Genomic DNA, 55,832 nt, shown 5'->3' on the forward strand with positions numbered 1-55,832 from the left:
CGCGCCTCGCGCGTCATTCCGGGGCGATGCGTAGCATCGAACCCGGAATCTCGAGCCGCATAACCTCTGGATTCCAGGTTCTCGCTTCGCGAGCCCCGGAATGACTGACAAACAAATTCCCTACCGCGGGATTTTCCCGCTTCGGCGCGACACGTCGCCTCGCGCGCACAGCCGTGCTACTGCTCCCTGACAACAACAAGACGTCAGGGAGCACGCCATGTCGACCCACGCACCGAAAGCCATCGATCCGTCCGCCTCGCTGCATGCGGAATCGCTCGGGCTTGCCAAGAACCACGGCCGCCTGGCCGGCCGGCGCATCATCGTGGTTGGTGCCGGACAGCGCACAACCGTTGACGAAGAGCCGCCGATCGGCAACGGCCGCGCGATGAGCGTGCTGTTCGCGCGCGAGGGCGCCTCGGTCGCGTGCCTCGACGTCAATCGGGAGGCGGCCGACAACACCGTCGCGCAGATCACAGGCGAAGGCGGCAAGGCCTTCACCGACGTGGTCGATGTCTCCGACGTCGCGGCGATCGCGCCTGCGGTCGAACGCTGCGCGCAAAAGCTCGGCGGGCTCGACGGGTTGGCGCTCAATGTCGGCATTTCCTCCGGCCTGTCGCTGCCCAAGATGACGGCGGAAGCCTGGGACCGCGACTACGCCGTCAATGTGCGCAGCCACATGCTGTTCGCGCAGAAGGCGCTCGAGGTGATGGCGCCGGGCGGCGCGATCATCTTGATCTCCTCGATGGCGAGCCAGCGCGCCGGCGGTCGCAACCCGGCTTATGAATCCTCCAAGGCGGCGCAGATCGCGCTGGGACGCGCGATCGCGCGGGCCGGCGAGGACAAGGGCATTCGTTGTAATGTGATCGCGCCGGGCTTCATGGACACGCCGATGGGCCGCGATGCCAGCCGTAGGCGATCGGACCGCGCCGTGACGGTACCTTTCGGCCGCCAGGGCACCGGCTGGGAGGTCGCCTATACTGCGCTGTTCCTGATTTCGAATGAATCCTCCTATGTGAACGCGCACACGCTGTTCCTCGATGCCGGCCACATGGGCGGAATTGTGCGCGGCTAGCCTGCAAACTGGGCATATCCCGGCCATTGCGCTCGTCGCGGCAATGCACAAATCTCTCCTCATCGATCATTGTCTGGAACCGTTTCACATGAGCCAACCGACCAAACTTCTCGAGCCCTACAAGCTTGGCCCGCTGACGCTGCCGAACCGCTTCGTGATGGCGCCGCTGACGCGCAACCGCGCGGTGCCGCCAGGCATGGTGCCAAGCCCGCTCGCGGTGGATTATTACGGCCAGCGCGCCTCCGGCGGCCTTCTGGTCACCGAAGCGAGCCAGGTCTCGCAGCAGGGCCAGGGCTATCAGGACACGCCCGGCATCTATTCGAAGGAGCAGGTCGCGGCCTGGCGCAAGGTCACCGATCGCGTGCATGAGCGCGGCGGCCACATCTTCATCCAGCTCTGGCATGTCGGCCGGATCTCGCATACCTCGTTGCAGCCGAATGGCGGCGCGCCGGTGGCGCCGAGCGCGATCCGCGCCAAGACCAAAACCTTCGTGAACGGCACCTTCGCCGACGTATCCGAGCCGCGCGCGCTCGAACTGTCGGAAATCCCCGGGATCATCGAGGACTTCAAGCGCGGCACGGCGAATGCGCTGGCGGCCGGTTTCGACGGCGTCGAGATCCATGGCGCCAACGGCTATCTGCTCGACCAGTTCGCCAGGGACAGCAGCAACAAGCGCACCGACGCCTATGGCGGCGGAATCGAGAATCGCGCCCAGCTGATGCTGGAAGTCTCGAAGGCGGTCGCCAAGGAGGCCGGCGCCGAGCGTACCGGCATCCGCATCTCGCCGGTGACGCCGGCCAACGATGTCTCCGACAGCAATCCGCAACCGCTGTTCGACTACATCGTCGACCAGCTCAATGCGCTGAAGCTGACCTATATCCACGTCATCGAGGGCGCGACTGGCGGCCCGCGCGACAACGCGCCGTTCGACTACGCCTCGCTGCGCAAGCGCTTCAAGCAGGCCTATGTCGCCAACAACGGCTACGACTTCGCGCTGGCGGAGAAGGTCCTGGAGGCCGGCGCTGCCGACCTGATCGCATTCGGCAAGCCGTTCATCTCGAACCCCGATCTGGTCGAGCGGCTGAAGGCCGGCGCCCCGCTCAACGACTGGGACAAGGCGACCTTCTACGGCGGTGGCGCCAAGGGCTACACCGACTATCCGACGCTGAAGGCGACCGAAGCGGCGGAGTAGCGCGGTCCGCTTTCTCAGCATCGTCATTGCGAGCGGAGCGAAGCAATCCATAGAACTGCATACGTAGAAGCATGGATTGCTTCGTCGCTATCGCTCCTCGCAATGACGGAATACAAGAAGGCCGGGATCGCTCCCGGCCTTTATTCGTCATGCCTCCGCGCTCTCGGGGATTCCTACGCCTCGGCAGCCTCACCGCTCTCAACCTCCTCCGCGACCATACGGTCGAGGTTTCGATTGAGCCGCCGCAGCAGGTCGAGCAGGGTTGCGGTTTCGGCTGCGGTAAAACCCGCGAGCGCCTGGTCCTGATTGCGATGCAACGCCTTGCGCGCGGCCGGCAGTTTCGCCTTGGCCGCCTTGGTCAGCGAGACCTGTTGGCTGCGACCGTCGCCCGGCATCGGCGTGCGCTGAATAAGACCGTCGCGCTCCATCCGCGCCAGGATCTGCGCCATCGACGGCTGCTCGACCTTGGCGGCCCGGGCGAGATCGCGCTGTGACATCGCCTTGCCGTCGCGCAGCAGATAGATCACCGGCAACTGCCCGATGCTGAAGCCGTGCGGCTTCACGCGCCGCTCGCCGAGCCTGAGAAAGCTGCGCGAGGCCATGTTGACCAGCGGCGCCGGACGATCGAACAGGTCCCAATCGGTCACGATCCCACCATTTACATAGGCCCCTATGTATACTAGATAGGTACCTATGTATCCTGTTGTGAGCGTGGTGTCCATGAGTTCAAATCCCATTCGCATTGCTATCGTCGGCGCCGGCCCCGGCGGCCTGACGCTCGCTCGCCTGCTGCATGTTGCCGGGATCAAGACCAGCCTGTTCGAACGCGAAAGCTCGGCAACCGAGCGGCCGCAGGGCGGAACGCTCGACCTGCACGCCGAGAGCGGCCAGCTCGCGCTGGCGCGCGCCGGGCTCACCGACGGCTTCCTGCGTATCGCACGTTACGAGGATCAGGGCAGCCGGCTCTACGCCAGCGACGGCCGGCTGCTGCTCGCGGACGACGACATGACCGGCGACCGTCCGGAGGTCGACCGCACGGCGCTGCGCGACCTGCTGCTGCAATCGCTGCCACCGGATGCCATAGCCTGGGGCAGCAGCCTGCGCGAGGTGGCTCCGCGCGAGGACGGCCGTTACGATCTCGTCTTCGACGATACGCGCGAAGGACCGTTCGATCTCGTGGTCGGCGCCGACGGCGCCTGGTCCCGGGTGCGGCCGCTGGTGTCGCGCTATCAGCCGCAATACAGCGGGCTGACCTTCATCGAGTTCGGCATCGACGATGTCGACACGCAGCACCCTGCTCTGTCGGAGCTGGTCGGCCGCGGCAAGATGGGCGCAGAGAGCATCGGCCGCAGCTTGATGGTCCTGCGCAACGGCAACGCCCATCTGCGCGGCTACGCAATCTTCCGCGTGCCCGTCGAATGGGCCGAGCGGCGGTTCGACGTCACCTCGCCATCCGCGATGCGTCACGCGCTGCTCGGCGAATTCGCCGGATGGGCGGATGCCCTGCTCGACCTGATCCGCGCCAGCAATGATCAGTTCGCGCTGCGGCCGATCCACGCGCTGCCCGTCGGGCATCATTGGACCAACCGCGCCGGCATCACCCTGCTCGGCGATGCCGCGCACCTGATGTCACCGTTCGGCGGCGAAGGCGTCAACGCCGCGATGCTGGATGCGGTGGAGCTGGCGGCGCATCTGGTGGGATCAAAGGATTGGCGCGAGGCCGTTCGCGCCTACGAGGCCGGGATGTTCGTGCGCGTCGCCCAGCCCGCCGGCGAGGCTGCCGAAGCCGCCGCAACCGAGCTGTCGCATATCAGCCAGGAACTGACGCTGGCGCACCACCAAGCGTACATGCAAATGCGCGCGGCAGCCAGCGACTCCGCGACGCGGTAAGCGCTGGTCATGATCTCCGGCGCCGCATAGCATGGACCGCATCGAGCAAGCCTGAACACGGTCGCATGCGGGAATGAGCAAGGACAACGCCGAGGATATCGTTCGACGCGCCACCACGGCCTTCAATGGCGGCCGGCATGGCGAGGCGATCGAGCTCTGCGAGCGCGGCCTTGCGCGCCAGCCGGGCGAGCCAATGCTGAGCCATCTGCTCGCCGCCGTGCTGTTCGCCAAAGGCGAGATCGCACCTGCCCGCGGGCATGTCGAGGCCAGCCTGGCGCGGCGTCCCGACAATGCGGCGGCGCGGTTGCTCGCGGCCCGCCTCGCGCGCAGCGGCGGCGAATTCGATGCGGCGTTGACGCATCTCGACCGCGCCATCGCGCTCAAGCCGCAGCGCGAGGCCTTCGTCGAGAAGGCACGCACGCTGGAGCTGGCCGGCCGCAAGGCGCCGGCCCGCGAGGCCTGGGAAGCGATCCACAAGGCTATCCCCGAGCATCAGGAAGCCAATGCAAGACTTGGCCGGCTGGCCTGGGAGGCTGGTGACCTCGCCGGTGCGGTGAGCCTGCTCGAGCGCGCCGTTGCGAGCGCAGCGCCGGCCTCGGTGTGGTTCGATCTCGGCGTCGCAAGGCAGGATCTGCGCGACCATGACGGCGCCGCACGCGCCTATCGCAAGGCGATCGAGATCAAGCCGGATTACGCCGAAGCAGCACTCAACCTGGGGATCACGCTGCAGGAGAGCGGCGAGCCCGATGCCGCGATGCAGGCTTTCGCGCGCGCCTATGCCTTGCGTCCGCAGCTGTTCGGATCGATCGCGATGGCGCTGACCTCGGCCCCGCACGGCCGGCTGTGGCTCGATGAGCGCGCGCTGCGCGCAGCGCTAGGTCACTAACCGGCCGCGCTTGGCACGGAAATGCTTGCGGTACACATTGGGCGCAGCCAACACCTCGCCGACGACCTTCGAATAGGCCTCCCGATGCGCATCGTCGAACGCCTCGAACACCAGTTCGGGGGCCGCGCGCGGCACGGCGAAGCACTGCACGACCGGCGTCCCCTTCGGCAGCACACCGGCAAAATCCGGCTGGGTCCAGATCGCCGGGAAATTGATGCCGCCGTCGTGAAACCGGTCGGCGTCAACCAGCCCCGAGATCACGCGGAACGGCAGGTCGTCGCGATTGACCGGATGCGTTGCGAACAGCGACCAGCCCGGTTCGAGCTCGATGGTCCAGAAGCTGTTGAATTTCAGCGCAGCCTGCCCGTTGGCGAACGGCGCGCCGGCGAATTGCGCGACGGGATGGAAGCTGAGCGGCGCGCGCGGATGGCCCTGCGTTGCGGGCTCCGGAATGTCCCAGTCCCATGCAAAGGCGCCGCGCTCGACCCTGACATCGCAGGGAAGCGGGATCATGACCCCGTGGGCCATCGCATCGACAAAGGGCGGGCATTGCTTGACCGTGCGGATCTCGCGGTCGTGGATGTCGGAGTGCGCCTTCGCCGGCATCTCGCGCAGCCAATCGGGCAACGCAGTGCGGGCCGGATATGGTCGCGGCAGATGATCGGCAAGCCGCGGATCGCAACGAAAAGTCATGCGCATGACGAAACTCCCCGATCATGATGCGATGACAACAAGGCGCATGATGACCTCATCGCGTCATTTGAGCACAATCCTGAACCGGTCTCCACAGCCACAGATCCAGCAAAAAAGGCCGGGATTGCTCCCGGCCTTTTGCAGTTTGCGGATGGCGTGGGCTGGTACGCCTTGCCGCCTTACTTAGCTTCGGCGCGCTTCGGCGGGCTCGCCGGCCACGACTTGATCAGCGTGTCGTAGTCGATCGTTTCGCCCTTCGGCTTCTCGTTCGCGAGCTTGCGCTGCGGAGCGATGGTGCCGTCCTTCTCGGCCTTCTTGTACCAGTACTCAGCGGTTTCCTTCTTGTTCAGCTTCGGTCCGCAGGCACCCTGCACACCGGACTTCTCAAGACGCTCCATCACCGAATCCTGGGCCGCGGCGAGCGCGTCCATCGCAGCTTGCGGCGTCTTCGCACCGGACGACGCATCGCCGATGTTCTGCCACCAGAGCTGAGCGAGCTTCGGATAGTCGGGCACGTTGTTGCCGGTCGGGGTCCACTGCACGCGCGCGGGCGAGCGGTAGAACTCGATCAGGCCGCCGAGCTTCGGCGCACGCTCGGTGAACGACTTGTCCCAGATGTCGGATTCACGGATGAAGGTGAGACCGACTTGGCTCTTCTTCAAGCTCGTCGTCTTGGAGACGATGAACTGCAGGTAGAGCCAGGCCGCCTTGCGGCGATCAACCGGGGTCGACTTCAGCAGCGTGGCCGAACCCACGTCCTGGTAGCCGAGCTTCATGCCGTCCTTCCAGTACGAGCCGTGCGGCGACGGGGCCATACGCCACTTCGGCGTACCGTCCGCGTTCATCACGGCGATCCCCGGCTTCACCATGTCGGCGGTGAAGGCGGTGTACCAGAAGATCTGCTGGGCGATGTTGCCCTGCGACGGCACCGGGCCCGACTCGGAGAAGGTCATGCCCTGCGCTTGCGGCGGAGCATACTTCTTCATCCAGTCGAGATACTTGACGATCGAGTAGACCGACGCCGGGCCGTTGACGTCGCCGCCACGCTCGACCGACGAGCCGACCGGACGGCAGCCTTCCATGCGGATGCCCCATTCGTCGACCGGCAGGCCGTTCGGGAGGCCCTTGTCGCCGTTGCCGGCCATCGACAGCCAGGCGTCGGTGAAACGCCAGCCGAGCGAGGGGTCCTTCTTGCCATAGTCCATATGGCCATAGACCTTGACGCCGTTGATCTCCTTGACGTCGTTGGTGAAGAACTCGGCGATATCCTCATAGGCCGACCAGTTCACCGGCACGCCGAGATCGTAGCCGTACTTGGCCTTGAACTTGGCCTTGTATTCCGGGTTGGTGAACCAGTCGTAGCGGAACCAATAGAGGTTCGCGAACTGCTGGTCGGGCAGCTGATAGAGGTGGCCGTTCGGTGCCGTCGTGAACGACTTGCCGATGAAGTCGTCGATGTCGAGCATCGGATCGGTGACGTCCTTGGCTTCGCCCTTCATCCAATCGGTCAGGTCGACGGCCTGGCCGTAACGGAAGTGGGTGCCGATGAAGTCGGAGTCGTTGATCCAGCCGTCATAGACGTTCTTGCCGGACTGCATCTGGGTCTGGATCTTCTCGACGACGTCACCTTCCTGGATGATGTCGTGCTTGACCTTGATGCCGGTGATCTCCTCGAACGCCTTGGCGAGCGTGCGGGATTCATATTCGTGCACCGTCAGGGTCTCAGAGACGACGTTGATCTCCATGCCCTTGAAGGGGGCAGCGGCCTTGATGAACCACTGCATCTCCTTCATCTGGTCGTCCTTGGAGAGGGTCGACGGCTGGAATTCGCTGTCAATCCACTTCTTGGCGGCCGCCTCGTCGGCGCGGGCCGGCGCGACAAGAGTGACCGATGCTGCGACGAGCGCGACCGCGCTGGTCATCGTCAAAAGCTTATCTCTAGTCATTGGTAAATGTCGCATTAGATTCCTCCGGTTGCAGCGACTAAATCAGGCCCGGGTAGACCCCGGATCTGCTCTTTTTCGCGTTCTTCAGACGGTGCGAAAGATCACCACGGCTGAAAGAAGCGAAATTACCGTTCCGAGCCACAGGCTCGAAATCTCGACGCCCTCCCCGATCGGCAGGGTGAAAATCGGATCGGTGCCGACGAGGCCGATCCACAGCAAATGGATCACCGCCGCCAGCACCAGCGAGACGAACAGACGATCGCCGCGCGTGGTCGGAATGCGCAGCACGCCGACCCGCTCGGCTTCCGGATAGGCGATCGCGAGCCAGGTCATCATCCCGAGTGTAGAGGCAAGCAGCACGAAGAAGACCGCGGTGGGCCAGGTCCATGCCATCCATGCGATGCTGTCCATGAGCGCCTCCTAGACCCGGCCGAGCGCGAAGCCGCGCGCGATGTAATTGCGGACGAACCAGATCACGAGTGCTCCGGGGATGATGGTGAGCACGCCGGCCGCGGCAAGCAGACCCCAATCCATACCGGCAGCCGAAACCGTGCGCGTCATGATCGCGGCGATCGGCTTGGCCTGCACCGAGGTCAGCGTGCGCGCCAGCAGCAGTTCGACCCAAGAGAACATGAAGCAGAAGAACGCGGCGACGCCGATGCCGCTCGCGATCAGCGGCACCAGGATCTTGATGAAGAAGCGCGGGAACGAATAGCCGTCGAGGAACGCAGTCTCGTCGATCTCGCGCGGCACGCCGGAGACGAAGCCTTCGAGAATCCACACCGCCAGCGGCACGTTGAAGATGCAGTGCGCGAGCGCAACCGCCCACGGCGTATCGAACAGGCCGATCGCCGAATACAGGTTGAAGAACGGCAGCGCGTAGACCGCCGCCGGCGCCATACGGTTGGACAATAGCCAGAAGAACAGGTGCTTGTCGCCGAGGAAACGGTAGCGCGAGAACGCATAGGCCGCCGGCAGCGCCACCGCGATCGAGATCACGGTGTTGATGACGACATATTCCAGCGAGTTGATGTAGCCGGAATACCAGCTCTCGTCGGTGAAGATGCGCCGGTAGTGCTGCAGCGTCGGCGTATGCGGCCACAGCGTCATCGTCGAGACGATCTCGGCGTTGGTCTTAAAGCTCATGTTGACGAGCCAGTAGATCGGCAACAGCAGGAAGATCAGGAACAGCGCCATGATCAGGCGGCGGCCGGGAATCGAATGCATCACGCCGCTCCTTGCTTGACCGGGCGCTCGGAGCCGGCATTGGTCATCACGGTGTAGAACACCCAGCACACGATCAGGATGATCAGATTGTAGACCAGCGACAGCGCCGCGGCCTTGCCGAGGTCGAACTGGCCGAGCGCGATCTTGACGAGCTCGATCGAGACGAAGGTCGTCGAGTTGCCGGGACCACCGCCGGTGACCACGAACGGCTCGGTATAGATCATGAACGAGTCCATGAAGCGCAGCAGCACCGCGATCAGCAGCACGCGGTTCATCTTCGGCAGCTGGATCGCCTTGAACACCGCCCAGCGCGAGGCGCCATCGATCTGCGCCGCCTGGTAATAGGCGTCGGGGATCGACTTCAGGCCGGCGTAACAGAGCAGCGCGACGAGGCTGGTCCAGTGCCAGACGTCCATCACGATGACCGTGACCCAGGCGTCGACCTCATTGGAGACATAGTTGTAGTTGAGGCCGAGGTGGTTCAGCACATAGCCGAGCAGGCCGATATCCGGCCGGCCGAAGATCTGCCAGATGGTGCCGACCACGTTCCACGGAATCAGCAGCGGCAGCGCGAGGATGACGAGGCAGGCCGCGACGCTCCAGCCCTCGCGCGGCATCGACAGCGCGACGACGATGCCGAGCGGCACCTCGATCGCAAGGATCACGGCGGAGAAGAACAGGTTGCGGCCGAGCGAGGCCAGGAAGCGGCCGCCGAGATCGGTCGAGGGATCGAGCAGCTCCTTGAACCAGCCGACGCCGTTCCAGAAGAACTGGTTGTTGCCGAAGGTGTCCTGCATCGAATAGTTCACGACGGTCATCAGCGGCAGCACCGCCGAGAACGCCACCACCAGGAACACCGGCAGCACCAGGAACCAGGCTTTTTGGTTGATGGTCTTGTCCATCAGGCGCCCCCTTCGACCAAATGGCTGTCGGCATAGACGTGGACGTTGGCGGGATTGAAGATCAGGCCGGCGGTATCGCCGGAGATCGAGAAGCCCGGCGGCACGCGCGCCGCGAGTTTGGTGTTGCCGACGCGGACGCGGGCGAACTGGATGCGGCCGAGATCGTCAATCCGCTCGATGGTGGCCGACAGCAGCCCCGACGCGGGCGCCGCGACATCGACAAATTCAGGCCGCACGCCGATCTCGATCTTCTTGCCGGCCGGCAGCACACCATAGTTTCGATGCAGGCCGATGACATGACCGTCGATCCGCGCCTCGTGGCCCGAGACCTCGGCAGGCACGATGTTCATGCCGGGCGAGCCGATGAAATAACCGACGAAGGTGTGCGCCGGCTTGTCGAACAGTTCGGCCGGCGTGCCGCTCTGCACCACCCGGCCGTCATGCATGACGACGACGGTATCGGCAAAGGTCAGCGCCTCGGTCTGGTCGTGGGTGACGTAGATCATCGTGAGGTCGAGCTCGCGATGCAGCGCCTTCAGTTTCGAGCGCAGCTGCCATTTCAGCTCGGGATCGATCACCGTCAGCGGCTCGTCGAACAGCACGGCGGCGACGTCGGAGCGCACCAGGCCGCGGCCGAGCGAGATCTTCTGCTTGGCGTCGGCGGTGAGCCGCGTCGCCTTGCGGTTCAGATACGGCGTGAGGTCGAGCAGATCGGCGATCTGCCTGACTCGCGCATCGACCTCGGCCTTGGCGACGCCGCGGTTCTTCAGCGGGAAGGCCAGGTTCTGGCCGACCGTCATGGTGTCGTAGATGACGGGAAACTGGAACACCTGCGCGATGTTGCGCTTCTGGGTCGACAGCGGCGTGATGTCCTGGCCGTCGAACAGGATCTTGCCGCGCGACGGCGTCACGATCCCGGAGATCAGGTTGAGCAACGTGGTCTTGCCGCAGCCGGAGGGTCCGAGCAGCGCGTAGGCGCCGCCCTGCCGCCAGGTCATCGTCACCGGCTTCAGCGCAAAGGATTCCAGCGGGGCGTCGTTGCCGCTGTAGGATTGCGCGAGATCGACGAGGTCAATGCGAGCCATCGGGCATCTCCCTCAATTGCTCTTGCGGGCTGACGCGCTTGCTGCAAGCGAACTGCCATACAGCTCGCTTGCGAACGCGGTCGCGGGCGACGCGACCAGGCGGTCAGCGGCGTCAAACACAAAGATGTTTTCGGGATCGATCGCGGCTTCGAGCACCTGCCCGGGTTCATATTCGTGCACGCCGTGCAGCACCGCGACCCAGTTCGAACCATGGACATGAACGTGCACGAAGCTCTCCGACCCGGTGATCTCGGTCACCGTCACGGTGGCGGAGAATTTGTGGCGGCCGGGTACGACGCTCCCGACCTCGAGCTGATGCGCACGGAAGCCGATCTTGTACGTGCCGTCAGGCAGATTGGCGTACAGCCCGGCCGCGGGCGCCTGCTCGCCGCCGGCATAGATCACCCGGTCGCCCTTCTTCTCGATGCCGATGATATTGAGCGGCGGATCGGAGAACACCTGCGCGACCCGCAGCGTGTCGGGATGGCGGTAGACCTTCGGCGTCGCGCCGGTCTGCAGCGCCTGGCCTTCCCACATGCACACCGTGTCGCCGCCGAGCAGCAGCGCTTCCGACGGTTCGGTGGTGGCATAGACGAAGATCGCACCCGATGCCTCGAAGATCCGCGGCAGCTCGGCACGCAGCTCCTCGCGCAGCTTGTAGTCGAGATTGGCGAGCGGCTCGTCGAGCAGCACGAGGTCGGCGCCCTTGACCAGCGCGCGCGCAATCGCGGTGCGCTGCTGCTGGCCGCCGGAGAGCTGCAGCGGCGTTCGCTTCAAATAAGGCTCGAGCCGCAACAGACTGGCCGCCTCCGCCACCCGCTGCTCGATCTCGGCCTTCGGCTTGCCCTGCACCCGCAGCGGCGAGGCGATGTTCTCGTAGACCGTCAGCGAGGGATAGTTGATGAACTGCTGATAGACCATCGCCACCGAGCGCTGCCGCACGTCGGCGCCGGTGACGTCCTTGCCGTCGACCAGCACGCGGCCGGTGGTCGGCTTGTCGAGGCCGGCGAGCAGCCGCATGATCGAGGTCTTGCCCGACAGCGTCGGCCCGAGCAGCACGCTGAGCGTGCCACGCTCCAGCGTCAGCGAAACATCGCGGATGGTCTGGATGCCATCCACAGTTCGCGTGACGTTCTGCAGTGTAACGCTCATGCCCGTCCTCCCGCTTCGCGGAGGGGACGTTCACCGGACACGCGGTTGGCGACCATCCACTCGTCGAGCGCGGCGATTTCACCCGCCGTCATCCGCAAGCCCAGCTTGGATCGTCGCCAGACGACATCTTCCGCGGTCCGCGCCCATTCGTTCGCCATCAGGTACCGGACTTCACTCTCCGTCAAGGTGGCGCCGAAGGCGCGGCCGAGATCATCAGCCGTTGCTGCATTGCCCAGGACCTTGCTGGCGCGCGTGCCATAGGCATGCGCGAGACGGTTGGCGTGGGACTGCGCGAGGAACGGATGGTTGCGAACCAGCTCGGCGCTCAGCGCCGCGACCGCGGAGACATCCATGTCGCCGCCGGGCAGCGGCGCCTTGCCAGTCCAGCCTTCCTGCGCTTTCGCGCCGCGCAGATAGGGCGACAGCCGCTCCAGCGCCTCTTCGGAGAGGCGGCGATAGGTGGTGATCTTGCCGCCATAGATCGACAGCAGCGGCGCACCGCCGGGTGTATCGAGCTCGAACACGTAGTCGCGGGTCGCAGCCTTGGCTTCGCTCGCACCGTCGTCATAGAGCGGACGCACGCCGGAGTAATTCCAGACCACGTCCTCGGGCTTCACCGGCTTGGCGAGGTATTCGCTGGCGGAGGCGCAGAGATACTCGATCTCCTCGCGCGTCGCCTTCACCTTGGCCGGATCGCCGTCATAGTCGCGATCGGTGGTGCCGATCAGCGAGAAATCGTTCTGGTAGGGGATGACGAAGATGATGCGGCCGTCAGCATTCTGGAAGATGTAGGCGCGATCGTGGTCGTAGAGTTTCGGCACGACGATATGCGAGCCCTGCACCAGCCGCACCTTGGCACGCGCGTTGACGCCGGCGCCGGTGGCCAGCACCTGCTCGACCCAGGGACCGCCGGCATTGACCAGCACGCGCGCCTTGATGGTGTCGCGGGCGCCGGTGGCGCCGTCCTCGACCGTGACGTGCCAGACGCCGTCGACCTGCCTGATCTCGACCGCGCGGGTGCGGGTGCGAATCTCGGCGCCACGATCGGCGGCATCGCGCGCAGTCAGCGCCACCAGCCGCGCATCGTCGACGAAGCAGTCGGAATATTCGAAGCCCTTGGTGTAGCGCCCGGGGATCAGCGGCTTGCCGACCACGTCGCGGGTCAGATCAAGCGAGCGCGTCGCGGGCAACAGGTGCCGGCCACCGATATGGTCGTAGAGGAAGAGACCGAGCCGCAGCAGCCAGGCCGGACGCAGGCCCGCATGGTGCGGCAAAACGAAACGCAGCGGACGAATGATATGCGGCGCGATCTGCCAGAGGATCTCGCGCTCGATCAGCGCCTCGCGCACCAGACGAAACTCGTAATACTCGAGATAGCGCAGGCCGCCATGCACGAGCTTGGTCGACCAGGACGACGTCCCGCTGGCCAAATCATTCATTTCACAGAGGAAAACAGAATTGCCCCGGCCCGCCGCATCGCGCGCGATGCCGCAGCCATTAACGCCGCCTCCAATGATGGCGAGGTCGTAAATTCGGTCCAAAGAACGCTTCCCCCGGCAACCGTTTTCGCTTTGACGGTTTTACTTTCGGATTGGAGTAGATCACAACCGAAAACGAAAGCAAAGTGAAAATGGGGAACTTTTGCGGGGGATTTTTTGGGCGGATTGATCGTGGCGGGGCAGCGGGTTCGCGAATTTATCGCCTTCACGCCGAACTCTCCTGCTGAACCCGTCACCCTGAGGAGCGCGTAGCGCGTCTCGAAGGGTCGACGGCCACGAGCGGGGCCGTCGACCCTTCGAGGCTCGCTCCGCTCGCACCTCAGGGGGACGGGGAGAGAGCTGTGCGTGCGGCTTCGTCGCGTTCAGCTGTCATGCCCCGCTTCAAGCGGGGCATCCAGCACGCCGCGGCGTCGCGGCTCAAGCGCGAACGTCTCTGGAATACTGGATCGCCCGGTCCCGTCTACGCCAAGGCTTCGACGAGGCTTTCGCTCTCAGGCGCGCCGAAGCTTTAGCGGAGGCGGCGAGCCGGGCGACGACAGCGAGAGAATGCGAACTACGCGCTGCGCAGCGTTGCGGGTGCGGCGTCGGCGCCGTTGTCGTCGATATCGACCGCCGGCTTGTCCATCGCGACGACCACCTCGATGCCGCGGCTGTGGCAGATGTTGGCGAGGCCTGCGGGCAGAGGCGAATCGGTGACGAAGGTCTGGATCTGGCTCATATGGGCGATCCGCACCGGCGCGCTGCGGCGGAGCTTGGTCGCGTCCGACACCAGCATCACGTTGCGCGCGTTGGCGATGATCGCCTGCGCGACCTGCACTTCGCGATAGTCGAAGTCGAGCAGCGCGCCCTCCTCGTCGATCGCCGATGCGCCGATGATCGCGTAATCGACCTTGAACTGGCCGATCAGCTGCGTCGCGGTCGAGCCGACCACGGCGCCGTCGGCGCGGCGCACCGTTCCGCCGGCCACCACCACCTCGATGCGCGGATGGCGGTACAGCAGCATCGCGACGTTGAGGTTGTTGGTGATGACCAAGAGGTCCTCATGCGAGGTCAGCGCGCTCGCGACCTCTTCCGTCGTTGTGCCGATATTGATGAACAGCGAACACCCGTTTGGAATCCGCTCGGCCGCGGCGGCGCCGATCGCCTTCTTCTCCTCGGCGGCGACGAAGCGGCGCGCCTCATAGGCGAGGTTCTCGACACCCGAGGCGATGATCGCGCCGCCATGAATGCGGGTCAGCGACCGCTCGTCGCAGAGATCGTTGAGGTCCTTGCGGATGGTCTGCGCCGACACCTCGAACCGCTTGGCAAGGTCCTCGACCATGACCCGGCCGAATGCACGTGCGATGTTGAGGATTTCAGTCTGGCGATGGGAGAGTCCGGCCACGGCGGCCCCCTTGAAACGGCGAGTCGCCTATGGTGCGACCGATCGGCATGGAGGTCAACGAGCAAGCATTGCCGGGGTTAAGCACTGCGCTGCAGCATTGCGGAGGCGGCACGCTCCGGCACCTTTCTCACCACCCCATCGCCGACGCGACCAGGCGGGTCAAGTCCGGATCGTCGAACGCCCGCGCGCTGGCGACCGCGCCGGCCGCGAGCAGATCGGCATGACCGAGCCCGGTTCGCATCCCGATCGTCGCGATGCCCGCCGCGGTCGCGGACTGGATGCCGGAGCGCGAATCCTCGAATGCGAGCGAAGCCTGTGCCTGCGCGCCTGCAAGGCGCAGCCCCTCGAGATACGGCAATGGATGCGGCTTGCCGTGCGCCAATTCATCGCCGATCACGAGCGCCTTGAAACGGTGCGCGATGCCCAGTCCCGCGAGCAGCAGTTCAGCGTTCGGGCGCGGCGCGTTGGTCACCGCCACCATCGGCACGCCGGCGCGATCGGCCGCCTCGAGCAGCGCCATCAAGCCCGGCACCGGCACGATCTGGCCGGAGACCAATTCGCGGAAGATCCGCTCCTTCTCGCCGAGAATGCTGGCGCGACGTTCAGGCGGTTCGTGGGCGAGGAAACGCTCGCCGATCGACGCATTGGAGAAGCCTTGCAGCTCCTTGCCGAAACGCCCGTGATCGAAGCTGTGTCCATGGGGGCTGAGCACCTGGTTGAACGCCGCCAGATGCAGCGGATCGGTGTCGGCGAGCGTGCCGTCGATATCGAACAGCAGCGCCTTGTTTTGTGTCTGCGACGCCCGGCCTTGTGTCTGCGACATCCGAAAAACGTTTCCGTGAGTTCGGATGCATCAATACAGACTCTCGCGGCGCGCGCAAATGACGCGCCGCCTGGCTGCATATCAGGAGGCCAGCTGCAGATCTTGCCCAGTGACAAGCCGTCGCGCCGCGCGCTCGGCCTCGCGTGCGTTGCGGAATATCTGGCCTTCGAGGGCGTGGAAGCGGTGCGAGGCGGCAAAAAACGCGTAACCACCGCTATCGCGCACCACGATATCCGCGGTCTGTGAACTCACTTCGATGACGTAGCAGTCAGACATTATCGGCCTCGGTTTGATTCCGCGCCGTCAACGGCGTCACCGTCTGTTTGTTCCTCGGTTTATTTGCGACACGAAGCGCCGCTTTTGCAATCGAGCCGCGCTCCCGTCTCAGTTTCGACGCGTTTTCCCTCGCGCCGAATCAGCGCAGCTCTTCGCGCGGAAGACCTCAGGTCGAAATCGTCGCGCCATCGCGCTGGATCGGCTGCGGATGGCCCTGCTCGTCGATCGAGACGTAGGTGAAATTGCCGTCGGTGACGAGAATCGACTGCTGCTCGCGGCGGCGCAGCACCCAGGCTTCGAGATGCACCGTGATCGAGGTGCGGCCAACGCGCACGAGATTGGCGTGCACCGAGACGAGATCGCCGACATAGACCGCCTTGCGGAAATTCATCGCCTCGATCGCGACCGTCACGGTGCGGGACTTCGCGAGCTTGGAGGCGAACACGCCGCCACCGACGTCCATCTGGCTGAGCAGCCAGCCACCGAAGATGTCGCCATTGGCATTGGTGTCGGCCGGCATCGCCAGCGTGCGGATGCAGAGATCGCCCTGCGGTTCGTTGCCGCTGATCGGCGGCGCGTGAACATGCGTTTCAGGTGCTTGGGTGTCAGTCACTTGAAAGTCTCCCAGCCTGCGTCGGGTGCGAAACGATCGCCGAATTTCGGCGTCAATGCGCGCAGCGCGGTTACGACAGCCTCGACGCCGCGGGTGCGCGCGTAGTTCAGCGGGCCGCCGCGGAACGGAGCATAGCCGGTGCCGAAGATCATCGCGCCGTCGACCATATCGGGATCGTCGACGATGCCTTCGCGCAAGGCGGCGACGCAGATATTGGAGATCGGCAGCACCAGGCGGTCGATCATCTCGTCGCTCACCTTCGGACCGGTCTCCGGCAGCGGCGCCTTCTCCGCCTTGCCGTCCTTCCAGGTGTAGAAGCCCTTGCCGGTCTTGCGGCCGAGCTCACCCTTGGCGACCTTCTCGCGCAGCCAGGCCGGTGTCGGTGGCAAGGTGTCGCCGAACTTCGAACGCAGCATGTCGCCGACATCGAGGCAGATATCGAGGCCGACCTGGTCGGCGAGCTCGATCGGCCCCATCGGCATGCCGAACTCGACGGCGGCCGCGTCGATCAGGCGCTGATCGGTCTTCTCGTCCAGCATCATCATCGCTTCCAGCATGTAGGGCGTCAGCGCGCGGTTGACGAGGAAGCCCGGCGAGCTCTTCACCGGCAGCGGCAGACGATCGATGGCGCCGACAAAGGCGAGCGCCTCCTTGAGCATCGCGGCATCGGTGCCGTCATGGCTGACGACCTCGACGAGTTGCAGCCGCGACACCGGATTGAAGAAGTGCAGGCCGAGCAGCCGCTCCGGCCGCGCCAGCGTGGTGCGCAGATCCTGCAAGGGGATGCTCGACGTATTGGTGGCCAGGATCGCGCCCTGCTTCAGCTTCGGCTCGAGGCCGGCATAGACCTTCTGCTTCAGCTCGAGCTTTTCCGGCACCGCCTCGATGATCAGATCGGCGTTGCGGACGCCCTCGCCGTCCATGTCGGGGATCAGCCGGTCGAGCGCGTCGCGCTGGTCGATCTTCTTGCGCATGATCTTGCCGAACAGATCCGCGGCGCGCTTCATCGCCCCCGCGATCGGCTCGGCCTTCATGTCGGCGAGCGTGACGCGCATATCCTGGTTGGCGCACCAAGCCGCGATGTCGCCGCCCATCGCGCCGGCACCGATGACATGCACGTGCTGTACCTTGTTGCCGGGGCCTGCCGCCTTCTTCATCTGCTCGCGCAGGAAGAACACCCGGATCAGATTCTGCGCTGTCGGCGTCACCATCAGATTGGCGAACGACGCCTTCTCCGCATTCAGCATCGCCGCGCGATTGCCGGCGTGCTTCTCCCAGAGGTCGATCAGCGCTGAGGGCGCCGGATAATGCTTGCGCGGCGCGGCCTTCTCGGCCTCGCTGCGCATCCGTGAGGCAAGGAGGCCTCGGACCGGACCAAAATTGAGGATGGTATTGAGCACGCCGGGCTTGGCGCGCTTCAGCCGGCCAAACACCGCGTCCTTGACGGCGTTGCGGACGTGGCGCTCCTGCGTGACGGTATCGACCAGACCGAGCGATTTCGCGCGGCGTGCGTCGATCGTCTTGCCGGTCAGCATCAAGGTCATCGCCTGCATCGGGTTGACCAGTTCGGTGAAGCGCACGGTGCCGCCGAGGCCGGGATGCAGGCCGAGCATCACCTCGGGAAAGCCGAACCTGGCATCGTCGATCGCGATCCGCATCTGGCAGGCCAGCGCGACCTCGAGGCCGCCGCCGAGACAGAAGCCGTGGATCACGGCGACCGAGGGCACGCGCAACGCCTCGAGCCGGTCGATCACCGCATGGGCGCGGCCGATCTCGGTCTCGACCGCGCGCGGGTCGCTGGCGCCGCGAAATTCATTGACGTCGGCGCCGGCGATGAAGCCGCTGGTCTTGGCCGAGCGCACCACGAGGCCGGCGGGCCGCTGGTTCTCCAGCGACGCGACGATGGTATCGAGCTCCTCCAGCAGATCGGCGGACAGCGTGTTGGCGCTGGTTCCGGCGCGGTCGAACAGCAGCCAGGCAATGCCGTCCTCGTCACGCGTCAGCTTGAAATTCCTGTACGGGCTATCGGCGGCCGGCTTCGGCCCGAGCTCGAGCCCGCGGTCGGCGAGGACGTCCATGATCCGTGAATCCATGATCACACCGTCTCTATCAACATCGCGCCGCCCTGCCCGCCACCGATGCATTCGGTGGCGACGCCGCGCCGGGTGCCGAGCCGCTTCATCGCATTGACCAGATGCAGCACGATGCGGTTGCCGCTAGTGCCGACGGGATGGCCGAGGCTGATCGCGCCGCCGTCGACGTTCAACTTCGCGCGGTCGATCTCGCCGGCCGCGCCATCAAGCCCCAAAATCTCGCGGCAGAATTTGTCGTCGTTCCAGGCTGCAAGGCAACCCAGCACCTGGGTCGCAAAGGCCTCGTTCAGCTCCCAGGTCTCGACGTCCTGCAATGTCATTTCGTTGCGCTTGAGCAGTGCGCTCGCCGACAGCACCGGACCAAGACCCATGATCGAGGGATCCAGCGCCGACCACTGGCTGTCGAGAATGACGGCCTTCGGCGTCAGCCCGTGCTTTGCGACCGCAGTCTCGGATGCCAGGATCACCCAGGACGCGCCATCGGTGATCTGCGAGGAATTGCCCGCGGTGACCTGACCCCATGGGCGCTCGAACACCGGCCTCAGCTTTGCCAGCGTTTCGGCTGTCGAGTCCGGGCGGACGCCGTCGTCATGGTCGTAGAACTTGCCGTCGCGGGAGAATGCGGTCTCGACCTCGCCCTTGAGGAAACCTTGCTTCTGCGCGTTGGCCAGCCGCTGATGGCTCTCGGCGGCGTAAGCGTCGGATTGCGCACGGGTGATGCCGAAGAGATGACCGACCTTCTCGGCGGTCTGCCCCATGTTGAGCTCGGTGATCGGGTCGGTCAGCCCGCGCTCCAGACCGATGATCGGCTTGAAGTAGCTCGGCTTCACCTTCAACGCGGCGGCGATCTTGGCGCCTAAGCCCTTGGCGCCGGCAAAGCCGGCAAACCAGCGCACGCCGGAATTGGGCCAGACCAGCGGCGCGTGGCTCAGCGCTTCGGCGCCGCCGGCGAGGATCAGATCGGAGATGCCCTCGCGGATGTAGCGATAACCGGTATCGATCGACTGCATCCCGGAGCCGCAATTGATCTGCACCGTGAAGGCGACCATCTGCTCGCCCATGCCGAGCCGGAGCGCCGCAACCCGCGCCGGGTTCATCTCATCGGCGATCACGTTGACGCAGCCGAGGACGACCTGATCGAACGCGGTGGGCGCGAAAGGCTGCCGCGCTAGGAGCGGCCGGCCGCATTGCACGGCGAGATCGACCGGAGTGAACGGGCCGGGACCCGAACGCGCCTTCAGGAACGGCGTCCGGCTGCCGTCGACGATAAAGACTGGTCGCGCCATCAGCTCGCCGCCCTCTGCTCACCCAGCTCCTGGAAGAACTGATGCACGTCGGCGGTTTTCTTGTAAATCGGGGACAGCGCCTCGGGCGCAAAATCATCGACCTCGATGACTTTGGCGACGGCCTCATGGGCGGCGGCGAGCTTTTCGCCGTCGGCCTCGGTGATGACGCCTTTCTTCACCGCCTCCTTCCAGTCATGCAGCCGCGCGGCGCGCAGCTGCTTGGCCGCATCCTCGGACTCGGTGACGAGCCGGAAGGCCTTTTCCAGCCGTGCGACGCCGCCATCGTCCTCGACAAAGGCGAGGTCCGGCGTCAGGCGGTCGCGCGCGGCCGACGGCGACAGCACGAGCTGTGCGCAGAGATGCACGACGCGGTCCGACGGACCGGTGACGCGCGCGCCGAACGGCTGGATCAGGAATTTCAGCATCCACGCCACCGGGCGGTTCGGCAGATTGGCGAGGATCTCCGCAAAGCGGTTCTCGATGGTCTTGAAGCCGGACGCCATGCACCATTCGAGCGCGGGAAGATCCTCCTTCTGCCGGCCCTCGTCCTGCCAGCGCTTGAGCGCGGCGGAAAGCAGATAGAGCTCGGAGAGGATGTCGCCGAACCGCGCCGAGAGCATCTCCTTGCGCTTCAATGCGCCGCCGAGGGTGAGCAGCGCCATGTCGGCGCACAGCGCGAACGCCGATGAATAGCGCGACAGCTGGCGATAGAACTCCGTTGCATCGCCGGCATCCGGCGCCGGTGCGAACAGGCCAAAGCTCCAGCTGCGGCCCCAGGCGCGGAACATGGTCGCAAAGCTGTGGCCGACATGCTTCCAGAATGCGGTGTCGAACGCAGTCAGGCCCTTGTCACGATCGGTCTCGCTGAGCGCGTTCATCTCCTGCAAGAGATAAGGATGCGCGCGGATCGCGCCCTGCCCGAACACGATCAGATTGCGGGTCAGGATGTTGGCGCCCTCGACCGTGATGCCGACCGGCACCGAGCGGTAGAGCCCGCCGAGATAGTTCTGCGGCCCGTCGATCACCGCCTTGCCGCCATGGATATCCATGGCGTCGTCGATCGCGATCCGCATCCGCTCGGTGGCGTGCAGTTTCATGATCCCCGAAATGACGGCGGGATGATGCCCTTCGTTCAACGCGGCGCAGGTCAGCCGCCGCGCGGCGTCAAGCAGATAGGCGGTGCCGGCGATACGCGCCAACGGCTCCTCGATGCCCTCGAACTTGGAAATAGAAATGCCGAACTGCTCGCGGATGCGGGCATAGGCGCCGGTGGTGCGCGCGGCATAGGCGGCGCCGGCGGCCGACAGCGACGGCAGCGAGATGCCGCGGCCGGCGGCGAGCGCCGTCATCAGCATCTTCCAGCCCTGGCCCAAGCGCTCCTGGCCGCCGATGATGTAGTCGAGCGGAATGAAGACGTCCTTGCCCCAGTTCGGGCCGTTCTGGAACACCTGCATTGCCGGCAGATGGCGGTGGCCGATCGAGACGCCCGGCAGATGGGTCGGGATCAGCGCGACCGTGATGCCGAGCTCTTCCTCGCTGCCGACGAGGTGATCGGGATCATAGGCCTTGAAGGCGAGGCCGAGCAGCGTCGCCACTGGCCCCAGCGTGATGTAGCGCTTGTGCCAATTGAGCTTGAGCCCGATCACCTCGCGGCCTTCGAAATTGCCCTTGCAGATGATGCCGCTGTCGATCATCGAGGCGGCGTCCGAGCCGGCCTCCGGGCTGGTCAGCCCGAAGCAGGGAATGTCCTGACCCGCGGCCAGTCGCGGCAGCCATCTGTCCTGCTGCTCTTTGGTGCCGAAGCGCATCAGGAGTTCGCCGGGCCCGAGCGAGTTCGGCACCATCACGGTGACGGCCGCGGTCAGCGAGCGCGAGGAAATCTTGCGCACCACTTCGGAATGCGCATAGGGCGAGAAGCCGAGGCCGCCGAATTCTTTCGGGATGATCATGCCGAAGAATTTCTTGGCCTTGATGAAGCTCCACACCTCAGGCGGCAGATCGCGCCATTCCCAATTGATCTTCCACTCGTCGAGCATCGCGCAGAGCTCGTCGACCGGACCGTGCAGGAAGGCGTTCTCCTCGTCGGTCAATTTGGCCGGCGCGAACGCCAGCAATTTCGACCAGTCGGGATTGCCGGTGAAGAGATCGGCGTCCCACCAGACGTCGCCGGCTTCCAGCGCCTCGCGCTCGGTGTCCGACATGGTCGGCAGCACGCCACGCGCCCAGGAGAAGATCGGCTTGGAAAGGTAATCGCGGCGGAAGCTCATGGTGGGGCCCTCATGGATCGGCGCAGCGGTGGCATGATCCTAGCGGAAAGTGCCGGTCACGGGTGAACACTTCGCCCTGCAAATAAAGCGAAATTGACGCGGCCGAGCCGCCGTTTGTTAACGGCAGGCCACGCGTTCAGTTCCGAAAGCTGAGCTGCGACAATCAGGTAGCCGAGGGTGGCGCCGGCAGCTCGTGCCGGCGCCACCCTTCCACGGCTAGGCCGGCCCGGCGCCCTGGGTCGCGGTGTAGACCGCGTAGAGCGACTGGCTTGCGGCCATGAACAGGCGGTTGCGCTTGGGGCCGCCGAAGGTGATGTTGCCGCAGACCTCGGGCAGCCGGATGCGGCCGAGCAGCTTGCCTTCCGGCGACCACACCGTCACGCCGTTGTAACCGACCGCGCGGCCGGCATTGCTCGAGCACCAGACATTGCCGTTGACGTCGCAGCGGATGCCGTCCGGTCCGCACTTCACGCCGTCGATCGTGAAGTCGCTGAACCGCTTGCCGTTGACGGGCTTGTTGTCGGCGCCGACATCGAACACGAAGACGTCACCCTTGCCGCCGGCGCCGGTGTCGCCCGGTCCCTTGCCGGTCGAGACGACGTAGAGCTTCTTGTAGTCCGGCGAGAAGCAGATCCCGTTCGGATCCGGCACCTGGTCCTCGGTCACCACGACATCGATCCGGCCCGAGGGATCGATGCGATAGCAATTGGTCGGCAGCTCGCGCTTGGCCGGCGCGAAGCCCGCGGGCTGCCCGATCCGCGGGTTGAGCTTGCCGGCCGCGTTGCTCGGGCCACCGGCCGCGTCAGGCTCGCCCTCGTAGAGTTGGCCGCCATAGGGCGGATCGGTGAACCAGTAGCTGCCGTCGGGATGCGCGGCGATGTCGTTCGGCGAGTTCAGCCGCTTGCCCTGATAGTTATCGGCGAGCACGGTCGCAGTGCCGTCATTCTCGTAGCGCGTCACCCGGCGGGTGAGATGTTCGCAGGAGAGCTGGCGGCCCTGGAAGTCGAACGAATTGCCGTTCGAATAGTTCGACGGCGTGCGGAACACGCTGACATGGCCGTCATCCTCCGACCAGCGCATCTGCCGGTTGTTCGGGATGTCGCTCCACAAGAGATAGCGGCCTTGCGAGCTCCAGGCCGGGCCTTCCGCCCACAGCAGACCGGTATGGAGGCGCTTGATCGAGGTGTTGGGCTGGGCAAGGTCGTTGAAGGACGGATCGACCGCGATGATGTCGGGGTCCCAGAAATAGGTGGTCGGCGCACCGCGCGGACTGAAATCGCGCGGCGGGCTGGTGATGGTTGTCGGCGGTCCGACCGGCGCGGGCGCGTTCTGGGCCAGCGCGCTGCTGACGCCGGCTGCGGCAGCGGCCGCCCCCACCGCCAATCCCTGGACCAGCGTTCGTCGTGAAACGTTCGGATCGCGCCGCTCTTCTGTTGGATTGCTCCGCGGTTGGCGTGTCATCGCATCCTCCCACTCTGTTGGCCGGCCGTTGATCCGGCCTGGCGCGCGGGAGGTTAGACTGCTCGCTCGGAGGTTGCGAGTGACGGTTTTTCATTACCGCGGGCGGAAATTTCACATTGTTGCGATGCGGGGCCGCAATCGCGGACGGTGGCGGCCGCGACCCTTCCCCGCGTAGCAAGTCAATCGATCTTGCACGATACTGGCAGGCTGTTGGGGGATTGGCGGGGAATGACGGCAAGCGACCATTTCGATCCGCGATGGGAAGGTGCATCAATCCCGTCGGAACATTGGCATCTGCACCGCAGGCTCCTGGAGCGCTATGGAATCGTCCTCGCTCCTGGAGAATTTTCAAAGATTGCAACCGATATCAGAAAGCGCCGCGCGCACCTGGTGGAAGTGAGGCCTGACGGTACCGGCGTCTATTGCGCCAAGATCGACAGCGTCGGGATCTACATCTTCATCGGCACCAAGAACGGCAGGATGATCACGATCTTGCCTGCATCGGACTCGCTTAAGCGGAAGACACTCACTTATCTCATGCGCCTCCGCGCGAGCCGATCAGGCACTATCTCGTGATCCCCCGCCAGCTAGATCCGCTTCAATCCGGCCGGATCATCTCGAACATGTTTTCCGGCTTGATCTCGAAGTAGTCGCCGCGGCGGCCGGCGCGGACGATCGGGTGGGCGAGACCGGTCTGATAGACCCCGTCCTTGATGAAGGTCTTGTCGATGTGAACGGCAACGACCTCGCCGAGCGTCAGCCAGGCCTCGGCCTTCTTGCCGTCGGCGCCCTGCAGCTGGATGATCTGACTCACCTTGCATTCGAACGACACCGGGCTCTCGGCGACGCGCGGCACGTTGACGAGCTTGCCGGCGACCTGCGTCAGCCCTGCAAGCTTGAACTCGTCGACATCGCGCGCGACATGCGCCGCGGTCGCATTCATGTGCTTGGCCAGATCCATCGTGGCCAGGTTCCAGACGAACTCGCCGGTGTCCTCGATGTTGGCGACGCTGTCCTTCCAGTTGGTGGAGGAGAAGCCGATGATCGGCGGCACGTAGCAGAAGGCGTTGAAGAAGCTGTAGGGCGCGAGATTGACGTTGCCGCCCTTGTCGCGCGAGGAGATCCAGCCGATCGGCCGCGGCGCCACGATGGCGTTGAACGGGTCGTGCTTCAGGCCGTGGCCGTTCTTCGGCTCGTAGAAATGCAGGTCTTTGGCGGTCACGCTGGCTTCTCTCTCGTTTTCAACGCTCGTCATTCCGGGATGCGCCGTTAGGCGCAGGCCCGGAATCCATACTCACGATGGTGGTTATGGATTCCGGGCTCGCGCTACGCGCGCCCCGGAATGACGAATGAGATAAATGACGGAAGAGTCAACTGACGAAAATGTCAGTGCCGGTGCTCAATTGGCGCGGGCGCGCGGCGACAGGCCGGCGATCACGAAATCGATCATTTGGTCGATGGTCGGGCCCGGCTTGGCGGCGCATTGGGCGATCATCTGCGGGTGGAAGAACCGCATCATCGCCGTGCAGGCGCACAGCGCGGCAAGCTCCAGGTCCTTGACCTCGAATTCGCCCGAGGCGGCGCCTTGCGCGATCACCTCGCCGATGGTCATGGCGATCAGCTCCATATGAGCAGTGCAGACCTCCCAGTCCTCCTGCATCGCGATCTCGACCATCTCGTGCAGCTTGGAATCGCCGACATAGCGCTCCGTGTTCATGCGGTTGATGGTCGTCATCATCTCGCGCAAGCGCGTCGCGGCCGGCCCCTCGGATCGCGCGATCCGCTGCGCCTCGATCTCGACCTCGCCCATCAGGCCGCGCGCCACGCCTTCGTGGATAGACTTCTTCGAATCGAAGAAGCGGTACACGTTGGCGGGGCTCATCCGCAGCTCTTTGGCGATGTCGGCGACCGTGGTCTTCTGATAGCCGATCTGCCGGAACAAGCGCTCCGCCACCACGAGAATCCGCTCGCGGGTGTCGGTTTCGCTATGTTCCGAGATCAGTGTCATGTTGGCCTGCTCAATCTTCAATTATTCGGCCGCCTCAGCAAGTGGAAATGCGAGTTGTCCTTTTCCCGCATGCTGCGGCGCAGTATCGGTCTGCTCGGGGCCGCTCTCCTCGAGGGTCTTGCGGAACCAGAGGGCGTAAAGGCCCGGCAGATACAGCAAGGTCAGGAAAGTCGCAACAAACAAACCGCCCATGATGGTGATCGCCATCGGGCCCCAGAACGCCGAGCGCGACAGCGGGATCATGGCGAGGATCGCCGCAAGCGCGGTCAGCACCACCGGCCGGGCGCGCCGGACCGTGGCCTCGACGATCGCCTCGCGCCGGGTCAGGCCGGACACCACATCGCTCTCGATCTGGTCGACCAGGATCACCGCATTGCGCATGATCATGCCGGCGAGCGCGATCAGGCCGAGCAGCGCCACGAAGCCGAACGGCTGGTTGGCGACGTTCAACCCGAGCGAGGCGCCGACGATGCCGAGCGGCGCGGTCAGGAACACCAGGGTCAGGCGCGAGAAGCTCTGCAGCTGGATCATCAAGAGCGTCAGCATCACCATCACCATCACCGGGAAGAGGATGAAGATCGACGCATTGCCCTTGGCGGATTCCTCGAACGCCCCGCCCGGCTCGATCCGGTAGGCCGGCTCGAGATGGGCCTGGATGTCCTTCAGCTTCGGCGCGATCTGGTTGGTGACGTCGGGCGCCTGCACGCCGTCGACCACGTCGGAGCGCACGGTGATCGCCATGTCGCGGTTGCGCCGCCACAGGATCGGCTCCTCATGCGCATACTCGATCTTGGCGATCTGCTGCAGCGGCACCGCCACGCCGTTGCGCGTGGTGATGGTGAGATCGCCGACGCGGCCGAGATCGAACCGCTCGGACGGCACCGCACGGGCCACCACGCCGACCTTCTCGATGCCGTCGCGGATCGTGGTGACCGGCGCGCCCGAGATCAGCATCGCCAGCGCCTGCGAGACATCCTGCGGGGTCAGGCCGAGCGCGCGCGCCCGATCCTGGTCGACGGCGAGTTTCAGGTAAGGCGACTGCTCGTTCCAGTCGAGCTGGACGTCCTTGACGTTCTTGTTTTGGCGCATCACCTCGCGCACCTGGTAGGCGATGTCGCGCACCTTGTTGGCGTCGGGCCCGATCACGCGGAACTGGACCGGGAAGCCGACCGGCGGACCGAAATTGAAGCGGTCGACCCGCACCCGCGCCTCGTTCAGCGCGCCGTCGGAGGCGGCCTGCTCGATCTTCGCCTTGACGCGCTCGCGCGCCTCGACGTTCTTCGCGAGGATGACGATCTCGGCAAAGGCCTCGTTCGGCAGCTGCGGGTTGAGGCCGAGCCAGAAGCGCGGCGAGCCCTGACCGACATAGGCGGTGTAGGTCTGGATGTCCTGGTCGTCCTTCAACAGCCCTTCGGCCTGCTTCACCGCCTTCTCGGTGACATTGAAGGCGGTACCTTCCGGCAGACGGAGCTGCAGGAACAGCTCGGGCCGCTCCGACAGCGGGAAGAACTGCTGCTGGACGTGGCCGAAGCCCACGATCGCGGCAATGAACACGCCGACGGTCGCCACCACCACCTTGATGCGGTGATCGACGCACCACTGCACAACGCGGCGCAGGCCGCGATACATCCGCGTCTCGTAGATCGCATGCGGATCGTGGTTCTGGTGCACCTTGATGTTGGGCAGCAGCTTGACGCCGATATAGGGCGTGAAGATCACCGCGACGAACCAGGAGGCGACCAGCGCGATCGCCACGATCCAGAAGATGCCGCCGGCATATTCGCCGACCGCCGAATTGGCAAAGCCGATGGGGAGGAAGCCAGCGGCTGTGACCAGCGTCCCCGTGAGCATCGGAAACGCGGTAGATTCCCAGGCAAAGGACGCCGCCTTCATGCGATCCCAGCCCTGTTCCATTTTCACCACCATCATCTCGACCGCGATGATGGCGTCGTCGACCAGGAGGCCGAGCGCAATGATCAACGCGCCGAGCGTGATGCGGTGCAGGTCGAGCGACATCGCATTCATCACGATGAAGACGATGCCGAGCACCAGCGGCACCGAGAGCGCCACCACGATGCCGGTACGCCAGCCGAGCGCGACAAAGGAGACGAACAGCACGATCGCGAGCGCCTCGACGAAGGAGTGCACGAACTCACCGACGGCGTGCTCGACCACCTTGGGCTGGTCGGCGATCTGCTGGACATCAATCCCCTGCGGCACCGCCTTCAGGAACTCGGCGGTCGCCTGCTGGACCTCCTTGCCGAGCTCGAGGATGTTGGCGCCCTTGGCCGTGACGACGCCGATACCGAGCGCGGGCTTACCTTCCTGACGCACCCTGAAGCTCGGCGGATCGACATAGCCGTGGCTGACGGTTGCGATATCGCCGAGCCGGAACACGCGACCGTTGCTCTCGACCGGCGTCTCGGCAACCGCCTTGACGCCGTCAAGCGCGCCGGTGACGCGCAGCGGCACGCGCTGCGACGAGGTCTCGACGGTGCCGGCCGGCGTGACGTTGTTCTGCTTGGCGAGCGAATCGAACAGCGCCTGCGGCGTGATGCCGAGCGTCGCGAGCTTGGCATGCGAGAACTCGACGAAGATGCGCTCGTCCTGGGTGCCGTAAAGGTCGATCTTGGTGACCCCGGGCACCTTCAGCAGACGCTGGCGGAAGCCTTCCGCGACCTTCTTGAGCTGCGCGTAATCGGCACCGTCGCCGGTCATCATATAGAGGATCGAATCGACGTCGGAGAACTCGTCGTTGACGACGGGCCCGAGAATGCCGGAGGGCAGCTCGCCCTGCACGTCGACCAGCTTCTTGCGGATGAGATAGAAGAGATAGGGCACGTCCTTCGGCGAGGTCGAATCCTTGAAGGAGACCTGCATCGCGGTGAAGCCCGGCTTGGAATAGGTCTGCACCTTGTCGAAGAACGGCAGCTCCTGCAGTTTCTTCTCGATGGGATCTGCGACCTGCATCTGCATTTCCTGCGAGGTCGCGCCCGGCCACATCACCGAGACGTTCACCACCTTGACGGTGAAGAACGGATCCTCGGCGCGGCCGAGCTTCTGATAGGAGAAGAAGCCGGCGGCGCCGAGGATGATCATCAGGAACAGCACCAGCGTCGGATGGCTGACCGCCCAGGCCGAAAGGTTGAAGCGCTTCATCGAACTCTCCAAGTTCTAGACCAGGTCCCAGAACCGTTTCTGCTGATTTTGCGAGGGTTAGAACGACAGCGACGAGACGACCCGAACCTTCTGGCTCGGATCGAGTTTCTGCACGCCGAGGGCGACCACCTTGGCGCCATCGTCGACGCCGCCGGAGATGACGACGTTGTTGCTCTCATAGGCCTTCACCTTGACCGGCTTGAGCGCGACCTCGCCCTTGTCGTCGACGATGTAGAGCGAGGGATCGCCGCCCTGGCTGTACAGCGCCGACAGCGGCAGCTTCGCTACCCGCTCGGTCGCCTTGTCGGCCAGGGTCAGCGTTGCGGTCATGCCGAGCGAGACGGTCTCGTCGGCATCCGGCAGCGAGAATTTTGCGAGATAGGTGCGGGTGGCGGGATCGGCCTGCGGCGCGACCTCGCGCAGCTTCGCGGCATAGGTCTTCTTGGCATCCGACCACAGCGTCACCGTGGCAACGCCCGACCTGGCACGAGCAAGAAGCGTCTCGGGGATCGCGACGACAGCTTCCTTCTCGCCAAGTCGGGCGACACGGATCGAGGCCTGGCCCGCGGCAACCACCTGGCCGGGCTCGATCATGGTCGCTGTGACGACACCCCTCGTGTCGGCCACCAGCGTTGCATAAGAGAGGGAATTCTTGGTCAGCTCGACGGAGCGCTCGGCGCGGTTCAGCCGCGCCCGCGCCTCGTCGCCGGCGGCCTTGGCGGAATCGAGCGCCGCGTCGGTGGTCCAGCCCTTGACCTTCAGGTCCTTGGCGCGCTGCTCGGCGGCCGCGGCCTGCGCCAGCACGCCGGTGGCGGCGCGGAACTCCGCCTCCGCCTGCTCGGCCTGCAGCTTCAAATCGACCTCGTCGAGGGTGGCCAAGGGCTGGTCGACGTCGACTGTCTGTCCGACCTCGACCAGCCGCTTGGCCACCTTGCCGGCAACCCGAAAGCCCATATCGGCTTCGATACGGGGCTTGATGGTGCCGACAAAGCTGCGCTCAGGGGTTTCAGCCTCGTAATGGACGGTCGCCACCAGAACGGGGCGCCCCGGATCGGCGTTTTCGGCCGCCTTTTCATTGCAGCCGGTCAGCGCGAACACCGCGAAAGCCAGCGTTGCTCCGGTCAAGAGCCTGTAATAGCTCGACAAAACGGAACGAACGAACATTTGAAATCTCCATCAGGCTGACGACTGATGAATAGTATCGATTTATCACTGATGAATGTCAATATTCGTCAGTGATAACCAATTTGTGAGGACGGGCAGAAATCGGTCTCCTTCGCCCCGATACCTCGACTTTGGCTCCGGCCGTTTACGGTCACGGAAGCTGCGGCATGCGAGTTTGCCGCCATGTCATGGATTTTGGCCCTTGCCTTCATCGGCGTCTGGATCTGGTTCACCGGCAGAGCGCGCGAACGTGCGGCTGAGCGTGCCGCGACTGGAATGCTGCGTTCGCCGCTCTATTGGTCCGGCGCGGGGCTCATCGGCTTTCTGGTCGCGTTGACGCTCTCCGAGCACTACGCGCTGGCGCAGGGCGGCATCCTGATGTGGACGTGGCTTGCCGCGCTCGGCGTCACACTGGTTGCGATCTTCTTCGTGCGCCGTGCGCTGAAATGGCGATACCCGGTCTAGCCTGGTAGCCCGGATGGAGCGAAGCGCAATCCGGGATGTCACCGATGAGGCGCGATCCCCGGATTTCGCTGCGCGCCATCCGGGCTACGATCGTCGATGATCGGCGAAATCATAGAATGGGTGGAGCGCAGCCGTCACGACGCTCGCGCTACTTCGCGCTCGCGAACTCAGTCTTGGTTTCGTGGCTGCCGAGGAAGACCAGGAGGCCGGCCGCGAGCGGCAACAGCGACAGCACCAAGAGGCCGGTCGACGTGCTGCCGGTTGTCTCCTTCACCCAGCCGATCAGATAGGGCCCGCCGAAGCCGGCAAGGTTGCCGATCGAGTTGATCAGCGCGATCGCACCGGCGGCGGCGGTGCCTGACAGCCAAGCGGTCGGCAGCGTCCAGAACACCGCGAAGGTGCAGAACACGCCGATCGCGGCGACCGTCAGCACCACCATGGTCATGGTCGGATCGGTGATGTAGCTGGAGACGGCGAGCGCCAGCGCCGTGAGCAACAGCGGCGCGCCGACATGAAACACGCGCTCCCGGGTGGCGTCGGAACGGCGCGCCCACAGGATCATCGCGACGGTGCCGAACGCATAAGGGATCGCGGTGACGAAGCCGGTCTGCGCGTTGGTGAGACCGAACGCCTTGACGATCTGCGGCAGCCAGAACTGCATGCCGTAGAGCGAGGCGACGAAGCCGAAATAGATCGCGCTGAGAGCCAGCACCTTCGGCGAGGACAGCGCCTGGCCGAGCGTGAAGTGCTGCGCCGCCTGCTTGGCCGCGACTTCGGCATCGAGCTTCGCCTTCAGCCAGGCCCTCTGCTCGACCGAGAGCCAATCGGCCTTCTCCGGCCGGTCGGTGAGATAGAACCAGGTGACGATGCCGAGCAGCACCGAGGGGATGCCCTCGATGACGAACAGCCACTGCCAGCCCTTCAGCCCCATCACGCCGTCGAGCCCGAGCAACAGGCCGGAGATCGGGGCGCCGATCACGGTCGAAATCGGCACCGCGAGCGCGAAGGCGGCGAGGAAGCGTGCGCGATACTCGGCCGGGTACCAGTAAGTGAGATAGAGGATGATGCCGGGGAAGAAGCCGGCCTCGGCGACACCGAGGAAGAAGCGCAGCGCGTAGAAGCTGTGCTCGTCATACACCGCCGCCATCAAGGCCGAGAGGATGCCCCAGCTCACCATGATGCGGGCGATCCACTTGCTGGCGCCGAACCGCTCCAGCGCCAGATTGCTCGGCACCTCGAAGATGAAATAGCCGATGAAGAAGATGCCGGCGCCGAACGAGAACACCACCGGCGAGAACTTCAGTTCCGCATTCATTTGCAGCGCGGCGAACGAGAGATTGACGCGGTCGAGGTAGGAGAAGAAGTAGGCCAGGATCAGGAACGGGATCAGCCGCCAGGAGATCGCGCGGATCGTCGACGTCTCGATCTCGCTGCGGGCGCCGCGATCAGCAGCGGTTGCGGTCTGGCTCATCTATTTCCCCCAAAGCTATTGCTTGCCTTGAGGATTATTGGGTGGCCCGGCCTTGAGCAATGGCAAAAACTCATAGCACACAGGCCAGATGGGAACTTGGCCGTTTTCCACGGCGTCATTGCGAGCGCAGCGAAGCAATCCACTTCTCCGCTTGTGGCGCGATGGATTGCTTCGCTCCGCAATGACGGCGAGCCAGCCCTACTCCGCGAGTTGGAAGCGCTCGAAGCGGTCGAGCTCCTCCTCGATCCGGCGCTTCAGATCCTTGCGCGCCGCCTGCTTCTTGCCGTTGCCGACCCAGCTCCATTTCTGCATCAGCAGCTTCCTGTTCTGCCGGTCGGTCTTCAGGTCGAGGGCGGCAACGATGTCGTCGCCGACCAAGACCGGCAGCGCGAAATAGCCGAACAGGCGCTTCTCCTTCGGCACATAAGCCTCGAACCTGTGGCCGTAGCCGAAGAACAGCTCGGTGCGCTTGCGCTGGATGATCAGCGGATCGAACGGCGAGAGGATGTGAACCAAGGCGGGATCACCCTCGCCGGTCGCTTCCAGCACCTCGGGCCGCGCCCAATGCTCCTGCTTGCCGGCGCCATCGAGCGCGATCCGAACCAGCTCCTTGCGGCGGATCCTCGCCTCGATCAGGCTGCGCACCGCCTTCTTGCTCGGCGCGTCCAGATGGCAGATCGAATCCAGGCTGACGATGCCCTGCGAGCGCAGCGCGCGGTCGAGCAGATAGGCGATCCGCGCCGAGGCCGGTGCGGGCTTCGGCGGCTTGTCCCAGCCGAAATGCCTGCCCGTCAGCTCATAGGTCTTCAGCATGCCGGCGCGTTCGCTGATCGTGACTACGCCGCCATAGAAGGCGAGTTGCAGCGCGCGCTTGGAGGGTTTGCGGCTCTGCCAGAGATGCTCCTTCTCGGTCAGCACGTCGTCTTCGATGTCGCGGATGGTCAGCGGACCGGCCCGCAGCAGCCGCAGCACCTTGCGCGTGTCCGACGGCGTCACCGACGAGAACCATTTGTGGCCCTCGCGCTTGTGCGCCTTCATCGCCGGCAGGAAGATGTTGATGTCCTTGGACGGCACGTAGGACAGCGCGTGGGTCCAGTATTCGAACACGCTCTTGTCCTGGCTCTGCGCCTGCTTGAGGTCGGCGCGGCGATAGTCCGGGATCCGGGTGAACAGGATGTGGTGGTGGCAGCGCTCGATCACGTTGATGGTATCGATCTGCACATAGCCGAGATGGTCGACGGCAGCCGCGACGGCTGATGCCCCCTCCCCGAACGGTGCCGTTGTATCGAGCCGTTGCGCGCGCAGCCAGATATGGCGGGCGGCGGCATTGTTCAGGGATAAGGGTTCGGCGGCGCGGGGCATTGCCCGAGCAATGTAGTGAGATTCGCGCTGCTGTGGAGGGCCGCGCGAGGGAAATCAGCCCTGCATGATCATCGCCTCTGGACATTGAGGGCGCTTCGGACCGGCTACTGCGATCCAACGGCGCGCCGCAACCAGGGAACGTCCACCATCGCTGCGTCCAGCGCGGCGGTTTCCTCATGAAAGACCCGGGACGAATGACCGCCAACCGGAAACCAGCCGCGGCCATCTTCCACGTCCCGCCGATATTCCTCGAAGCCGATGGTCCCTTCCGGGCGAACGAAGATATCGACACAGCGCGAGGCGCCTTCGTCGTTGATCGAGCGGAGGACGCGATTGACGTGGGCCAAGGTGCTCTCCCCTCCGTCGCCGGCCCCTGCCCGCACGCGACAGGGCCCGGCATCTTCAACTGTGACTTAGATCACATTCCAGGCTTTGAACCGGTCCTAGGTTCCCAGCATCAAAGCGATAGCAGCCCGATTGGCTGGCCTGACATTTAAGGACGAAAACCATGACCCGCTCCTTTTCCCTGTCTCTTTTGACGATCGGCGCTGCGCTGTCGATGACGGCGGGCGTCGCACTGGCCGGCAGCGACACCGTTCCGGCCGCCCAGATCCTCAATGCGCTGAAGCCGAAGTCGGCCACCCGCGGCCTCTCCGCCGGCACGCAGGTCGACCCGGCCACCTCCGCCAAGGAGACGAGCTTCCTCAACACCGTTCGCAACCGGCAGACCCGCTCGCTGTCATTGGGCGAACGCCAGGAGATCGCCGACATCGCCGCCAACAAGCCGAAGATCGATCTGGAGATTCACTTCGACTACAACTCGGCTGAGATCGCCAAGGGCTCGACCCAGGCGGTACAGGAGCTCGGCAAGGCGCTGGCGGATGCCAGCATGAAGGGCTCGACCTTCGTCGTCGCCGGCCACACCGATGCGATCGGCAGCGAGGCCTACAACCAGGATCTCTCGGAGCGCCGCGCCGACACCATCAAGAACTATCTGGTCGAGCATTACGGCCTGAACGGCTCCGATCTCGTGACCGTCGGCTACGGCAAGACCCGGCCGAAGGATCCGAGCGCGCCGATGGACCCGACCAACCGTCGCGTGCAGGTCGTCAACATGGATACCAAGACGGCGTCGCAGTAATCTCCCCAACTTCCGATCCGCTTGCCACGCCCGGCAGGCGGATCGCTTGTTTTCAGAGAGATTCAAATCCAGCTCTGGAACAGCATCAGCCGATTGAAGGTCGCCATCGACGTCCCGATGGCGGCAACCGTGATCGGCAGCATCGCGATGAAGCCCGCGCATCCGACCGCCACGAAGGCCCACAACAGCCAGCGCGGCGCACCCCTGCGCGTCAAGGCGTAGACCAGCACGAGGCTCGCAGTGGTCGCGGCCGGCAGGTAGTAATAGTTGAAACCGAGCGTGCGCGGCAGCAGCGCCCAGGCGAGATACGGGCCGAGATAGAACGCAAGCACCAGAAACGCATCGCGGCTGCGGTTCACGATCCAGTCGCGCAGCGCGACGATCAGCGCGATCAACGCCGGCCACAGCACCAGCGGATTGCCGAGAAACACGATCGCGGCAAACCTGTCATCGCCGACCTTCTCGAACAGATACCAGACCGGGCGCACCAGGAACGGCCAGGACGGCCACGAGCTCATATAGGTGTGGCCCGCGATCGCGGTCGTGGTGTTGTCGGCAAAGATGCGGCGCTGTGCCTCGACGAGGTCGGTGAACGAGAAGCCGTACAGCGGCACGAAGCTCGCGAGATAGACGGCCGCCGGGATCAGCACGAAACAGCCGATGAAGTGCGGAAGACGGAAGTCCGGCCACAGGTCCGGCCGGTACCAGTCCTCGGCATTGGCGTCGGCGAAGCGCGTACGCCAGCCCTGCATCAGGCGGATCACCGCGACGATCGCGATGCAGGTTGCGAGCATGAACAACCCGCTCCATTTGCAGGCACAGGCAAGCCCTGCGAATACGCCCGTCAGCACGAAGGCAGACTGCGGCCGCTTCTGCCTGAAGCCGTGGATGAAGGCCGCGATCGCGAACAGACCGAACGCGAGCGCAAAAATATCCAGCATTGCGATCCGCGCCTGCACGAACAGCATCTGGTTGAAGAAGGCGAGCAGCACGGCCGCGATGGCGCGCTCCTGCGACGCGAAGAGCGCGAGCCCGCCAAGATAGACGGCGACCAGCGCGAGCGCACCGAACAGCGCCGCGGGATAGCGCCACCCAAGCGGCACGTCGCCGAACGCCTTGATCGACAGCGCGATGATCTCCTTGGCGAGCGGCGGATGCATCGGGTTGAGGATCGGGCCCTCGACCACCGGCAACAGCATCTGGCGCGCCGCCGGCACGTAATGCACTTCATCGAAATAGAGCTTGTCCGGTGTGGTGATCCCGAGCAGCAGCACGACATGGGCGACGACGAAGATGATGGTCGCGACGATCGCCGTGCGCGCGGCGGGACGCCGCAGAACAGAAGGAGATTTGGATGCGGTGATCAAAGGACGAGCACGCTGCGAGGGGAACCAGTGTGAGCGAAGTGTGAGCTACGACGGCCGCGAATGTGATCTATGTGACGAGTGTGATCAAATCTCACGTTGATGTCCGCAGCCGCGAGCATTTTCGAATCCATCGACCCTCACCATCCGGCGCAACTCAACACGGCTTGTGACAATTATACAATATCAGCTGCGTCCGCGATCCGGTACGATGAGAGGGTTAGGTCGATCGGTATTGCAATGAATTCGCGCCACAGCTTTTTTTCCGTACTTGCACTCGGTCTTGCGGTCGCATTGACGGCTCATCCCGTTCAGGCGCAGACGCGCGTCGGCGAAGCGGCCATGGTGAAGAACGAGGTCGTCCGCGTTGCGGCCGCGACCAGCCCGATCAATGTCGGCGACGCGCTGCTGCGCGACGAGACGGTGCGCACCGGCCTCGAGAGTGCCGCGCGGCTGGTGATGGCCGACAGCACCAACCTGTCGCTCGGACCGAACGCCTCGCTCAAGCTCGATCGCACCGTGTTCGACGACGAGCATCACTATCGCGATGTTGCGATCCGCCTGACCTCGGGAGCGTTCCGCTTCGTCACCGGCCACTCGAACAAGGCCGCCTATACGATCACGACGCCGCTTGCGACCATCGGCGTTCGCGGCACGGTGCTCGACATCCTGTCGCAGCGCGGCAAGACCACCGTGGTGTTGCAGGAAGGCGCATCGACGGTGTGTACGTCGAACCGGCAATGCATCGATCTGACCCAGCCCGGCGACACCGCGATCATCACCTCGAGCGGCGGCCGCACCACGATCCAGAAGACCAACAATCCGCCATGGACCTTCGCCGCGACCTGCACCCAGGCCGCGGGCCTCTGCACCGTCACCCAGTTCGCGGATGCCTCACCGGTGACGCCACCGGTCGAGGACGACCCGACCGGCATGCTGTGCGGACGGTGAGCATGCTACGGCGCATCCATCATTTGATCCTGTCGGCGGCGCTGACAACGGCGCTGTCGCTCGCGATGCTGCAGGCGTGGGCTGCGCCGGCTCAGGCGCAGTCTCCGACGCCGAACTGCACCTCGAATCCCGATTCGTTTTCAGCATCGCCGAACTGTACGTCGACCCCCACGCCGACACCGACACCGACTGCTACACCGTCGCCAACGCCGACACCCACGCCTGTCCCCACGCCGACACCAACGCCCAGTCCGTCGCCGACACCGATCACCGGCGCGCCGTCGAGCGGCAGTTCGATCAACAACCTCGCTGACCAGCGCTTCAACCAGATGATCACCAATCGCGTGCTCGGATCGGTGCTGCTCGGCGTCAACGAGCAGGTCAATTGCGACGACTGCATCAGCGCCTTCGGCTCCGCCGGCTCGTTCTCGGCCGGCATCCATGGCCGCAAGACCATCACGCCGAATTTGTCGCTGCTCGCCGGCATCGCCTACACGCAGTATGGCGAGGGCGGCTACAACGTCACCAGCGCGCCGATCGGCGCCTTGGCGCTGCGCTATGACTTCGTCGACTGGGGCTCGTCACGTCCGTTCTTCGACATCGGCACCATTCTCTCGCCGTCGGAGAAGGTGCGCTACACCCGCAGCTACGCGACCAGCCTCGGCCCGGTGTCGGTCACCGGTCAGACCTCGAGCGAGAACTACGGCGTGTATGGACGCGCGGGCTGGATCAGCCGGCTGTCGGCGCGCGACGAGGTCGCGGCTTCGGTCGAAGTCTGGCAGCTCTGGCAGCGGGTCAAGGGCTACAGCGATCCCGCAATTGCCTTCAATCCGTTCGACGCCACCATCGCCGACGGCACCGATCGCACCAGCCTGGTCAAGATCGGCGGCCAGTGGACGCATCTGTTCGGATCGAACATCGAAACCAACATCAATGGCGGCTGGGTGCAATCCTTCGCCACCCATTCCGGCATCGTCGCCACCGTCACCGGCGATGGCACCATCGTGCCGACGATCGGCAACCAGGGCTGGTTCGAATATGGCGGCCGCGTCGGCTTCCGCATCACCAAGGGCTGGATCGCCGATATCTTCCTCAACGGCACCGCCGGGCCTCAGCCGGTCGGCAACACGGTTCACGGCGGCGTGGGGCTGCGGATCAGTTACTAGGACGGGGCCGCTCGCCCGGACCCGCACCGTCGAGCGACCGGATCAGCGACGACGCTGATCTCCATTCAATCGTTGTCCCAATAGCCGTCCGAGTAGCCTTCCCGGTACCCGGATCGATAACCGTAATCATATCCGCCCGGATATTCGTCGCCGTATTCGTGCACGTGACGATGGTAGTGGACGACGGGGGGCGGCGAATAATAGTCCCTCTCGTAGACATAGGCTGGAGCCGCACCGGCAGCCATGGTGGAGCCCAACAGGGTGCCGATGGCCAGGCCGCCGACGATGCCAACGGCGACCGCATCTCCCCGCCGGCCACCTGCCGTGGCTTCTGTCGACCCAAGAGATCCCACAGCGATCACCGCCATGGTCGCAAAAACAGCTACTCGTTTCATTGAAGCATATCCTTGTTCGCGTTCAACAACCGCGCCCGCCCCTCGGCAGCGATCGACAGAGCCCTCTAGAACGTCACGAGCTCCTTGAGCTCGCTCCTGACGAATCGCGGCACAACCCGCCGGGCCACGAAATCATTCCAGTCCTTGAACTTCGACTTGGCTCTCGCCTCGGTAATCGCAGTGACGCCGCGCACGCTGAGGTGCGGAAGCTTCACCAGTTCGCTGACAGGAGCGGTATTGAGGTTGATCTTGTCGGCACGACTGATCGACGGCCGCGCTGCGGGGGCCTGGTGAGTTGAACCGGTCGTCGATGGAGATGTCTGTGCGACCGCGGTAGCGCCGATGATGCCGCAAACGCCAAGGCTGATGCAAACCAACCTGATAAGCATGGACCGCTATCCTTCGTGATATGACGCCCTTGACCCCGCCGCCGATAAAGCGGGGGCCGATTACCGCAAGATTACGCGCGCGATCGTCACGGCGGCGTTCCGGGGATGAGCTTGATCAGCGCAGCACGACGAGGAGCTTGGCGGCTTCATGATGCACCAGCATGTTGGCTCCTGGATCGTTCGTCTGCGGCGCATTTCCTGGCGGCTGATTTTCCGGCAGTGCGACATCCGGCTCCGCGCGGCGCGGCGGATCTGCTTGCGGAGAGACGTGGCCTCTGCCCTGACCGGCATCGTTGACAAGGCTTGGCGGTGCATCGTCCGGCTCACGACGCGGCGCCACTAGGAATGCAACGAGGTTTCGCTTGACGCCTGGAATTCCGAACAGGCTCGATTGAACGGAAAACTCGCGTTTGACATAGCGTCCGGCGTGAACCGCCATTCGCGCGGTCCATTCAAGACAATCGTCCTGGTCATCGAAACAGAGCGCCGCCCAGCCGCGCTCCGGTGTCACCTCGCGAGGCAATGCCAGTGAATATTGGTAGGCGTAAGGATCGCCGTAATGCGGGTGATCGGAGCTGTAGAAGGCCACCGCGACCCCGAGGCTGTCGTTGCCGCCGACGATCGACAGCGGCGTGCCCATCTGCTCGTGCCACAGCCGGGTGAGTTTGTCTGCCGCCTGGTGATAGACGTTTCGCCCTTCCTCATAGCCGTAGCTGTTGCGGTAGAGCGCATGGGCCGGAGCCGCCATCACGGCAGCGACGATCGCTATTCCGGCAACCAGCAGCGCTGCATTGACCGTATAGAACCGCTCGATCGGGTAACGCGTGCTGCACACGACGGGCACGGCGAACAGGAACAATCCTTGAAGCGCCCACAGCGACGGCAAGTCGGTGCCGAGCAATATGGACGTGATGAAAGGAAGAGCGATCGTGCCGATCGCGACGTGGCCGATGAGCTTCAGGTTGGGGTCCGCCGCCGCGAAATCCCGGGGAAGGCGCTTGATGCGATACCCTGTTATCATCGCCCACGTCACGGCGGCCACACTTGTCGCCGCGGCAAGGCCCAACAGGAAATTGACGGCATCCCGCAGCGACGAAGGGAATCCGGTCCCCACATGCGTCGCGGCATAGTGGACAGGCTCCGCGCCCGTGGTGGCCAACCAATGCAGATGCGGAGATAGCGCAATCAGCCCGACGGCAGTGGAGATCCAGGGCGAACTGGACGTGAAATAGGCTCGTCGATAGGGATGGATCATTGCCGCCAACGCGAAACTCGCGATCAGAAAGATCGAATAGTACTTGCCCAGCATTGCAAGCGATGCCGTGGCACCCGCAGCAATCGCCCAGGGCGGCGTCCTCGTTTCAAAGGCGCGCAGGAAGCAGTAGGTCGCAAGCGGCCAGACCGCGAGCAACACCGCGTTGGCGTTGAAGCGCTGTGCGTGAAACTGGTATGCCGGGGTCAGCATCAGCAGGAGCAGCACGACCAGGCGCTTGTGCCCGGTCACGAACCTTCTTGCGATCAGATCGACGAACCACAGGGCCGACGCCGCATTCGTCATCGCCATCAGTTGTAGCGACCAGTCGGTGAGCGGAAAGACAGAGGTCCACGCCCCGGTCGTCCACCCCATCAACGGCGGATGCTTGGGATAACCCCATGCGAAATGCCGGCCATACGTCCAGGTCTCCAGCACGTCCGGATGCAGGCCGGCGCCGTGATAGGCGACTGACAGATACACCGTCCAGATGCCGACGAAGCAAACCAGCAGCAATGGCACCGACCACCCTTCCTCTACTCCGTCCAGCCATCGATTGAACGGACGGCGCCAAGACGCCGGGCTGCGATCTGACCGCTTGGCCATCGCTGAGAACGCAAAATCGACCGGCATATCGTTCGGAAGCCTGGGGACGGAGATCGGAAAGCGCGATGCGAGCCGCGTTGTCCGCCATGCTTTTCACAGCGACCATTACGACAGCCTGACGTGACTCCGCCTCTGTCGACGTATTCCTGCACGCGCCGACGCGCCGTCATTCGCCGGTCATGTTGATCTACGTCGCTGGCCGGGAAATCGCTGAGAGGGATGCGCATGCGAAAGCTCATGCGCTGTCATGACGCTGATCGGCTCCGGAGCACTGATGTGTGCGGCGCCCTGATCGAGTCTTTCGGACCGGCCCTCATCAGGCGTCGATCCGATCACCGCTGCCGTTCGAGAATGCCTCTAGAGTCACATTGAAAAGGCCAATTACATCAATGCATTCGTGTGGACACCGCAGTTTTCTTCCTGGCCGTAATCTTATTGTAATCCGTCCGTAATGATAGAAACAATTGTTCACACTTGGGAGAATGCGGTGCGAGTTCTGGTCGTGGAGGATGACCCCCAGCTTGGGCCATGGCTGCGGGATACCCTGGCTACGGCCTTCGGCGCATCCGACATGGTCACAACGCTCGAGGAGGGTCGAGCCGCAGTCGCCGTGCGAAGCTTTGAACTCGTCGTGATCGACCGCGGACTGCCGGATGGCGATGGTCTGGCCTTGCTGCGCGACCTGAAGCAGCAGAAGCCGAGCCCCGCGACGATCGTGCTGACGGCACTCGATGACCCCCTCGATATTGCGCGCGCCCTCGATGACGGGGCGGACGACTACGTGGCCAAGCCATTCGAGCCGATCGAGCTGATCGCGCGCGCCAAGGCCGTGCTGCGACGTCTGTTTCTCGATAGAGGAGCGATCGTTCGCATCGGCAATCTGAGCTACGACGTGCTCAATCGCGAGGTCTGCGTCGATCACGCGCCCATTGTCGTGCCGCGGCGTGAACTGGCGATTCTGGAAGCGATGGTTCGGCGCATTGGGCGCGTCGTCCTGCGCGAGACCCTTGAAGTTGCCGCCTACAGCTTTGATGACGAGATTCAATCAAACGCGATCGAGGCCCACGTTTCGCGGCTGCGCCGGCGGCTCCGCGCGGCCAACTGCAAGGTCGTCATCAAACCGGTCCGTGGCCTCGGATATCTCTTGAGTGGCGAATGATGATGTTGAAGTGGCAAAGGCTCAAGCGCGTCCATCGCTCGATCGCGGTGCTGTCCGCGACGCTGATCGGCGCCGTAACGACCATCATGCTGCTCTGCGCAGCAGCCTTGCTGATCCGGTTTGGCGGTGACGATGACGGCACCTGGGCCGCCGCCGACGTCGCCGATGCCTTGAAGGAAGCCGTCATCCGCAACGAGACCGGGCAACTGGCGCTCAAGCGGACATCGAGGCTGGACGAGATCACCCGCAATTTCCCGACATTCTGGTATGTCGTGTCCGACAAGAGTGGCGAGGTCAGCTACGGCCCGATCCCGAAGTGGCGTCCGCAAAAGACCCAGACATCGCGTGACGGGACGAGTTTCATCGCCTACGCGTTTGACGGCGAAACCACCAACCTGAGGAAGATGGCGGTCGTCAGAAATACGCCGGTGGGTGAGGTGTGGATCGAAACCGGTGGCGTGGCCTATACGGCGGCGCAGCTGACAACCGGAATGCTCACCGATGCGACGATCGTCGCGCTCCCCATCATCCTGGTCCTGGCGGCGACGGCGTTTACCGCGATGGTCTTCGTGCCGACGCTCATCGCGCGTCCCGTCCGCGCCGTCGCAGCGGCCGCCGAGATGATCGATGGGGTTTCGGATGGCCGACGACTGCCGGAACAGGATGCGCCGGCCGAGCTCCTGCCTCTGGTCGCGGCTTTCAATCGCGCGCTATCGCGAATAGACGTCGCTTCAAAGGCGCAACGAAATTTCCTGTCGAATGCAGCACACGAACTTCGGACGCCCCTAACCAACGCGCGCACCATACTCGAGCAGGTCGAGGACGCTCCATTGCGTGCGAGGCTGATCGCCGAGAACCAGAAGCTGTCGTCGATCGTCACCATGCTGCTCCAGCTGGCGCGCATCTCCGCAGAACCCGCCGAACTGATCGAAATGGATCTTGCGGCGCTTGCGCGCAGGGTTGCGGCCGAACACGTGCCGATGGCGTTGAAGAACGGAAGCGATGTCGAGTTCATCGAGCCCCATCACCCGATCTGGGTGCGCGGCTCGGAAACCGCGATCGCCGTCGCGCTCTCGAACCTGATCCGAAACGCCGTGACTCATGGCAGCGCAGGTGGCTCCGTCCTCATCGAGGTCGGAGCACCGGCGCGGCTCAGCGTCATTGACTACGGATCGGGGCTCCAACTCGGTCAGCCCGAACTGCTGCTTGAGCCCTTCAAGCGCGGCAACACCCGCGCGGAAGGAACAGGACTGGGGCTTTCGATTGTCTCCCAGGTGATGACCACCCACGGCGGCACCGTTTCCCTCTGCGAGACGCCAGGCGGCGGCACCACGGTCGAACTGAACTTTCCGGTCCCAGGCTGCCGGCAAGCCGACCTGCCTCAGGGAAGAAAAGCCGTCCAAGCCATGACCGAAGCCCGGCCGGACGGCATTTCCGCAGCCTGAAGTGCGATCTCAATCCGCTAAGCGGATTGCCAACTGCCGCTCATGGCCGGCTTCGAATGCCCGCATTGCGCGGGCGGCTCAGGCGTTGGCCGGCGCGGATTGCGCCTTCATCGCAGCCTCGACATCTATCCACATCACTTCCCAGATGTGCCCATCGAGATCCTCGAAGCTGCGGCCGTACATGAAGCCGTAATCCTGCTGCGGCGACGGATCGGCGGTGCCGCCCGCGCTCTTCGCCCTGGTCACATAGCCGTCAACCGCCTCGCGGCTCTCGGCGGACAGGCAGATCAGCACCTCGCTCGTGGTCCTGGCATCGGCGATCGCCTTCGGCGTGAACTGCCGAAACTTGTCGTGCGTCAGCAACATGACGTGGATGGTCTCGGAGATCACCATGCCGGAGGCGGTGTCGTCGGAGAATTGCGGATTCTTCGTCGCACCAATCGCCTCATAGAAGGCGGTGGCACGGGCGAGATTGCTGACCGGCAGGTTGACGAAGATCATTTTAGGACTAGCCACGAGAGAACTCCTGTTGGCGGGGTTGTGCCCCGAGGACGAACCGGATAGCCGGATCCCGACATCGCCGCGCAAATTTTTCTTGCGGCGTCCTGACGCAGGCCGCCTAGGTCACGATCGGCGTCGGCATGGTCAGGAATGCCCGCGTCACGTGCCAGAACAGTTCGCGATTGGTGGCCAGTGCAACCGAATGGGCGGTGCCGGGCAGGATGACGAACTGCGGGTCGCCATTCGGCAGCTTGTTGAAGAACTCCTCGAGATCGGGCACCGCCGCGATCCCGTCATACTCGCCGCGAACCAGCAGCACCGGCGCCAGCACCTTCTCCGGATGCACCACCGGCAGGTTGGCGGTCATGTCGAGATAGGTGCCGGTCGGGATCTGGTCGCCGAACTGCATCTCGACATCGGCCAACGCTTCCATCACGGCGGGGTCCGACGTGCCCGGCTTGTCGCGGGTCGCGATCGAGCGGATCATGTCGCGGTCGCGTTTGCGCATGTTGTGGCTGCGGTAATAGGCAAGCTGCTCGGCGCGCTTCGCCAGTGTCGGCGAGCCCTCGCCCTTGTAGGTGAAGGCGGCGAACACCAGGCGATCGATGCGCTCGGGCGCGGCCATCGCGAACGCACCTGCCCGCAGTGCGCCGGAGGATTCGCCGATGAAGTGATATCGCCGCTCGCCGGTCTCGCGCGCGATCACCTCGACCGCCGCCTTCAGGTCCTCGACGCCGCTTGCGATGTCCGCATTGCCCGAGGTGCGGCCCGACTTGCCGTAGTTCTCGTGATCCATGGTCCAGCAATCGAAGCCGTAGCGCGCAAAGACATTGAGCAGCGAATACTCGCCCTTGCCCGGCACCGTGAGGTCGAACGCCCTCGACGTCACCGACGAGCCGTGGACGAAGAACACCACGGGCCGCGCCCGCTCGCCCGGTTTCGGTGTGCCGATCCGCTTGCGGAACATCCACAGCGGGATGTCGCCCTTCTTCGCCCAGTATTCGTTGCTCCATATTTCGCCCTCGGCAGGAACTGCGGTCGCGGCCTGCACCGCCGCTGCGCCGAGCACACCGGCCGCGGTTGCAACGCCGATGCCCGTGATGATGGTGCGTCGCGAATGGTCTGCTGGCATCATGGTTTGCCTCCCTCTGAACGATGTGGCTTCGTTCGGCCCCTCGGGTTTTGCACGACGTTAGCATCCACAACCGTCATTGCGAGCGCAAGCGAAGCAATCCATGGCGCCACTTGCAGCAAGAGTATGGATTGCTTCGTCGCATACGCTCTTCGCAATGACAGAGAATACAGCGCACGATTTTGTGAACGCGGTTTCCGGCAATCGGCGCGGACGACGGACGGACTTGGTCCTAGTCTCCGCCGCGGTCCGACCGGAAAAATCCGGCGAGATGCGGGAGCGAAGAATGAGCAGCAATCTCACCGACGAAGAACTTGCCGCCTTGATGCCCTCCGAACTGTGCCAGTACCAGACGCCGATCCCGACCCAGATCGTCTCCAGCGACGAGTTCTATCCCGACCCGCAGAACGAACGGCAGCGCGAGGTTGAGGCACGTCTGCTGGCGATGGCCGACGACCTCGGCGGCAAGCAGGGTCTCGATCGCCGAAAATTCTTTCAGACCGCGGCCGGCATGGCCGCTTCCTTTGTCGCGATGAACCAGGTCTATGGCCCGCTGTTCGATGTGGCGCCGGCCGAGGCTGCAACGCCGGCGATGGCGCAAGAGCGCGCCAACGGACTGAAAGATCAGTTCATCATGGACATGCACACGCATTTCCTGCGCGACGACACCCGCATCATGGGCTTTGTGGAAATGCGCAAGGCGGTCGGCAAGGCCGGCTGGAACAAGGAGCTCAACGATCACGAGCAGACCATCGAGGATCTGAAGTTCAACAACTACAAGAAGGAGATGTTTCTTGATTCCGACACCAAGATCGCGCTGATCTCCTCGGCGCCGTCGGACATCGAGCAGGACTGGTTCCTGACCAACGAGCAGATGGCCGACGCGCGCAAGAAGATGAACGACGAGGCCGGCTCGCGCCGCGTGTTCTGCCACGCGATCTTCACGCCCGGGCAGCCCGGCTGGCTCGACAAGCTCGATGCCGCGCTGGCGCTAAAGCCGGAATCCTGCAAGGGCTACACGATCGGCGATAACACCCACAAGGAGATCAGCCGCTACCCGTGGCGGCTGGACGACGAGAAGGTCGCCTACAAGGGCTATGAGAAGATGGTGAAGGCAGGCATCAAGAATGTCTGCGTGCACAAGGGACTGTTCCCGCCCGGGATCGAGAAGCAGTATCCGAACCTGCGCGGCTTCGCCGACGTTGCCGATGTCGGCCAAGCGGCCAAGGACTGGCCGCAGCTCAACTTCGTCATCTACCACTCTGCTTATCGCCATGTCGGTGGCGATCCCAAGGTCGCGCTGGCCGAATTCGAGCGCACCGGCCGGATCGCCTGGACCTCCGACCTCGCCGACATCCCGGCGCAGTATGGCGTCAGCAACGTCTACGGCGATGTCGGGCAATTGTTCGCGACCACGCTGGTCGCCGAGCCCAATGTCTGCGCCGCGCTGATGGGCACCCTGATCAAGGGCCTCGGCGTCGACCACGTCTGCTGGGGCACCGACGCGCTGTGGACCGGTGCGCCGCAATGGCAGATCGAGGGCCTGCGACGGCTGGAAATCCCGGAAGTGATGCAGAAGAAATTCGGCTACGCGCCGCTTGGGCCCGCCGACGGACCGGTGAAGACGGCGATCTTCGGCGACAACAACGCCCGGCTCTACAACATCCAGCCGAAGCGCGCGATGCTCGACATCAAGGGCGACCGCTTCGCGACGATGAAGGCGCAGTATGAGAAGGCCGGCGTAGAGCCGTCGAATACGCGCTACGGCTATGTCGTGCCGAATGGGCCGATCGATCACCGGGTGTTCGTGTAAATCTCACCCTCCGTCATTCCGGGGCGACGCGCAGCGTCGAGCCCGGAATCCATTTGGCCGCATATTGTGTTGTGGGATGGATTCCGGGCTCTCGCTTCGCGAGCCCCGGAATGACGACGAGAACTGCCGCTCGTCCTACTTCCCCGTAAACCTCGGCTTCCGCTTCTCGGCGAAGGCCTTCACGCCCTCCTTGAGATCCTCGCTGTCCCTGACCTCATCGAGCAGCCGCCGCGCGTCGGCGACTGTTTCCAGCGGCCCCTTCGGCATCGCCTCGCGCGCCAGCTTCTTCAGCGCGCGGACCACCAGCGGGGCATTGCCGGCGATCTTCGCAGCCATCTGCTGCGCCAGCGCGAGGTGCTGACCTTTCGGTGCGACCTTGTTGACGAAACCGATCTGGAAGGCGCGTTCCGCCGACATCTCGTCGCCGACCAGCAGAAACTCCATCGCGATCTTGTGCGGCATCCGCGCCATCACCGATGAGACGCCGCCCGCGGTGGTGCCGATCTTTCCCTCGGGGTAGATGAAGCGCGTCGTCTCCGACGCCACACACAGATCGGCCATCTGCACCAGCACGAAGGCGCCACCTACGACCCAGCCGGATGTCGCCGCAATCACCGGCTTGTCCAGTTCGACGCCGAGGCCAGGCACGGCGTGCCACATGTTGGCGGGGAGATCACCAACATCGGCGCCGACCGAGAAATACTTTTCCTCCGCCGAAGCCAGCACCGCCACACGATCGTCGCTGTCTCGAAATCGCAGCCAGGCATCGCGCAGCTCGGTGCACAACGCGTTGTTGAGCGCGTTGTGCTTTTCACTGCGCGTCATCGTGATGGTCGCGACGTGGTCGGCGCTCTCGTAGCGAACGAGCGTCATGCTGGGCTCCCTGCTCTGTCGTCATTCCGGGGCGACGCGCAGCGTCGAGCCCGGAATCCATTCATCCACCAACGCTGTGGCCCGATGGATTCCGGGCTCTCGCTTCGCGAGCCGCGGAATGACGGGGCCCGTTATTTCTTCTCGTCGGGATGCCGGTGCACCGGATCGACCCAGAGCACGTTCTCCGGTTTCTCGACCGGCTCGATGTCGAGATTGATCGCGACCGCCTCGCCGTCGGAACGCACCAGCACGCATTCCAGCACCTCGTCGGGACTGGCGTTGATCTCCTGGTGCGGCACGTAGGGCGGCACGAAGATGAAATCGCCGGGACCGGCTTCGGCGGTGAACTGCAGCTTCTCGCCCCAGCGCATCCGCGCCTTGCCCTTCACGACATAGATGATGCTTTCGAGATGGCCGTGATGATGCGCGCCGGTCTTGGCGTCCGGCTTGATGCTGACGGTGCCTGCCCACAATTTCTGCGCGCCGACCCGGGCGAAATTGATCGCGGCCTTGCGGTCCATGCCGGCAGTCGACGGCACGTTCGGATCGAGCTGGTTACCCGGAATCACCCGGACGCCGTCGTGCTTCCAGCGCTCGTCGTCGTGATGGTGATGATCGTGGTCGTGAGAATGGGTGTGATCGTGGGAACCGCTCATCGTTCTTGCTTTCATTGGTCAAGTTTTCGTGCGCGGAACGCTACCGAAAAGCAGCCGCGCAGGCGAGCGGAAAATAGGAACGTTCCCGCGCTGCCGCGCGTTGCCGACGCGAAGTTTCAATGGATTTGAAGGGAGAGACTGATGGGCAGCACCACCGACAAGATCAAGGGCACCGCCAACGAGGCGATGGGCAAAGCCAAGCAGAAGATCGGCGAAGCCACCGGATCCGAGCAGATGCAGGGCGAAGGCGCGATCCAGGAAGCCAAGGGCAAGGGCCAGAAGGCGCTCGGCGACGCCAAGGAGATCGCCAAGGACGCCGTGAACAAGGCCGCGGCCGCAGCGAACAAGAAGCTCTGATCTGCAGGCGATCAGCTCTTGAGAAGGACCGGTCCATTCGGCCGGTCCTTTTCATGCCGCGATCAATCAGCCGCGCGGGCGGGGATGTGCCAGCACATCCGGATGTGTCAACACATCCGGATTGACGACATTGGTCGGCGCGCCCGCGGCATAGGCCACGATCTGGTCGAAGATGTCGGTGAACTGGATCTCGTACTCGTCGCGCGAGACGTAGCCGAGATGTGGCGTGCAGACCACATTGTCCATGTTGAGCAGCGGGTCCGACGTGTCGCGCAGCGGCTCCTTCTCGTAGACGTCGACCGCGGCCATGCCGGGCCGGCCGGCGCGCAGCGCGTTGACCAGTGCGCCGGGCTCGATCAGCGGCGCGCGGCTGGTGTTGACGATCAACGCGGTGTCTTTCATTCGCGCGAGATCTTCCGCCTTGACGATGCCGCGCGTCGCGTCGACCAGCCGCATATGCAGTGACAGCACGTCGCAGCGGGCAAAGAAATCGGCCTTGCTGGCGGCGGTCTCGTAGCCGTCGGCGCGCGCCTTCGCCAGCGCCGTCTCGCGCGCCCAGACCAGCACGTTCATGCCGAACGCTTTGCCGTAGCCCGCGACCACGGCGCCGATGCGCCCATAGCCGTAGATGCCGAGCGTCTTGCCGCGCAACGTATGGCCGACGCCGATCTGCCATTTGCCGGCCTTCAGCGCCGCCATCTGCTGCGGGATCGCGCGCATCGCGGCGAGGATCAGGCCCCAGGTGAATTCGGCGGTGGCGTAGGACGGCGTATCGGCATGCTGGCCCGACGACACGATGATGCCGAGCCGCGTGCAGGTGTCGATGTCGATATGCGGGTAGACGCTGCGCTGGCTGATCAGCTTCAGTTTCGGCAGACGTTCGAGCAACGGGGTGCGGATCTGGGTGCGTTCCCGGATCAGCACCAGCGCATCGGTGTCGCGCAGCCGTTCGGCGAGCGCGTCGACGTCCTGGACATGATCGTTCCAGATCGTGACGTCGTAGCCGTCGAGCTTGCGGAAGCAATCGAGGGTGCGCAGCGTGTCGAAATAATCGTCGAGGATCGAGATCTTCATCGCTGCGCCCCTCTTGTCATGGGCCGGTTACTTGGCGGCCATCAGGTCATTTAACGCCGAGCAGTTCGACGTCGAACATCAGCGTGGCATTCGGCGGGATCACGCCGCCGGCGCCGCGCGCGCCGTAGCCGAGGTTCGGCGGGATGATCAGCGTGCGCTTGCCGCCGACCTTCATGGTGGCGACGCCCTCGTCCCAGCCCTTGATCACGTGGCCCTGGCCGATCGGAAACTCGAACGGCTCGTTGCGGTCGACGGAGGAGTCGAACTTCTTGCCCTTCTGGCCGTTTTCGTAGAGCCAGCCGGTATAGTGCATGACGCAGGTCTGGCCGGTCTTCGGCGAGGCGCCGGTGCCGACCTTGCTGTCAATGATCTGGAGGCCTGAAGCTGTGGTCATGGGCTTTCCTGCGGTTTGGGCCATTGCCGTCCTGCCGGCAACGGACGTGGAGACTGCCGCCGCCAGGCCGGCGAATGCAGTCGTGATGATCGTGCGTCGTGAAGATCGCATCTTGCACCTCTCGTGAACGACCGCCGTCTCTAGCCCAGCGCGCGGCAATTCCCTAGCCGTTTTTCAGTGACCGGCCATGCCGCCATCGCGGTCCAGCGCGAAATCGTCGAGCAACGGCGAGCTGCCGCCTGCGATGAGATCGCCGATCAGTTGCGCCGCCAGATAGGAAAAGGTGATGCCGTTACCGCCATAGCCAAACGCCGCATAGATGCGCTTCGCGCGGGGCACCGGACCGATCAGCGGCAAGCCATCGCTCGTGGTGTCGAAGGTCCCGGCCCAACGGTATTCGATCTCCGTTGCGGCGAACGGCCAGAGCGCGGCGAGACGTTGCACGAGCCGCAGCGCCTTCTCCGGGATCAAGCGGTCGCGGGCATCAGCCGCGATGACCTCATCGCTATCCTCGCCACCGATGATGATGCGGCCCGCCGGCGTCGTCCGGGCGTAAAGATAATCCTTGGCGTTCTCCCAGATCAGCGCGCCGTCCTTCCAGATGTTCTGCGGCTGCGGTGTGGTCGCAATCGCCCAGCTCGAGGACACGGTCTGGATCGTAGACCGAACGATGTCCGGCATCACATAGCCGGTCGCCAGCACGACGGCCTTCGCGGCAATTTCGCGACCATTCTCGAATCCCACGGTCACCGTTTCGCCCGCCGGATCGAAGGCTAAGGCCTCCGCATCGAACTGCCGCGCACCGCGCGCGAGTGCGAGGTGGAGCAGCCCGCGGGCAAGTTGGAGCGGATCCACATCCGCCGCGCCGGGCGAGACGATCGCGCCGGCGCGCGCTATCCGGTAGCTCTCGAGCAGTTGTCCATGATCGAGGAACTCGCCGGGCAGGCCGGCGCGGCGGCGGAGCCGATGCTCATCAAGCAATTCGGCTGCAGAGCTGCCGGCCGCCAGATAGAGCGAGCGCTTCTTTCTGATCTCTCCGGGCAGGTTGTGGTCACGAACCAGCGAGATCAGACCGGTCACGGCATCGAGGCTAGCGCGATAGGCGCGCGCAGCCCGATCGAAGCCATACATCGCGGTCAGTTCGACAAGCGGGCGGTCGATCTCCCACAACAACATCGCCGTGCTGGCTACAGTGCTGCCCTGGCCCGGACGCTCTCGATCAACAATGACGACGTCCAGCCCCTGACGGGTCAGGCGCTCGGCGACCAGCGAGCCGGTGATGCCGGCGCCGACGACAAGCGCATCGCAGCCGAGATTTTCCGATAGCGTCGGACGCGGTGGTGGCGTTGCGGCGACAAACCACGGCGAGACGCCGCCGCGCAAATCGGCCTGGTCAGTATTATCTGAATCGAGGGAGCTGATGACGGGCCTCGCGGGAAAGGGCTTCCAGCACCAATCCTTGCGAGAACAGCTTGTTCCTCAACGCATATCCGGCGCTGCTGCCTGCGACAATCAGTAGCCGAGCGCGCAGCCGTCCTTGCGCGGATCGGAGCCGCCGGTCAGCGTGCCCTTCTCCCAATCGATCCAGATGCCCTGGCCGCCGCCGAGCGGCGCGACCACGCTGGTGGTCTTGTGGCCGATCTTCTTCAGGCCTTCGACGATCTCTGCCGGCACCGAGTCCTCAAGCTGGTAGACGCCCTCGTAATGCAGGCCGCGCGGCATGTCGATCGCCTCCTGGATGTCGCAGCCATAGTCGAGCATGTTGGTCAGAACGTGGGTCTGGCCGACCGGCTGATACTGCCCGCCCATGACCCCATACGGCATCACCGCGCGGCCGTTTTTTGTGGCCAGCGCCGGGATGATGGTGTGCAGCGGACGCTTGCCCGGCGCGATGCAGTTCGGATGGCCGGGCTGGATGCGGAAGCCGCCGGCGCGGTTCTGCAGCAGGACGCCGGTCTTGTTGGAGACGATCGCCGAGCCGAACGAATGCGCGATCGAGTTGATGAAGGAGCAGACGTTGCGGTCCTTGTCGACCACAGTGATGTAGACGGTCGAGGGATTCATCGGCGGCGCCACGTTCGGCAACTCGAGCAGCCGGTCCATCCGGATGTTCCTGATGTGCTCGTCGGCGAACTCCCTCGAGAGAATACCGGCGACGTCGACATGGGCGTGCTGTGGATCGCCGATGTACTGCTCACGCATCATGTAGGCGATGCGTGCCGCCTCGGCCTCGAGGTGGAAGCGCTCGATGCTGAGCGGCTTGAACTTGGTCAGGTCGAAGCGCGACAGGATGTTGAGCATGACCAGCATGGTGATGCCGGGGCCATTCGGCGGGCACTGCCAGACGTCATGGCCCTTGTATATCGTGCCGATCGGCGCGGTCGCCTCGGTCGAATGCGCCGCAAAGTCCTCCAGCGTGTGCAAGCCGCCGATACCGCGCAGCGTGTCGACCATGTCGGCGGCGATCTCGCCGCTATAGAAGGCATCGCGGCCCTTTTGCGCGATGGCGCGCAACGTCTTGCCGAGCTCGGGCTGGCGGATCACGTCGCCGGCGACCGCGGGCTTGCCGTGCGGCAGCAGATAGCGCTCGGTGTTGGTGCCGTTCTTCAGCTTCTCAAAACCGTTCTTCCAGTCGAAGGCAATGCGCGGAGCGACGACATAGCCCTCCTCGGCGGCTTTGATCGCGGGCTGCAGCAGCCGGTCGAAGCCGAACTTGCCGTGATCCCTGAGGATCACATCCCAGGCGTCGATCGCGCCGGGAATGCTGACGGCATGCGCCGAGGTCAGCGGCACCGAATGGATCTTGCGTTCGAGGTACCACTCGGCGGTGGCTGCCATCGGCGCCCGGCCGCTGCCGTTATAGGCCGTGATCTTGCCCTCGCCCTTCGGCTGGATCAGCGCAAAGCAGTCGCCGCCGATGCCGGTCGATTGCGGCTCGATAACGCCGAGCAACGCGCAGGCCGCAACCGCGGCGTCGGCGGCCGTGCCGCCCGCGCGCATCACCTCGATGGCCACCAGTGCCGCCTCCGGATGCGACGTTGCGACCATCGCGTTCTGGGCGTGGACCGTGGAACGGCCGGCGAAGTGGAAATTCCTCATAACGGAGAGCTCGCTTGATCGTGATGGTCTGATGCTGCTGCGGCGGGTGGATGCCAAGGGGATGCGGAGTACATGGCACATTCATCCCCGGCAGGGCAATGCATGGTATGCCAGAGGAATTATCCCGATAATGCATGGCTTTGCGGGGTTTCGCCGATCTGGCTGGCCTGATAAACCCCGGCCATGCCGCTCAAGGTCGTCGCCTTCTACCAGTTCGCCGCGCTGCCCGATTTCCGCGCCCTGCGCGAGCCGCTGCGCGCGCTCTGCACCGACCTCGATCTGAAGGGCAGCGTGCTGCTCGCGCATGAGGGCATCAACGGCACCATCGCCGGCAGCCACGAAGCCATCGATGGCCTTGTCGCGGAGTTCAAGGACGGGCCGCTGTTCGGCGGTCGCCTCGACAACCTCGAGCTGAAATTCTCCGAAGCCGCGCAGATGCCGTTCCAGCGGCTCAAGGTGCGGCTGAAGAAGGAGATCGTGACGCTCGGCGACACGACCGTCGATCCGACGCGGCAGGTCGGCACCTATGTCGACGCCGCCGACTGGAACGAACTCATCGCCTCGCCCGACATCATGGTGCTCGACACCCGCAACGCGTTCGAGGTCGCGATGGGCAGCTTCGAAGGCGCGGTCGATCCGAAAATCGCTAGCTTCGGACAGTTCAAGGAATTTGCCGCGCGGCAGCTCGATCCCGCGAAGCACCGCAGGATTGCCATGTTCTGCACCGGCGGCATCCGCTGCGAGAAGGCCAGCGCCTATCTGCTCGCGCAAGGCTTCAGCGAGGTCTATCACCTCAAGGGCGGCATCCTGAAATATCTCGAGGAAACGCCCCGGCAAGACAGCCGCTGGCGCGGCGACTGCTTTGTGTTCGACGAACGGGTCGCGCTCGGCCACGGCCTGCGCGCGCGTGGGCACGAGGATGCCGTGCATGAATGACGCGGCAAAGCTGAGCGAACGGATCGATGCGCTGGAGGTCCGCCTGACCTACCAGGACGAAGCCATCGAGACGCTGAACCAGACCATCACGGCACAATGGAAGCAGATCGACGCGCTGACACGCCAGCTCGCCGAGTTGCGCGACCGGCTTCAGGAGGCCGAACGCCAGGCGCCGGGCCCCGCCAACGAGCGCCCACCGCACTACTGATCTGTGCCGCCGGAGCCCGGCGGCGCCGGATTACATGTTGCTCACCTGACGCATCGGCTTCGCGCCGCTGAAGAACAGGCTGGACAACCGCTGCACCATCGCCGTCGCGCGGCTTCCCTCGAGACCCGGGCGAACACACAGCAGGCGCTTCTGCACCGGAAGCTCCGGGAGATAATAGTCCTTCGCCGAAATCAGCGAGGACGGGATCATCCGCTCGGGGCATGCCGTCAGGCCGTATCCGGCCCGTGCGGCGTCCAGTCGCAGCTGGTGGTTCGGGCTCCTGAACACGATCTTGTACGTGATGTTGTGCTTGGTGAGCGTCCGGATCATCCAGTCGTCACCCGGCCACGCCAGGATCGGGATCGGGGCGCCCGGCCGCAGGACAAAATCGCGTGATCGTACCCAAACCGAGCGCTCGTCGGCCTCGGCGGCGATCGTCACCTCGTCTTCGTTCTCCAGCGAAGGGTTGCTGTAGACGAAGGCGATGTCGATGTAGCCGTCGATCAATCCTCGGATGACGATCGGCGACATGTCGGCGTGAAGCAGAACGTCGGCGAGTGCGTCGGCCGGATGCAGCTTGAGGAATTCCTCGGCGAGCATCGTGCTTATTCCGAGCCGCAGCGGCTGCGGTCCTTCGTGATTGCCGCCGAGCCGAAGCAGTTGGTCGTTCGCTTCGAGGATTCGCCTTGCCTGCTGCACGGCAACCTTGCCGAGCTCCGTCGTCGTGGTGCCGTTCGCCGTTCTGACGAAGAGCGCGCCGCCGACCAGGCTCTGCAGTCGCTTGACCTGCGAACTGATCGCCGGCTGGCTGAGACCGAGACGCTCGCCGGCCTTCGATAGACTTCCCGTCTCTGCGATCGCAACGACGGTGCGAACGATCTCTGTAGGAATATTCAAATGCTGACGTGGTCTGTGCATCGCGAGCCCTCCAATCTCAGCACGGGACGCAAATACGTTCTCCAGTATGTGATTCAGCTATACTAACATTTGGTTGCACTTTCGTTTAGTTTCAATTTGCCGCGATGCTATTGAAATTGCTGGTCTTATGTATTGTTACGTGCATTGCCACGTAGTGCTACGGTATCGGACGACTGCATCTGCACCCGCACGCAGCACCTCGACACCATCGGACCCCGGATTTCTGCGGACACGGCATCAAAGATTCTGATCGCCCCATAAGGTGTCGCCCACCCAATAAGTTTGAACGCTCCCATTGATCCGAATTGACGTCCCTGATTCGCGGAAGCGTTTTCATAGTTTTCCTTAATCAAAGCCTCGCAACGTGGCGCCCTAGATTGCGTTTCGAGGTGTGCCATGACCAGGTTATTTCGGTGTCGAAGCGGCGCGTCTGCTGTCGAATTTGCGCTGATGCTGCCGCTGTTTCTCGCCTTCATTTTCGGCATCATTGTATTCGGTTCGTATCTCGCGATGGTGCATGGCGTTCAGCAGCTCGCCGCCGAAGCGGCGCGGTCGTCGATCGCCGGAATGACCGACACAGAACGCAACAGCCTCGCGACGAACTACGTCACCGCCAACGCATCGACC

54 protein-coding genes (1 of these 54 running past the window's edge) are annotated in these 55,832 nt (G+C 64.3%); 16 read left to right on the plus strand and 38 right to left on the minus strand.

The annotated features are described in order from the left end of the window. The first annotated feature begins 217 nt into the window (after positions 1-217). Both BraRD5C2_RS14800 and BraRD5C2_RS14805 read left to right on the plus strand, forming a co-directional pair. A complete protein-coding gene (locus BraRD5C2_RS14800; protein WP_223969457.1) occupies positions 218-1,072 on the plus strand; it encodes an SDR family NAD(P)-dependent oxidoreductase in 855 nt (284 codons plus the stop codon). 88 nt (positions 1,073-1,160) lie between these two features. Next, positions 1,161-2,264, plus strand: a complete 1,104-nt coding sequence (locus tag BraRD5C2_RS14805) for an alkene reductase (RefSeq protein ID WP_223969458.1) — start codon at positions 1,161-1,163, stop codon at positions 2,262-2,264. A 173-nt stretch (positions 2,265-2,437) separates the two neighbouring features. Here the strand turns inward: BraRD5C2_RS14805 and BraRD5C2_RS14810 are convergent, their stop codons facing one another. Next, entirely contained in the window at positions 2,438-2,911 is a 474-nt protein-coding gene (locus BraRD5C2_RS14810) for a MarR family winged helix-turn-helix transcriptional regulator (protein WP_374708005.1), read from the minus strand. Between the two features lie 73 nt (positions 2,912-2,984). Here BraRD5C2_RS14810 and BraRD5C2_RS14815 point away from each other — a divergent pair, with 73 nt between their 5' ends. Both BraRD5C2_RS14815 and BraRD5C2_RS14820 read left to right on the plus strand, forming a co-directional pair. Further along, positions 2,985-4,154, plus strand: a complete 1,170-nt coding sequence (locus BraRD5C2_RS14815) for an FAD-dependent oxidoreductase (protein WP_223969459.1) — start codon at positions 2,985-2,987, stop codon at positions 4,152-4,154. Between the two features lie 73 nt (positions 4,155-4,227). Continuing rightward, complete coding sequence (locus BraRD5C2_RS14820; protein WP_223969460.1) at positions 4,228-5,040, plus strand: tetratricopeptide repeat protein; 813 nt, start codon at positions 4,228-4,230, stop codon at positions 5,038-5,040. Here the strand turns inward: BraRD5C2_RS14820 and BraRD5C2_RS14825 are convergent. The 17 genes from BraRD5C2_RS14825 to BraRD5C2_RS14905 form a co-directional block, all read right to left on the minus strand. Further along, on the minus strand, positions 5,029-5,739 hold the full coding sequence (locus BraRD5C2_RS14825; RefSeq protein WP_223969461.1) for a hypothetical protein: 711 nt from the start codon (positions 5,737-5,739) through the stop codon (positions 5,029-5,031). The genes BraRD5C2_RS14820 and BraRD5C2_RS14825 overlap by 12 nt on opposite strands. A gap of 173 nt (positions 5,740-5,912) precedes the next feature. Further along, on the minus strand, positions 5,913-7,655 hold the full coding sequence (locus BraRD5C2_RS14830; RefSeq protein WP_212316430.1) for an ABC transporter substrate-binding protein: 1,743 nt from the start codon (positions 7,653-7,655) through the stop codon (positions 5,913-5,915). A gap of 108 nt (positions 7,656-7,763) precedes the next feature. Next, positions 7,764-8,090: a DUF2160 domain-containing protein gene (locus BraRD5C2_RS14835; protein ID WP_097672938.1), complete on the minus strand. Its 327-nt coding sequence runs from the start codon at positions 8,088-8,090 to the stop codon at positions 7,764-7,766. Between the two features lie 9 nt (positions 8,091-8,099). Further along, positions 8,100-8,906, minus strand: coding sequence for a carbohydrate ABC transporter permease (locus tag BraRD5C2_RS14840; protein WP_021075985.1), 807 nt, complete (start codon positions 8,904-8,906; stop codon positions 8,100-8,102). After that, positions 8,906-9,808 (minus strand): carbohydrate ABC transporter permease, encoded by a 903-nt coding sequence (locus BraRD5C2_RS14845; protein ID WP_223969462.1) that lies wholly within the window; start codon positions 9,806-9,808, stop codon positions 8,906-8,908. Before BraRD5C2_RS14845 ends, BraRD5C2_RS14840 begins: the two co-directional genes overlap by 1 nt. Further along, complete coding sequence (locus tag BraRD5C2_RS14850) at positions 9,808-10,893, minus strand: ABC transporter ATP-binding protein (RefSeq protein WP_223969463.1); 1,086 nt, start codon at positions 10,891-10,893, stop codon at positions 9,808-9,810. Before BraRD5C2_RS14850 ends, BraRD5C2_RS14845 begins: the two co-directional genes overlap by 1 nt. 12 nt (positions 10,894-10,905) lie before the next feature. Further along, entirely contained in the window at positions 10,906-12,045 is a 1,140-nt protein-coding gene (locus BraRD5C2_RS14855; protein WP_223969464.1) for an ABC transporter ATP-binding protein, read from the minus strand. Then, positions 12,042-13,586 (minus strand): glycerol-3-phosphate dehydrogenase, encoded by a 1,545-nt coding sequence (gene glpD, locus BraRD5C2_RS14860; protein WP_223969465.1) that lies wholly within the window; start codon positions 13,584-13,586, stop codon positions 12,042-12,044. Before glpD ends, BraRD5C2_RS14855 begins: the two co-directional genes overlap by 4 nt. After that, positions 13,481-13,753: a hypothetical protein gene (locus tag BraRD5C2_RS14865; protein WP_223969822.1), complete on the minus strand. Its 273-nt coding sequence runs from the start codon at positions 13,751-13,753 to the stop codon at positions 13,481-13,483. Before BraRD5C2_RS14865 ends, glpD begins: the two co-directional genes overlap by 106 nt. Positions 13,754-14,097: 344 nt before the next feature. Beyond that, positions 14,098-14,928, minus strand: a complete 831-nt coding sequence (locus tag BraRD5C2_RS14870; RefSeq protein ID WP_223969466.1) for a DeoR/GlpR family DNA-binding transcription regulator — start codon at positions 14,926-14,928, stop codon at positions 14,098-14,100. A 127-nt stretch (positions 14,929-15,055) separates the two neighbouring features. Then, complete coding sequence (locus BraRD5C2_RS14875) at positions 15,056-15,751, minus strand: HAD family hydrolase (RefSeq protein ID WP_223969467.1); 696 nt, start codon at positions 15,749-15,751, stop codon at positions 15,056-15,058. Between the two features lie 81 nt (positions 15,752-15,832). After that, a complete protein-coding gene (locus BraRD5C2_RS14880; RefSeq protein WP_223969468.1) occupies positions 15,833-16,027 on the minus strand; it encodes a hypothetical protein in 195 nt (64 codons plus the stop codon). 166 nt (positions 16,028-16,193) lie between these two features. After that, complete coding sequence (locus tag BraRD5C2_RS14885; protein WP_097673013.1) at positions 16,194-16,547, minus strand: acyl-CoA thioesterase; 354 nt, start codon at positions 16,545-16,547, stop codon at positions 16,194-16,196. An 89-nt stretch (positions 16,548-16,636) separates the two neighbouring features. Next, the gene (locus tag BraRD5C2_RS14890; RefSeq protein ID WP_223969469.1) at positions 16,637-18,733 is read right to left on the minus strand and encodes a 3-hydroxyacyl-CoA dehydrogenase NAD-binding domain-containing protein; all 2,097 of its coding nucleotides are present in this window, start codon (positions 18,731-18,733) and stop codon (positions 16,637-16,639) included. A 2-nt stretch (positions 18,734-18,735) separates the two neighbouring features. Next, positions 18,736-20,019 carry an acetyl-CoA C-acetyltransferase gene (locus BraRD5C2_RS14895; RefSeq protein WP_223969470.1) on the minus strand — a complete coding sequence of 428 codons (1,284 nt, stop codon included), beginning with the start codon at positions 20,017-20,019 and terminating at the stop codon, positions 18,736-18,738. Then, positions 20,019-22,286: an acyl-CoA dehydrogenase gene (locus BraRD5C2_RS14900; protein ID WP_223969471.1), complete on the minus strand. Its 2,268-nt coding sequence runs from the start codon at positions 22,284-22,286 to the stop codon at positions 20,019-20,021. Before BraRD5C2_RS14900 ends, BraRD5C2_RS14895 begins: the two co-directional genes overlap by 1 nt. Positions 22,287-22,502: 216 nt before the next feature. Then, positions 22,503-23,747, minus strand: coding sequence for an SMP-30/gluconolactonase/LRE family protein (locus BraRD5C2_RS14905; protein ID WP_223969472.1), 1,245 nt, complete (start codon positions 23,745-23,747; stop codon positions 22,503-22,505). A 228-nt stretch (positions 23,748-23,975) separates the two neighbouring features. Here BraRD5C2_RS14905 and BraRD5C2_RS14910 point away from each other — a divergent pair, with 228 nt between their 5' ends. Beyond that, the gene (locus tag BraRD5C2_RS14910; protein WP_223969473.1) at positions 23,976-24,323 is read left to right on the plus strand and encodes a hypothetical protein; all 348 of its coding nucleotides are present in this window, start codon (positions 23,976-23,978) and stop codon (positions 24,321-24,323) included. Positions 24,324-24,345: 22 nt separating this feature from the next. On the opposite strand, the gene BraRD5C2_RS14915 is transcribed toward BraRD5C2_RS14910, so the two are convergent. The 4 genes from BraRD5C2_RS14915 to BraRD5C2_RS14930 form a co-directional block, all read right to left on the minus strand. Continuing rightward, a complete protein-coding gene (locus BraRD5C2_RS14915; RefSeq protein ID WP_223969474.1) occupies positions 24,346-24,969 on the minus strand; it encodes a flavin reductase family protein in 624 nt (207 codons plus the stop codon). Between the two features lie 177 nt (positions 24,970-25,146). Further along, positions 25,147-25,755 carry a TetR/AcrR family transcriptional regulator gene (locus BraRD5C2_RS14920; protein WP_223969475.1) on the minus strand — a complete coding sequence of 203 codons (609 nt, stop codon included), beginning with the start codon at positions 25,753-25,755 and terminating at the stop codon, positions 25,147-25,149. 21 nt (positions 25,756-25,776) lie between these two features. After that, entirely contained in the window at positions 25,777-28,914 is a 3,138-nt protein-coding gene (locus BraRD5C2_RS14925; RefSeq protein ID WP_223969476.1) for an efflux RND transporter permease subunit, read from the minus strand. Between the two features lie 57 nt (positions 28,915-28,971). Next, positions 28,972-30,078, minus strand: coding sequence for an efflux RND transporter periplasmic adaptor subunit (locus BraRD5C2_RS14930; protein ID WP_223969477.1), 1,107 nt, complete (start codon positions 30,076-30,078; stop codon positions 28,972-28,974). A 183-nt stretch (positions 30,079-30,261) separates the two neighbouring features. On the opposite strand from BraRD5C2_RS14930, the gene BraRD5C2_RS14935 reads away from it, so the two are divergent. Next, positions 30,262-30,543, plus strand: a complete 282-nt coding sequence (locus BraRD5C2_RS14935) for a hypothetical protein (protein ID WP_223969478.1) — start codon at positions 30,262-30,264, stop codon at positions 30,541-30,543. A gap of 148 nt (positions 30,544-30,691) precedes the next feature. Here BraRD5C2_RS14935 and BraRD5C2_RS14940 read toward each other — a convergent pair whose 3' ends face one another. The 3 genes from BraRD5C2_RS14940 to BraRD5C2_RS14950 all read right to left on the minus strand — a co-directional run bounded on the left by BraRD5C2_RS14940 (position 30,692) and on the right by BraRD5C2_RS14950 (position 33,723). Beyond that, entirely contained in the window at positions 30,692-32,014 is a 1,323-nt protein-coding gene (locus BraRD5C2_RS14940) for an MFS transporter (protein WP_223969479.1), read from the minus strand. Positions 32,015-32,212: 198 nt separating this feature from the next. Further along, entirely contained in the window at positions 32,213-33,376 is a 1,164-nt protein-coding gene (locus tag BraRD5C2_RS14945) for a winged helix-turn-helix domain-containing protein (protein WP_223969480.1), read from the minus strand. Positions 33,377-33,480: 104 nt separating this feature from the next. Further along, on the minus strand, positions 33,481-33,723 hold the full coding sequence (locus BraRD5C2_RS14950) for a hypothetical protein (RefSeq protein ID WP_223969481.1): 243 nt from the start codon (positions 33,721-33,723) through the stop codon (positions 33,481-33,483). Between the two features lie 161 nt (positions 33,724-33,884). Here BraRD5C2_RS14950 and BraRD5C2_RS14955 point away from each other — a divergent pair, with 161 nt between their 5' ends. Then, on the plus strand, positions 33,885-34,517 hold the full coding sequence (locus BraRD5C2_RS14955; RefSeq protein ID WP_223969482.1) for an OmpA family protein: 633 nt from the start codon (positions 33,885-33,887) through the stop codon (positions 34,515-34,517). A 62-nt stretch (positions 34,518-34,579) separates the two neighbouring features. Here the strand turns inward: BraRD5C2_RS14955 and BraRD5C2_RS14960 are convergent, their stop codons facing one another. Beyond that, positions 34,580-35,884 (minus strand): phospholipid carrier-dependent glycosyltransferase, encoded by a 1,305-nt coding sequence (locus tag BraRD5C2_RS14960; RefSeq protein ID WP_223969483.1) that lies wholly within the window; start codon positions 35,882-35,884, stop codon positions 34,580-34,582. A gap of 237 nt (positions 35,885-36,121) precedes the next feature. Between BraRD5C2_RS14960 and BraRD5C2_RS14965 the strand changes: the two genes are divergently transcribed. Both BraRD5C2_RS14965 and BraRD5C2_RS14970 read left to right on the plus strand, forming a co-directional pair. Next, positions 36,122-36,832 carry a FecR family protein gene (locus tag BraRD5C2_RS14965; protein ID WP_374707995.1) on the plus strand — a complete coding sequence of 237 codons (711 nt, stop codon included), beginning with the start codon at positions 36,122-36,124 and terminating at the stop codon, positions 36,830-36,832. 2 nt (positions 36,833-36,834) lie between these two features. Then, positions 36,835-37,998, plus strand: a complete 1,164-nt coding sequence (locus BraRD5C2_RS14970) for a hypothetical protein (protein WP_223969485.1) — start codon at positions 36,835-36,837, stop codon at positions 37,996-37,998. A 65-nt stretch (positions 37,999-38,063) separates the two neighbouring features. Here the strand turns inward: BraRD5C2_RS14970 and BraRD5C2_RS14975 are convergent, their stop codons facing one another. The 3 genes from BraRD5C2_RS14975 to BraRD5C2_RS14985 all read right to left on the minus strand — a co-directional run bounded on the left by BraRD5C2_RS14975 (position 38,064) and on the right by BraRD5C2_RS14985 (position 40,667). After that, positions 38,064-38,393: a hypothetical protein gene (locus tag BraRD5C2_RS14975; protein ID WP_223969486.1), complete on the minus strand. Its 330-nt coding sequence runs from the start codon at positions 38,391-38,393 to the stop codon at positions 38,064-38,066. A 65-nt stretch (positions 38,394-38,458) separates the two neighbouring features. Further along, positions 38,459-38,782: a ComEA family DNA-binding protein gene (locus BraRD5C2_RS14980; RefSeq protein ID WP_223969487.1), complete on the minus strand. Its 324-nt coding sequence runs from the start codon at positions 38,780-38,782 to the stop codon at positions 38,459-38,461. Positions 38,783-38,897: 115 nt separating this feature from the next. Then, a complete protein-coding gene (locus tag BraRD5C2_RS14985; protein ID WP_223969488.1) occupies positions 38,898-40,667 on the minus strand; it encodes a glycosyltransferase family 39 protein in 1,770 nt (589 codons plus the stop codon). A gap of 460 nt (positions 40,668-41,127) precedes the next feature. On the opposite strand from BraRD5C2_RS14985, the gene BraRD5C2_RS14990 reads away from it, so the two are divergent. Together BraRD5C2_RS14990 and BraRD5C2_RS14995 are read left to right on the plus strand one after the other, a co-directional pair. Then, positions 41,128-41,799: a response regulator gene (locus BraRD5C2_RS14990; protein ID WP_050401724.1), complete on the plus strand. Its 672-nt coding sequence runs from the start codon at positions 41,128-41,130 to the stop codon at positions 41,797-41,799. After that, positions 41,799-43,244 (plus strand): sensor histidine kinase, encoded by a 1,446-nt coding sequence (locus BraRD5C2_RS14995; RefSeq protein ID WP_223969805.1) that lies wholly within the window; start codon positions 41,799-41,801, stop codon positions 43,242-43,244. Before BraRD5C2_RS14990 ends, BraRD5C2_RS14995 begins: the two co-directional genes overlap by 1 nt. A gap of 78 nt (positions 43,245-43,322) precedes the next feature. On the opposite strand, the gene BraRD5C2_RS15000 is transcribed toward BraRD5C2_RS14995, so the two are convergent. Together BraRD5C2_RS15000 and BraRD5C2_RS15005 are read right to left on the minus strand one after the other, a co-directional pair. Then, positions 43,323-43,745, minus strand: coding sequence for a VOC family protein (locus tag BraRD5C2_RS15000; protein ID WP_223969806.1), 423 nt, complete (start codon positions 43,743-43,745; stop codon positions 43,323-43,325). Positions 43,746-43,863: 118 nt separating this feature from the next. Next, positions 43,864-44,880: an alpha/beta hydrolase gene (locus BraRD5C2_RS15005; protein WP_223969489.1), complete on the minus strand. Its 1,017-nt coding sequence runs from the start codon at positions 44,878-44,880 to the stop codon at positions 43,864-43,866. Positions 44,881-45,163: 283 nt separating this feature from the next. On the opposite strand from BraRD5C2_RS15005, the gene BraRD5C2_RS15010 reads away from it, so the two are divergent. Then, on the plus strand, positions 45,164-46,690 hold the full coding sequence (locus BraRD5C2_RS15010) for an amidohydrolase family protein (protein WP_223969490.1): 1,527 nt from the start codon (positions 45,164-45,166) through the stop codon (positions 46,688-46,690). Positions 46,691-46,825: 135 nt separating this feature from the next. On the opposite strand, the gene BraRD5C2_RS15015 is transcribed toward BraRD5C2_RS15010, so the two are convergent. Further along, positions 46,826-47,563, minus strand: a complete 738-nt coding sequence (locus BraRD5C2_RS15015; protein ID WP_223969491.1) for an enoyl-CoA hydratase/isomerase family protein — start codon at positions 47,561-47,563, stop codon at positions 46,826-46,828. Between the two features lie 131 nt (positions 47,564-47,694). Further along, a complete protein-coding gene (locus BraRD5C2_RS15020) occupies positions 47,695-48,219 on the minus strand; it encodes a cupin domain-containing protein (protein ID WP_076866333.1) in 525 nt (174 codons plus the stop codon). A 141-nt stretch (positions 48,220-48,360) separates the two neighbouring features. On the opposite strand from BraRD5C2_RS15020, the gene BraRD5C2_RS15025 reads away from it, so the two are divergent. Continuing rightward, positions 48,361-48,576 carry a CsbD family protein gene (locus tag BraRD5C2_RS15025; RefSeq protein WP_223969492.1) on the plus strand — a complete coding sequence of 72 codons (216 nt, stop codon included), beginning with the start codon at positions 48,361-48,363 and terminating at the stop codon, positions 48,574-48,576. Positions 48,577-48,642: 66 nt separating this feature from the next. Here BraRD5C2_RS15025 and BraRD5C2_RS15030 read toward each other — a convergent pair whose 3' ends face one another. The 4 genes from BraRD5C2_RS15030 to ggt all read right to left on the minus strand — a co-directional run bounded on the left by BraRD5C2_RS15030 (position 48,643) and on the right by ggt (position 53,143). After that, positions 48,643-49,650, minus strand: a complete 1,008-nt coding sequence (locus BraRD5C2_RS15030) for a D-2-hydroxyacid dehydrogenase family protein (protein ID WP_223969493.1) — start codon at positions 49,648-49,650, stop codon at positions 48,643-48,645. A 46-nt stretch (positions 49,651-49,696) separates the two neighbouring features. Then, positions 49,697-50,155: an FKBP-type peptidyl-prolyl cis-trans isomerase gene (locus tag BraRD5C2_RS15035; protein ID WP_173641166.1), complete on the minus strand. Its 459-nt coding sequence runs from the start codon at positions 50,153-50,155 to the stop codon at positions 49,697-49,699. A gap of 63 nt (positions 50,156-50,218) precedes the next feature. Continuing rightward, positions 50,219-51,427: an NAD(P)/FAD-dependent oxidoreductase gene (locus BraRD5C2_RS15040; RefSeq protein ID WP_223969494.1), complete on the minus strand. Its 1,209-nt coding sequence runs from the start codon at positions 51,425-51,427 to the stop codon at positions 50,219-50,221. A gap of 129 nt (positions 51,428-51,556) precedes the next feature. Next, entirely contained in the window at positions 51,557-53,143 is a 1,587-nt protein-coding gene (gene ggt / locus BraRD5C2_RS15045; RefSeq protein WP_223969495.1) for a gamma-glutamyltransferase, read from the minus strand. A 183-nt stretch (positions 53,144-53,326) separates the two neighbouring features. On the opposite strand from ggt, the gene trhO reads away from it, so the two are divergent. Together trhO and BraRD5C2_RS15055 are read left to right on the plus strand one after the other, a co-directional pair. Beyond that, complete coding sequence (gene trhO / locus BraRD5C2_RS15050; protein WP_223969496.1) at positions 53,327-54,079, plus strand: oxygen-dependent tRNA uridine(34) hydroxylase TrhO; 753 nt, start codon at positions 53,327-53,329, stop codon at positions 54,077-54,079. Continuing rightward, complete coding sequence (locus BraRD5C2_RS15055; protein WP_050401697.1) at positions 54,072-54,287, plus strand: SlyX family protein; 216 nt, start codon at positions 54,072-54,074, stop codon at positions 54,285-54,287. The genes trhO and BraRD5C2_RS15055 overlap by 8 nt, the downstream gene beginning before the upstream one ends. Positions 54,288-54,317: 30 nt before the next feature. Here BraRD5C2_RS15055 and BraRD5C2_RS15060 read toward each other — a convergent pair whose 3' ends face one another. After that, on the minus strand, positions 54,318-55,205 hold the full coding sequence (locus BraRD5C2_RS15060; RefSeq protein ID WP_223969497.1) for a LysR family transcriptional regulator: 888 nt from the start codon (positions 55,203-55,205) through the stop codon (positions 54,318-54,320). Between the two features lie 396 nt (positions 55,206-55,601). Between BraRD5C2_RS15060 and BraRD5C2_RS15065 the strand changes: the two genes are divergently transcribed. Continuing rightward, positions 55,602-55,832, plus strand: the 5' portion of a protein-coding gene (locus BraRD5C2_RS15065; RefSeq protein WP_223969498.1) for a TadE/TadG family type IV pilus assembly protein. 183 nt of this gene lie beyond the right edge of the window; only the first 231 of its 414 coding nucleotides appear in the window; the start codon lies at positions 55,602-55,604; the stop codon falls past the right edge of the window.

This window comes from Bradyrhizobium sp. RD5-C2 (genome assembly GCF_019972155.1).
Lineage (GTDB): Bacteria > Pseudomonadota > Alphaproteobacteria > Rhizobiales > Xanthobacteraceae > Bradyrhizobium.

Coding starts and splice junctions, on each gene's coding strand:
- BraRD5C2_RS14800 (WP_223969457.1), top strand. CDS start 218: ATGTCGACCCACGCACCGAAAGCCATCGATCCGTCCGCCTCGCTGCAT.
- BraRD5C2_RS14805 (WP_223969458.1), top strand. CDS start 1,161: ATGAGCCAACCGACCAAACTTCTCGAGCCCTACAAGCTTGGCCCGCTG.
- BraRD5C2_RS14815 (WP_223969459.1), top strand. CDS start 2,985: ATGAGTTCAAATCCCATTCGCATTGCTATCGTCGGCGCCGGCCCCGGC.
- BraRD5C2_RS14820 (WP_223969460.1), top strand. CDS start 4,228: ATGAGCAAGGACAACGCCGAGGATATCGTTCGACGCGCCACCACGGCC.
- BraRD5C2_RS14825 (WP_223969461.1), bottom strand. CDS start 5,739: ATGCGCATGACTTTTCGTTGCGATCCGCGGCTTGCCGATCATCTGCCG.
- BraRD5C2_RS14830 (WP_212316430.1), bottom strand. CDS start 7,655: ATGACCAGCGCGGTCGCGCTCGTCGCAGCATCGGTCACTCTTGTCGCG.
- BraRD5C2_RS14835 (WP_097672938.1), bottom strand. CDS start 8,090: ATGGACAGCATCGCATGGATGGCATGGACCTGGCCCACCGCGGTCTTC.
- BraRD5C2_RS14840 (WP_021075985.1), bottom strand. CDS start 8,906: ATGCATTCGATTCCCGGCCGCCGCCTGATCATGGCGCTGTTCCTGATC.
- BraRD5C2_RS14845 (WP_223969462.1), bottom strand. CDS start 9,808: ATGGACAAGACCATCAACCAAAAAGCCTGGTTCCTGGTGCTGCCGGTG.
- BraRD5C2_RS14850 (WP_223969463.1), bottom strand. CDS start 10,893: ATGGCTCGCATTGACCTCGTCGATCTCGCGCAATCCTACAGCGGCAAC.
- BraRD5C2_RS14855 (WP_223969464.1), bottom strand. CDS start 12,045: ATGAGCGTTACACTGCAGAACGTCACGCGAACTGTGGATGGCATCCAG.
- BraRD5C2_RS14875 (WP_223969467.1), bottom strand. CDS start 15,751: ATGTCGCAGACACAAGGCCGGGCGTCGCAGACACAAAACAAGGCGCTG.
- BraRD5C2_RS14880 (WP_223969468.1), bottom strand. CDS start 16,027: ATGTCTGACTGCTACGTCATCGAAGTGAGTTCACAGACCGCGGATATC.
- BraRD5C2_RS14885 (WP_097673013.1), bottom strand. CDS start 16,547: ATGCCGGCCGACACCAATGCCAATGGCGACATCTTCGGTGGCTGGCTG.
- BraRD5C2_RS14890 (WP_223969469.1), bottom strand. CDS start 18,733: ATGGATTCACGGATCATGGACGTCCTCGCCGACCGCGGGCTCGAGCTC.
- BraRD5C2_RS14895 (WP_223969470.1), bottom strand. CDS start 20,019: ATGGCGCGACCAGTCTTTATCGTCGACGGCAGCCGGACGCCGTTCCTG.
- BraRD5C2_RS14900 (WP_223969471.1), bottom strand. CDS start 22,286: ATGAGCTTCCGCCGCGATTACCTTTCCAAGCCGATCTTCTCCTGGGCG.
- BraRD5C2_RS14905 (WP_223969472.1), bottom strand. CDS start 23,747: ATGACACGCCAACCGCGGAGCAATCCAACAGAAGAGCGGCGCGATCCG.
- BraRD5C2_RS14910 (WP_223969473.1), top strand. CDS start 23,976: ATGACGGCAAGCGACCATTTCGATCCGCGATGGGAAGGTGCATCAATC.
- BraRD5C2_RS14920 (WP_223969475.1), bottom strand. CDS start 25,755: ATGACACTGATCTCGGAACATAGCGAAACCGACACCCGCGAGCGGATT.
- BraRD5C2_RS14925 (WP_223969476.1), bottom strand. CDS start 28,914: ATGAAGCGCTTCAACCTTTCGGCCTGGGCGGTCAGCCATCCGACGCTG.
- BraRD5C2_RS14930 (WP_223969477.1), bottom strand. CDS start 30,078: ATGTTCGTTCGTTCCGTTTTGTCGAGCTATTACAGGCTCTTGACCGGA.
- BraRD5C2_RS14935 (WP_223969478.1), top strand. CDS start 30,262: ATGTCATGGATTTTGGCCCTTGCCTTCATCGGCGTCTGGATCTGGTTC.
- BraRD5C2_RS14940 (WP_223969479.1), bottom strand. CDS start 32,014: ATGAGCCAGACCGCAACCGCTGCTGATCGCGGCGCCCGCAGCGAGATC.
- BraRD5C2_RS14945 (WP_223969480.1), bottom strand. CDS start 33,376: ATGCCCCGCGCCGCCGAACCCTTATCCCTGAACAATGCCGCCGCCCGC.
- BraRD5C2_RS14955 (WP_223969482.1), top strand. CDS start 33,885: ATGACCCGCTCCTTTTCCCTGTCTCTTTTGACGATCGGCGCTGCGCTG.
- BraRD5C2_RS14965 (WP_374707995.1), top strand. CDS start 36,122: ATGAATTCGCGCCACAGCTTTTTTTCCGTACTTGCACTCGGTCTTGCG.
- BraRD5C2_RS14970 (WP_223969485.1), top strand. CDS start 36,835: ATGCTACGGCGCATCCATCATTTGATCCTGTCGGCGGCGCTGACAACG.
- BraRD5C2_RS14975 (WP_223969486.1), bottom strand. CDS start 38,393: ATGAAACGAGTAGCTGTTTTTGCGACCATGGCGGTGATCGCTGTGGGA.
- BraRD5C2_RS14980 (WP_223969487.1), bottom strand. CDS start 38,782: ATGCTTATCAGGTTGGTTTGCATCAGCCTTGGCGTTTGCGGCATCATC.
- BraRD5C2_RS14985 (WP_223969488.1), bottom strand. CDS start 40,667: ATGCCGGTCGATTTTGCGTTCTCAGCGATGGCCAAGCGGTCAGATCGC.
- BraRD5C2_RS14995 (WP_223969805.1), top strand. CDS start 41,799: ATGATGTTGAAGTGGCAAAGGCTCAAGCGCGTCCATCGCTCGATCGCG.
- BraRD5C2_RS15000 (WP_223969806.1), bottom strand. CDS start 43,745: ATGATCTTCGTCAACCTGCCGGTCAGCAATCTCGCCCGTGCCACCGCC.
- BraRD5C2_RS15005 (WP_223969489.1), bottom strand. CDS start 44,880: ATGATGCCAGCAGACCATTCGCGACGCACCATCATCACGGGCATCGGC.
- BraRD5C2_RS15010 (WP_223969490.1), top strand. CDS start 45,164: ATGAGCAGCAATCTCACCGACGAAGAACTTGCCGCCTTGATGCCCTCC.
- BraRD5C2_RS15015 (WP_223969491.1), bottom strand. CDS start 47,563: ATGACGCTCGTTCGCTACGAGAGCGCCGACCACGTCGCGACCATCACG.
- BraRD5C2_RS15020 (WP_076866333.1), bottom strand. CDS start 48,219: ATGAGCGGTTCCCACGATCACACCCATTCTCACGACCACGATCATCAC.
- BraRD5C2_RS15025 (WP_223969492.1), top strand. CDS start 48,361: ATGGGCAGCACCACCGACAAGATCAAGGGCACCGCCAACGAGGCGATG.
- BraRD5C2_RS15030 (WP_223969493.1), bottom strand. CDS start 49,650: ATGAAGATCTCGATCCTCGACGATTATTTCGACACGCTGCGCACCCTC.
- BraRD5C2_RS15035 (WP_173641166.1), bottom strand. CDS start 50,155: ATGCGATCTTCACGACGCACGATCATCACGACTGCATTCGCCGGCCTG.
- ggt (WP_223969495.1), bottom strand. CDS start 53,143: ATGAGGAATTTCCACTTCGCCGGCCGTTCCACGGTCCACGCCCAGAAC.
- trhO (WP_223969496.1), top strand. CDS start 53,327: ATGCCGCTCAAGGTCGTCGCCTTCTACCAGTTCGCCGCGCTGCCCGAT.
- BraRD5C2_RS15055 (WP_050401697.1), top strand. CDS start 54,072: ATGAATGACGCGGCAAAGCTGAGCGAACGGATCGATGCGCTGGAGGTC.
- BraRD5C2_RS15060 (WP_223969497.1), bottom strand. CDS start 55,205: ATGCACAGACCACGTCAGCATTTGAATATTCCTACAGAGATCGTTCGC.